Genomic DNA, 57,671 nt, shown 5'->3' with positions numbered 1-57,671 from the left:
CTCCTCCGCACGGAGAAGATCTGCTGAAATCTCAAAATGAAAATTGGTGATCCCGTTATCATTCTCCGTAATATACCTCCAGATCTCCATGGCATGGTCATGCTTGCAGTTGAAGGTACGATCCACAAATTTGACCTGAGGAACTTTATTATCAATAAAAAACTGCAATTCCTTTTTTACAAGCTCAATATCACGGAACCGAAGCTTCTTATCTATAGAAGAAAGGCAGTAGCTGCAGGAAAAGGGGCATCCCCTGCTGCTCTCATAATAAATAATGCGGTTTTTAAACTCTGTAAGATTGCTGTATGCAAACGGAACTTTACTTAAATCCATCAATTCCCGCCAGCCCGTGTGTACAATATCCCTGCCTTTGTTTTCATCACGAAAAGCCACTCCACGGATCCCGCTCAAAGTTTCCGGTTTTCTTTCTATATAATAACCTGCCAGTTCATGGAAGGTTTCCTCTCCTTCTCCCACCATCACTCCAAAAAACGCAGGATTCTTTTTCAGAAATTCCACCGCATCGTAGGATACCTCCGGGCCTCCTGCCCAAAACTCCACCTGTGGAAGGATTTTCTTAAGATCCGGCACCAGCTCCCTGACAAAAGAAATATTCCAGATATAGCAGGAAAAGCAGACCACATCCGGCTGCTCCAGATAAATATCTTTTAAAATGTCATCCCTGATCTGATTGATCGTATACTCTTTGACCACAACCCTGGAGCTGTATTCTCCGGAACAGGATTTCAGGTTATATACCGCAAGATTGGAATGGATATATTTTGCATTGCATGCTGCAAGTAAGATTTTCAAATTTTATATTCTCCTAACTTCTGTCGGATAATTTCTTTCCCCGGCAGTTTTCATTATTTCTCTGTTGATCCTTTTCGCTTTATGATTATAACGTTCCCGCCACCGGATGTAAATAGAAAAACAGGGGTTACTGTTCACTGGTAATATTCCGCGAGGTGTTTTTTGTGAGCGAAGGTCACAGAAAACCCGAGACATACCGCGCGAATTTATGCGATCAGCATAAATTCTGTGCATCGCGAAGCGTGTTGCTGAGAACGGAGTGAACAGTAACAAACAGGGATTTCCCTCCTGCCGCAAAAATGCCGTTTTTGTTGTATTTCCATCCAAACAGCGTTAAAATGAGTACTATATATTTTTATAAAGGAGTAATCTTTTTATGGATCGAAACAGCTGTCTGAATTATTTTCAGGCGTTTCCCTTCTGGGAACATATGACGGAAGAAGATCGGAATTTTCTTCTTGATAACATTCGCGAGCTTCATTACCCGGCAGGTGCTGCCGTACAGTCTGAAGAGCGCCAGTGCCTGGGAACTCTTTTTCTTCTGAAGGGAGTTCTCCGTGTTTATCTACTGTCTGCTCAGGGAAAAGAGGCTACCCTGTACCGTTTAAGGGACAGTGACATCTGCACTCTTTCCGCCTCCTGCATGCTTTCTGCCATTACATTTGATGTACAGATCGATGCAGAAACAGACTGTGATCTGCTTCTGCTTCCGGCAGTTCCTTTTTCCCGGCTGATGAAAAACAATATCTATCTGGAAAATTTCATCTACAAACGGACAACTGAACATTTCTCAGATGTGATCGCAGGAATCGAACGGACATTTTTTATGACCCTGACTCAGAGAATCGCAGCCTTTCTTCTGGATGAAGCTGCAGATACCGGTTCCGATGAGCTCGCTCTCACACAGGAAGCCATCGCCCGCTCCATCGGAAGTGCCAGAGAAGCTGTCAGCCGCAGCCTTAAAAAAATGAATAAAGACGGCTCTATCCAGATCTCACGGGGATCGATCCGCATTCTGGATAAAAGACGTCTTTATGAAATGATGAATACTTTTTAATTTGAAGATGTTTTAGGTGCCGGCTGCAGGATCCACCAGAACAGCATCGGCATAATAGTCATTACCGGCCACATATAACGGATCATCCCATTTACAGGAGACACAAGGCATATCAGTATATTCAGCACCGGTATGGCAAAGATCAGGAGTTTTTTCCATTGCTTCTTCACCAGAAGATACCCCATCAGCAACAGAGTAAGCCAGGTATACGTTCCTGCACTTAAGATAAGTCCCAGCCCAGGTGCACGCATCCATAATTCATCATAAAGCCTGAATAGATACTGGATCTTTTTTGGGCCCACATAGCTGACATCGATCCCGGATTTTTTCTGATACAGTTTATCTATGTAAAACCGGTACACGCCCTGCTGTCCTCTTCCCATATGGAACGGATCATTATAACTGTAGATATTATTCAATGTCGCCTGGATATATACTCCCGGATGACGACGGAACATGGCAAACCAGGCTTTAAAATAATCTTTCATGTATCCATCCAATTTAGGATCATTATCATCATCTCTGAACCTAAATGTAATTTTCACAGGATCCGACAGTTCCGGATTATACTTCTCGGCAAGAACATCATAATCCAGGATCCTGTTGATCGCTTTCTTCTCACTTGCGGTTACATCATCCGGATATTCTCTCAGATATCGGGCAGTCTGCTGAAACGGTACCGAAAGCATTTCACATCGGGATCCAGGTGCCACGCCAAGGGCAGGTGCTACCCCCTTTTCTACGCCCAGATAACAGGCAAAAACACAGACAGCCACAATAAATGCATATTTCCTCGCGCCCTTTACCAGGAAGAAAAACAAAAGGATCAAAGAAGGCAGGACTAGATGAATGCCATTATTTCGGGTAAGACAAACACTGATTCCCAGAAGAAATAAATATACTGCCTTTCTCTTGGAAAAGGAATGACAAATATCTATATACACTGCAAAATACAAAGTAATGACTGCCGTATATAATCCATCTTTGATCACTGCCTGCGCATAGCTTCCAAATATGGGAACAAATGCAAACAGCAGAACAGTACCAAAAAGTATCCATTTTGGAGCCTTCCATCTGTACAGATAGCGGACTACCGCACTGTAACACCAGATTTCCACAGAAGTAAACACAATGATGATCAGAAACACTCCAAAATTATAACACCAGATAGTTTTTCCAAGTGTCAGCAGTCCACCCATGATCATCGTCAGGACCCATGGATGATGATTGTCCAGCGGCATAGCTCCCAAAAATACATCCAGCTGCCGAAATCCATCTGCCGGGATCGAACCTGGGAGAAATGCCAGGATAAACGGTGTCCATCCAATGATCATAGATATCTTTGCCAGGCGGAACCACATTACTTCTTCCTCTCTGGCCGGGATACGCCCGCAGGCCTTTCGGAAAAACTCCATCTCAGGAATCCTCCAGAAATAAGTGATTCCCATATCACAGATAATATAAAATCCTATAAAGCATCCGGCTGAGATCAGGATCTGTTTCTTTGCGCCAAACAGAAAATCCCAGTTTCCATTTGTAAAATAAGAAGTTCCAAGAAGCATTCCCGCCGAAAAGATCACTGCCAAAACATGTGCCTGCCAGTTTCTGTATTTCCGGTAGCCCTCCCATCCTTTCACGTATAAAATAAGAAGCAGGATCCATGCAAGCAAGCTCGTGCATCCCAATCCATTATAAACATCGCTCATTTTTTCTACAGAAGTATTTCCATCCATTGGAAGGCCCGTAAAAGAAAAGGCCAGCGCTGTGATCATTGCCGCGATCACAGGCACTGCATTCTTTTTTATTATTTTCTCATCCATATTTTTATTAACCCTTGTCTAAAATTTTCAGTAAACCAACAATGCTCCGGAAACCGTTTCGGTTCCCAGAGCTGTATCTGTTTTTTCTGTTTTCTGTTTTGGTTACTGAAGCGCTGCCTCAAGCTCTGTCTTTGATGTCAGTCCCACAAAACGTGCGGTCTCTTTTCCTTCTTTGAATACCAACAGTGTGGGGATACTCATGATCTTGTACTGCTGTGCCAGTGATGGCTCTTTGTCTACGTCAACCTTGCCAACCTCATATCCGGCTTCTGCAAGCTCTTCCACGACCGGAGCCTGACGTCTGCATGGTCCGCACCAGGTTGCCCAAAAATCTACCAGTACCGGCTTTTCTGCCTTTAATACCTCTGTTTCAAAATTGTCTGTTGTAAAAACTTTTGCCATGATAAAATTCCTCCTTGATCCTGTATTTATTTTTAGTATCAGCTTATGCTTACGCCTTCAGAAGCTTCCGCACATACTGACAGGCGGAAAGTCCTGCCTGGGCACCGTCATGAACAGCTTTTGCCACCTGGAGAAGTCCACCGGTGCAATCACCCGCTGCATACAGTCCCGGAACTGTAGTCTCCATCTCTTCATTGACCCGAATATTTCCTTTTTCATTCAGTTCCGCTCCGATCTGGCGGGCCATCTCCGAGCTTCCGGCTGTACCAAGTGCTACAAAGACTCCCTCTGCCGGCACAAAAGAATCTGCTCCGGTACCTGCTTCCTGCATGGACACATCACTTTTTAGGCGGATGCCGGAAACACGCTCATCCCCTTCGATCGCCTGGATCTTCATGGTGTTAACCGGAAGCGGATTTTCTCTTGAAAATTCCGGTTTCTTTCCATCTGTAAAGATCGTCACACGGGAAGCGGTATGGGAAAGTTCTTCTGCTTCATGAAGAGCAAAATCACTGTTTCCAAGCACTGCCACTTCTTTTCCTCTGTAAAAAAATGCGTCACATACTGCGCAGTAACTGACACCTTTTCCCTCAAATTCCTTTACTCCCGGAATCCTGGCAGAAGCTCTCCTGCTTCCGGTTGCCAGGATCACGCTGCGTGCCTCAAAATCTCCTGCGGTAGTTTTCACCTCAAAAGTATCAAAACCACCCATTCCCACAACCTGGTCATCCAGGATCCGTACTCCAAGTGCTCTTGCCTGGGCAAGACCTCTTTCGAAAAGCTCTCTGCCGGACAGCGGCTGCTCCAGTCCGTAATAGTTCTCGATCTTCTCCGCTTTTTCCAGTGAACCGATCCCTGTATTTATGATCAGCGGATCCATATTTCCTCTTGCCGCATAAAGTGCTGCCGAGATCCCAGCCGGACCTGCTCCTATGATAATGATATTCTCCATTTCAGACACCTGCTTTCTTCTTCGTTTGGATCTGTTCTATAATATACGCTTCGCATTAGTCTGTTTCTGTGATCAGGTCACTTTTCCTTCACAGAAGTCATTATATCACATTCCCCCAAAATTACACCTTTTTTTCAATAGCTTTTATTTGCGTCTGTTTCTCTTCTATGCTATTATTATAACGACTTTAACCAATTAAATGAATCAAGATGATACCCCTGCGGGATCATAAATATCTGCTTGACCTGTAAGGAAACAGATTCGTTATATTTATCAATAGATCATGAATCATAAAAAGGAGCCTAATCTCTATGAGAAATTTTGAATATTTTACCCCTACCCGGGTTATTTTCGGAAAAGATACACACCTTAAGATCGGCACTGTTCTAAAAGAGCAGAACTGCAACAAAGTACTGATCCATTATGGCAGCCACAGTGCAGTAAGCTCCGGTCTGATCGATGAGATCCGATCTTCTCTGGATGAAGCTGGAATTCCCTATGTCACTCTTGGCGGTGTGGTTCCCAATCCCCGTCTCTCCAAGGTACGTGAGGGTATTGAGCTTTGCCGCAAAGAACAGGTTGATTTTCTTTTGGCTGTTGGCGGTGGCAGCGTTATTGATTCCTGCAAGGCCATCGGCTATGGACTTGCCAATCCGGATACAGATGTATGGAATTTTTTTCTCCGCACCGAAACCCCAAAAGCCTGTCTTCCTGTAGGCGTTATCCTGACGATCGCAGCTTCCGGAAGTGAAATGAGCGGATCCTGTGTGATCACCAATGAAGAGGGCTGGCTGAAACGGAGTAGTGCCCGCAACGATCTGTGCCGCCCACGTTTTGCTATTTTAAATCCCCGCCTCACCTATACCCTGCCGCAATATCAGACCGAAAGCGGCTGTGTGGATATCCTGATGCATACTATGGAACGGTACTTTGTAAATATCGAAACCATGGAGATCACCGACAGTATCAGCGAATCTCTGATGCAGACCGTGATCTATAACTCCCGGATCCTGATGAAGGAGACGGATAATTATACTGCACGGGCAGAGATCATGTGGGCCGGCAGTCTTTCCCACAATGGACTTACCGGCTGCGGAACCGGCGGTGGTGACTGGGCCTGTCACCAGCTGGAGCATGAACTGGGCGGCACCTACGATGTGGCTCACGGAGCCGGTCTTGCCGCTTTGTGGGGAAGCTGGGCACGTTACGTTTATGATGCAAATCCGGAACGCTTTGCCCAGTTTGCAGTCAATATCTTTGACATTCCCTGCAGTACCGACTTCAACAAAACTGCTCTTGCCGGCATAGAAGCCATGGAAGACTATTTCCGTTCCATCCAGATGCCTACCAGCCTTCATGAGCTTGGTCTTGATCTTACAGAAAAGGAGATTCATGATCTGGCGTTTAAATGCAGCTTTGAAGACACCCGTACCATCGGTGTGTTCAAACAGCTGAACATGAAAGATATGGAAAAAATCTATCTTGCTGCCAGATAAATCTGTAGCCATAATATTGCAGATGTTTTTTTGAAAATCAGATTTTTCAGAAAAACATCTGCTTTTTTTATTTTTTCCTTGCATTCTCTACATAAATGTGTTAAAGTAACAAAGTACTCGAAAGAGACATGCCCAGATAGCTCAGTTGGTAGAGCAGAGGACTGAAAATCCTCGTGTCGCTGGTTCGATTCCGGCTCTGGGCATTATTTTTTTACTCTGATCGCAGAATAGCCTCTGCTGGTCAGAGTTTTTTTATACAAAAAACTGCTGCAAATCCCTTGTGGAATCTACAGCAGTCTTTTTCTGATCACTGAAGCAAATAAACTTCTGTATAAAACACGCCCTTCTGCTCTGCTTCGGAGTGTGTTGCCACATATACATCAATGCAATTGGTCCGGATCGCTCCTCCGCAGTCCTCTGCAACATAAACCTGTCCATTGATCACTACTTTGGAACCGTATGGGATCTGACTCGGATCCACTGCGATCGTACGGTTGGTAGTGGCCGTTACTCCTGTGGAAGTAATTCCATTCGCCCATGGTCCGCAACAGATGCTGCACGGACAATAATGCGTGATCCGGAATGTTCCCAGTGGTTTCAGTGTCGCGTCCGAAGATACTGATACCGGCGTTCCGATCTGTACGCCAGATGCGGTACTTCCGGAACCACCTGTGGAAGTTACACCATCTACCGCATCCGCAAAAACGCCCTCCCCGGAACTCTTAGTAAGGGATCCTGCTTTTGTATTCTTTTCCTGCTCTGCCTTGGCCACTTCCGTAGCCTGATAACCTTCCAGGCAGCTGGTCGGAATATAGCCGACGTGATCTGAACCACTGTCATCTGTGTAAACGATCCTGCTCCAGATAGCATCTACCGTACCTGTTCTTTTCAGCTCATCATCCTGAAGGACCTCTCCTACAACCTCTCCGTCCTTCTTGCCGGGATAATCCAGGATATCACTGTCCTGTGCCGCTGTAACTGTATCTGTAAATTTATTTACGATCTCCGTATCACTGAGCACGCTGTCCGAAACATAACCGATGATCTTGTCCTCACCTTTCTTTTGGAAGGTCACCTTGCTCCAGCCATTGTCACAGACTGCAATTCTTTCAAGTTTCGTTCCCAGGATCACAGAACGCAGCTCTGTACCACTGTCTCCCGGATTGGACCGGATTTCCGTATTTTTCGCTGTAACATAAAGCGTATCACTCTTCGCCAAAACATTTACTGTATTTCCCGCCCCATCATCGATCTGAAACTGCTGAGGTGTTTTTTTCTCCTTTGTATATGTATCCAGTGTTGCTTCATATCCCAGTACCTCTGCTGATACGGATGCAGGGAAAAGCATAGAAGCACATAAAATAATTGCCAGAAGCTTTTTTCGCATGAAATCTTGCCTCCTTTCTTCCGGCATTCTACGGTTTGTCCCGACTATCATAGCATATCAGATCATATTTTGCAATTTCACAGGACAGTCTTCAGAAATTTTTAACAAAAAGATCATATTTTTTAACTGGTCAAATCTATCCGTAACGGATACAATACTTATATGAATACAAAACACAAGAAACCAACCCTTACTAAAAAACAGCGCCACAAACTCCGTGTACAGCAGGTGCGAAGGCAGAAGATCTTTCTGACATGTCTTTTTCTGCTGATCGTGGGCTGTATCCTTCTGCGTTTTTCCAAATTTTCCGGCAGGCAGAAGGAAACCCATCAGATCAATGCAGCCTGTGAAGCTTATCGCGATGAGGTTTCCAGCGAAGCAGCACAATATGATATGTCCGACTATGTAGACCTGATCCTGGCTGTGATGATGCAGGAAAGCTCCGGACAGGGTACCGATCCCATGCAGTCCTCAGAAGGAGCCTACAACACCAGATATCCTCAGCAGCCCAATGGTATCACAGATCCTTCTTACTCTATTTCCTGTGGCATCCAGGAACTGAAATATGCTCTGGAAAAGGCCGTCTGTACCGGTCCGACTGATCTTTCCAAAATCCGTCTGGCTCTGCAGGCATACAATTTCGGAGCCGATTCCTATTTTGCTTATCTGGAAGAAAACGGTCAGACTGTGTGGACGGCCCAAAGTGCTCAGGCCTTTGCTCAGATGGCAAGCGGCGGCACACAACGTGATGAAGATGATCCCCTTCATGATCCTGCCGGTCCATGGGACTATGGTGACCAATACTATCCGGATCATGTTTTGCGCTATTACCACTTAGACAATAACTCATAAACCACCGAAATATTGTCATATACAAGTTCTATTTCAGACGTCTGGAATAAACTTTATATGTTGTGTATAATTTCAAAAAAATTCCAAAAAACATTTGACAGAATATAAAATCTATGCTAATATATGTCTTGTCGCTGAGGGAAACACTTGAAACGATAAGACATATGCGATAGTGGCGTAGTTGGTAACGCGCGACCTTGCCAAGGTCGAGACCGCGGGTTCGAGCCCCGTCTATCGCTCTTCAGAACTCTGAGTTTTTCAGAGTTCTTTTTTATTTTTAAAACTATCCTTTTTCGATCAAAAAGTCCCGGGTCTGATCTCTTTTTTCCAGAAATTCAGATTCGGGACTTTATATTTTTTATCTTTTATTTCAGCTGCATATCATGGCCAAGGCATGCATCTTTTAGTGGTGGAAAAGGCGGATTCCTGTAAATGCCATCACCATTCCATACTTATTACATGTATCGATAACTGCGTCATCACGTACAGATCCACCCGGCTCTGCAATATATTTTACACCGCTCTTATATGCGCGCTCGATATTATCACTGAATGGGAAGAATGCATCGGATCCCAGTGTCACGCCGGTAAGACCATCCAGCCATGCTCTCTTCTCTTCTTTTGTGAACACTTCCGGCTTCTCTGTGAATGTCTTTTCCCATGCACCATCTGCAAGGACATCCATATATTCCTCACCAATGTAAACATCAATGGCATTATCTCTCTCCGCACGTGTGATCGTGTCTTTAAACGGAAGCTCCAGTACTTTCGGACACTGACGGAGATACCAGTTATCTGCCTTCTGACCTGCAAGGCGTGTACAATGTACACGGGACTGCTGTCCTGCACCAACGCCGATAGCCTGTCCGTCCTTAACAAAGCATACAGAATTGGACTGTGTATATTTCAGGATGATCAGAGAAACCTTCATATCTCTCTTGGCTTCTTCCGTAAGCTCTTTATTCTCTGTTACAATATTGGAGATCAGCGCATCATCAATTGCCAGCTCCTGGCGGCCCTGCTCAAAGGTGACTCCAAATACCTGTTTGTGCTCCAAAGGTTCTGGAACATAGTTTTCATCGATCTGGATCACATTGTAATTGCCTTTTTTCTTCTGCTTCAGAATTTCAAGAGCCTCCTCTGTATATCCTGGTGCGATCACACCATCAGAAACCTCTCTCTTGATCAGCATTGCGGTATCTTTGTCGCAGACATCAGAAAGAGAAATAAAATCACCAAATGATGACATACGATCTGCACCTCTTGCTCTTGCATACGCACATGCAAGCGGGGAAAAATTCTTCCAGTCCATATCACCTACCCAGTAGATCTTTGCCAGTGTCTCATTCAGCGGAAGTCCGATGGAAGCACCTGCCGGAGATACATGCTTAAATGAAGTTGCTGCCGGAAGTCCGGTTGCTTTCTTAAGGTCACGTACCAGCTGCCAGCCATTAAAGGCATCCAGGAAGTTGATGTATCCTGGTCTTCCGGAGAGTACCTGGATCGGAAGCTCACTTCCATCTGCCATATAGATCTTTGATGGTTTCTGATTTGGGTTACATCCGTATTTTAACTGTAATTCTTTCATGAAAAAGCTCCTCCGTTCTCTGTGATATCCCTATTTTCTTATTTATTCTTGTTTACGATCCTGGATTCATATTTTCCTGTCTCAATGTCAATAAAACGAACAAAGAGAGAAACTTTATTATCCTGGTTCAGGCTCTTCCAGAGGAGATCCGTAAACTCATCAATATCGCTTGGGATCTCTACCAGCTTCGGCTCTCCCTCGAAACTTGGAAGTGGATTTCCATCGCATTTATAAGTATGGATAAAACGTCCCTGTCCTGCCGCCGCATTCTCATAGGCAAATGTATAACGAAGACAGGAATCCGGATTTCCGTTATTGCTCTTTAAAATAGACATCGCATAATTGAATTTACCGTCTTCAACATGAAGAACACCTGAAATACGAGGTGTATAGTTCGGCGCATCCGGCTCAAACTCTCTGCTGCGGAGAGACTGTTCAAAGGTGAGCTGTCTGTCCATTCCCTCATAGATCGTATCTGTCTGATCACCGTTTGTTACGATGGTCTTATTTCCAAGGACACGTACCGGTGCATAAATGATCAGGCTCGGGTCTGTAAGCTTGGACGGATCAAAAGCCTGTGTACGGATTCCTTCCCCATCCTCAACAAAAATACGGTTTCTGCTGTTCTCGCTTCTTCCCATAATAAAATATGCAGTAACTGCATGTTTCCCGTCAGCGGAACGTCCGATCACAATTCCTCTTCCCGGATAGGAATTTTCTTTCAGTTCTTTTTCAAGTGAAAATGTCGTCATTTTTCACAGTCCTCCTTGTCTAATGTAAGGCCCGGGGCTTATCCCAGGATATGAACGGTAACAAAAAACCGCCTGGACACCCCTTATCAGGCTGCCCAGGCGGTCGGCTTCTCACTTCACTGCACTCCCTGTAGGTAATCCTACTTTCCGCCAGTCATGCAGCTTCTGCTGTTATACTACAATACTTCTTCTTAATTTTCAAGCCCCTATTTTCAGAAATTATTTTTCCAGACTTCTTGTTGCTCACAAAATAAACAATAACACTTTATTTCCCCTGTAATGCATAATCTGTCTGGATCTGTGCTGCAATGTCTGATTTCATCTGGATCCATGCATCGGGATTTTCCACGTAATACTTCGGACAGTCTTTACCTGTGACATCATAATGACGGATCACCTGATCCGAAGTCAGTCCAAAGCGTGTACAAAGCCACGCTGTCAGCTTTACCGCCGAATCATAGGTTGCTGTATTAAACTGCCCTGTTTCATCCGGATGGCAGCATTCAATGGATATGGTATCTACATTTCTGGAATTTGTGGCATAGGATATTTCTGAAGTGGGAATACATTGTACCACTTCTCCCTCCAAACCTATCACAAAATGACTGCTGACTTTGTTGTCCTGCGTTATCGCAAGATTTTCAAAATAATTCCGGTTGGATACGGCAGTAGATCCCGGATTGGCCGTATAATGAATGGCTATATAATTTACCTGTTCCATAGAAATCTGTGGTCTGGAATAGGAATTCGGTGTCAGAAGCTCCACATCAATAAAAGGTGCTCCTTCTGCCTGCCATTGTTCCGGTCCGCCATTTCCGCTGGCATTCCCGGATATTTCTTCCTGTCCGGACTGAGTTTCACTCTGTTCCATGCGCATCTCAAAAAATGCGTATCCTAACGCACACGCAGCAAAAGCAACGATCACAATGATACATATCAACACAATCCTCTGCAGGATCTTGATCGGGTTCTTTTTTCTCAAAGACTTCTTTTTTCTTCTGGAAGACCCGGAGGAAGTTTTCTTTACGGAAACAGGCCGCCCGCTATGGGACGGCCTGGGTGACTTTTTACCGGTCTTACCTTTTTTTCCTTTATTATTCATCTACACTGTAGTTTGGAGCCTCTTTTGTGATGTGGATGTCATGTGGATGTGACTCTTTAAGAGATGCAGCTGAAATCTTGATGAATCTGCCTGTTGTCTTAAGCTTCTCAATATTTTCTGCTCCACAGTAACCCATACCGGATCTTAAACCACCGATCAGCTGGAATACGGTATCCTCAACGTGTCCTTTATACGCAACACGACCCTCAACACCCTCCGGCACAAGCTTCTTTGCATTCTCCTGGAAATAACGATCCTTGCTGCCGTTCTCCATAGCTGCAATAGATCCCATTCCACGGTATACTTTATATTTTCTTCCCTGATAGAGCTCGAATGTTCCCGGGCTCTCATCGCATCCAGCAAACATGCTGCCCATCATGCAGACATTGGCGCCTGCCGCGATAGCCTTGGTGATGTCTCCGGAATACTTGATTCCACCATCTGCGATGATCGGGATTCCGTAGCTGTTGGCTACTTCATAGCAATCCATAACAGCAGTAACCTGCGGTACACCGATACCTGCAACAACACGTGTGGTACAGATAGATCCAGGTCCGATACCAACTTTAACTGCATCTACACCAGCTTCGATCAGTGCCTTGGTAGCTGCTCCTGTTGCAACGTTACCTGCGATAACCTGAAGTTCCGGATATGCAGCCTTGATCTCGCGGACTGCTTTTAAGATATTCTCAGAATGACCATGTGCGGAATCAATTACGATTACATCCACATTCGCTTTCACAAGTGCATCTACACGTGCAAGTACATTGGCTGTGATACCAACTGCCGCACCACAGAGAAGACGTCCCTGTGCATCCTTGGCTGCAAGCGGATATTTGATCTGTTTCTCGATATCCTTGATGGTAATGAGTCCTTTTAAATTAAAGTCGTCATCTACAATGGGTAATTTCTCCTTACGGGATTTCGCAAGGATCTTCTTGGCATCCTCAAGTGTGATTCCTTCCTTGGCTGTGATCAGTCCTTCAGAAGTCATGCACTCCTTGATCTTTCTGCTGAAATCTGTCTCAAATTTAAGATCACGGTTTGTGATAATACCTACAAGCTTTCTGCCTTCTGTGATCGGAACACCGGAAATACGGTATTTCGCCATCAGATCATTGGCATCTTTCAGTGTATGCTCCGGTGAAAGATAAAATGGATCTGTAATAACACCGTTCTCAGAACGTTTAACCTTATCAACCTCTTCTGCCTGTGCTTCGATGGACATATTCTTGTGGATGATACCGATACCACCCTGTCTGGCCATGGCAATTGCCATTCTGTGCTCTGTAACTGTGTCCATTCCCGCACTCATCATGGGGATATTCAGCTTTACTTTCTTGGTTAAATACGTTGAAACATCTACCTGATTCGGAATCACTTTAGAATAAGCCGGAACCAGAAGGACGTCATCAAACGTAATGCCTTCACCAATAATAGTACCCATTGCATTTCCTCCCTTGTGTAAGATATTTTAAATTTGTGAACTAGTGTAACAAAAAACAAGATTCATGTCAATCCAAAAAAACTTTACTTGGTGCAGAATTTTTCATGGTATTTGCAAGTGCGTCATCCAGTTCCAGGATCACTTTGCAGGTTTCTCCACTGTCTCTTATGATCATTGCATAGCGTTTATGATCCTCAATTCCTGATGAAAAATCATACTCTTTCATCTTCTGATTGCCATTATAATAGTCCATTCTGTGGGACTTTAATGGTGCCACAAGGTCTGCCTCCGCAAGCTGGAGCGATTTCACTCTTTTCCTTTTTGATTTTGACATGATCATATCAATGTCCAGTTCTCCGTTAACAAACAGATACTCGTACTCCAGATCTGTCTTCGGTATTACAAAATAACATGCAATACCAAGTGCAATAGCCGGTACCAGCAAAAGTACATTCAGCACAAGGCCTCCCAGGACCATGATCACCGTCAGCGCTATCAGACCGTATTTCACAACCAGATCTTTCGCTGTCTGCTTCTTTTTTACCAGAAGCTCTGAATATAAGTCACTCATTTGTTTCTTCCTTTCGTAATTTACTGACTTTTTGATTATAACACAAAAAGAGAGCCGCGTCTATGGCGCAGGCCCTCTCATTTTGTGAATTAATTATTTCACCTGCTCAGCTGATAATTACATCATTCCCATTCCCGGGTTTGCAGCCGGAGCCGGAGTATCTTCTTTGATTGTGGAAACTACAGCCTCTGTTGTAAGGAGTGTAGATGCAACACTTGTAGCATTCTGAAGAGCACTTCTTGTAACCTTAGCCGGATCAAGGATTCCGTTCTCAACCATGTTTACGTATTTCTCATTGAGAGCATCGAAGCCTGTACCGATCTCAGACTCTCTTACTTTGTTGATAATAACAGCGCCTTCCAGTCCTGCGTTTGCAGCGATGTGGAACAGCGGAGCCTCAAGAGCTTTCAGGATCACATAAGCACCTGTCTTCTCATCTCCTTCAAGTGTTGTTGCAAGTTTTGCAACCTCTTTGGAAGCATGGATGTAAGCAGATCCGCCACCTGCGATGATACCTTCCTCAACAGCTGCTCTTGTTGCTGCAAGAGCATCCTCAAGACGAAGTTTTGCTTCTTTCATCTCTGTCTCAGTAGCAGCACCTACACGGATAACAGCTACGCCGCCAGCCAGTTTTGCAAGTCTCTCCTGAAGTTTCTCTTTATCGAACTCGGATTTTGTCTCCTCGATCTGCGCACGGATCTGTGCAACACGTTTTGCAATGGCATCTTTGTCACCGAGACCATCAACGATAACTGTGTTCTCTTTTGCAACTTTAACAGATTTTGCACGTCCAAGCTGCTCCATCTTAGCTTCTTTCAGGTCAAGACCAAGCTCATCGGAGATCACCTGTCCGCCTGTCAGGATCGCGATATCCTGAAGCATCTCTTTTCTTCTGTCACCATAGCCAGGAGCTTTTACAGCTACTACCTGGAAGGTTCCTCTCAGTTTGTTGACGATCAGAGTTGTAAGGGCCTCACCCTCAACATCCTCTGCAATGATGAGAAGCTTTGCACCAGCCTGAACAACCTGCTCAAGAAGTGGAAGGATCTCCTGGATATTGCTGATCTTCTTGTCTGTGATCAGGATGTACGGATCATCAAGAGTTGCCTCCATTTTCTCCATATCTGTGGACATGTATGCGGAAATATATCCACGGTCAAACTGCATACCTTCTACAAGGTCAAGCTCTGTATGCATGGTCTTGGACTCCTCAACAGTGATAACACCGTCTTTGGAAACTTTCTCCATAGCATCAGCAACAAGCTGTCCAACCTGCTCATCACTTGCAGAGATTGCTGCTACGTTAGCGATCTGCTCTTTGCCGTTGATTGCCTGGCTCATGTTCTTGATCGCTTCTACTGCAACATCTGTTGCTTTTTTCATACCTTTTCTGAGGATGATCGGGTTGGCACCTGCTGCCAGGTTCTTCATTCCCTCATGTACCATTGCCTGTGCAAGTACAGTCGCTGTTGTAGTACCATCACCAGCTACATCGTTTGTCTTGGATGCAACCTCTTTGATGATCTGAGCACCCATATTCTCGAATCCGTCCTCAAGCTCGATCTCTTTTGCAATGGAAACACCATCGTTTGTGATAAGCGGAGCACCGAAAGATTTGTCAAGTACTACATTTCTTCCTTTCGGTCCAAGTGTTACTCTTACTGTATCTGCAAGTTTATTTACACCAGCTTCAAGTGCTGCTCTTGCTTCTGCGCCGTATTTGATCTCTTTTGCCATGATAAAATGACCTCCTATTTATATTGATATACGATAAGATGTTTATATTATTTAATAACTGCCAGGATATCTTCCTGTTTTACAATGATGTAATCCGTACCATCCATCTTAACTTCTGTTCCTGCATATTTGGAGTAAATAACAGTGTTTCCGACTTCTACTTCCATCTTTACTTCTTTGCCATTTACAACTCCGCCAGGACCAACTGCGATAACTTCTGCCTGCTGTGGTTTCTCCTGTGCCTGTCCCGGAAGTACGATTCCGGATGCTGTTGTCTCTTCTGCTTCAACCTGTTTTAATACTACTCTGTCGCCTAAAGGTACTAACTTCATGATCTATGTTCCTCCTTTATAAGTTCCATCTTCGTCTGCTAGCACTCACTTTATACGAGTGCTAATCACTATGGCTATATTAGTGAATTTCACATATTTTCGCAACCCTTTTAAGATATGGTTTTTCTATATTATTCTGATTTTATCTCTTTTATACTCTTGTTTTCTCTTGTTTTCTTAATTTCATTATTTATTTTGATTTTATGAAACAGACAAAAAAGAGACTCCCACGCTAGCGGGAAGTCTCTTTTGTCACGTTCTTTATCTTATATCAAGCATCTGACAGTGCTGATCACATTATGCCTTCTTGCTTCTCTGTGCTTTTATCTCCTCAAGCTCATCAAAGATCACTTCATTAAGAACTTTAATGTAAGTTCCCTTCATACCGGATGAACGGGATTCGATCACACCTGCACTCTCGAATTTACGCAGTGCATTTACGATCACGGATCTGGTGATACCTACACGGTCAGCGATCTTGCTGGCAACCAGGATACCCTCATCCCCATCCAGCTCATCAAAAATATGGATGATCGCCTCAAGTTCTGAGAAGGACAGTGTACTGAATGCCGATTTAACGATCTGCTGTTTTCTGTCTTCTTCTGCGTTCTCGTCATGAACCGCACGCATCATTTCCAAGCCTACAACTGTTGTACCATACTCGCTGACAATAATATCCTCAATATCATAGGGATGATCATTGCGGTACATGAATAACGTTCCCAGTCTCTCACCTGCAATATCGATCGGATTCACGATTCCCTGATAATTTCCGGGTACATGCTCAAAGCCAAGTGTCTGGAGATTGACATTCTCCTTTGTGGAAAGAACACCAAGAAATCTCTCATTCAATAACGGGTCGATATGTCCGCCGATTTTGTCATCGATCAGCTCTGTGATCTCATCCACACCCGGGCAGATACTGACTCCCAGAACCTTACCTTTCTTACTGAGTACCAGGATATTGGAACTTAAGGTTTCCATGAGCACCTGGCAAATGTCGTTAAACACTACCTTGCTTGAGCTGCTGTTATGCAGAAGCTTATTGATTTTTCTAGTTTTATCTAGCAACTGAACGCTCATTTTTCCTCCTTTCACTTTCGTACTTTGAAAGAAATCGTTTTTCTAGTCTAATATTACACGTTATTCTGGAAATTTACAAGACTTTTTTATATTTTTTTATTTTTAACGGGATTTTCTGAAAATTGGTGGAAAAGCATTTATTCAATCAATCTTCATCTTTTGGTTTTTGTTCCACATATCCGCAGGTTTCCTGGCTGCAAACCAGCTTATTTCCCTTTTCGAGCATATAATTACCACATTTCGGACATTTCTTTGCAGAAGGTTTCTGCCAGGACATAAAATCACATTCCGGATTATTCTCACATCCGTAATATTTTCTGCCTTTTTTCGTTTTTTTCATGACAATTTCGCCGCCGCACTTCGGACATGCAACACCGATCTTCTCATAATATGGTTTTGTATTACGACAGTCCGGAAATCCGGGGCATGCAAGAAATCTTCCATGAGGACCGTACTTGATCACCATGTTGCGGCCACAGTTGTCACAGATCACATCCGTAACCTCATCCTGTATATCAACTTTCTCAAGCTCTTTCTCAGCCTCATCCACATCATGCTTCAGATCCGGATAGAAGTTACGTACAACCGTTTTCCACTGTACGGTACCTGCTTCCACGCAGTCCAAAAGTCCCTCCATAGTTGCTGTAAAGTTTACATCCACAATACTTGGAAAAGCCTGTTTCATAATATTATTAACAACCTCTCCAAGCTCTGTGACGTAAAGATTTTTCTGTTCCTTGGATACATAGCGTCTGCTGATGATCGTTGTGATGGTCGGCGCATACGTACTCGGACGTCCGATTCCAAGCTCTTCCATAGTCTTTACAAGTGAAGCCTCTGTGTAATGTGCCGGCGGCTGTGTAAAATGCTGCTCCGGCTTCAGTTCTTTCAGCTTCAGCTCCATACCCTTTTCCAGACTTTGACTTAAAACATTGCCCTTTTTGTCATCGCCTTCTTCTGTGTACACAGACATAAAGCCATCAAAGGCAACCTTGGATGCTGCAACCGTGAACACATACTCACCTGCTCCGATCTTGACAGACGTGGTCTCATAACGTGCCGGTGCCATTCTGCTCGCCGCAAAACGTCTCCAGATCAGCTGATATAAACGGAACTGATCCCTGGTCAGGGATTCCTTCACCAGAACTGGTGTCCTCGCAATATCTGTAGGACGGATCGCCTCATGAGCATCCTGTATCTTCTGTCCGTTTTTGATTGCCTTCTCTGTCTGAGAAACATAATCCAAACCATACTGCTCAGAAATATAAGTTCTTGCTGCTGCATCTGCTTCCTCTGAAATTCGAGTAGAATCTGTACGCAGATAGGAGATCAGACCTACCGTACCACTGCCTTTTACATCCACACCTTCATATAACTGCTGTGCCAGGCGCATAGTCTTCTGCGTAGAAAAATTCAGTGTCTTGGCAGCTTCCTGCTGCAGAGTACTTGTGGTAAACGGAAGGGGAGCGTTTTTGATCCTCTCACCTTTTTTTACTTCTGTGATCTCATATTTACAGTCTTCCAGACTTTTCAGAATCTCATCCATTTCCTGACGGTTTCTGATCGGAAGTTTTTTATCTGTTCCATAGAACTTGGCTGTCAACGGTTTCTTCTCACCCTTTACCTGAAATTCACCCTCCAGGCTCCAGTATTCTTCAGGAATGAATGCATTGATCTCATCTTCTCTGTCACAGATGATACGCAGTGCCACAGACTGTACACGGCCTGCACTTAAGCCTCTTTTTACCTTGGCCCAGAGCAGCGGACTGATGGTATAACCTACCATACGATCCAGCATACGCCTGGCCTGCTGTGCATCTACCAGATTCATGTCCAGTTCCCTGGCCTGCTTGATGGACGCCTTAACTGCTGTTTTTGTTACTTCATTAAATGTGATCCTATGCATCTTTGCAGTATCTGTCTTCAAAGCCTGCATCAGATGCCAGGAAATTGCTTCTCCCTCACGGTCAGGGTCAGTTGCAAGATAGATCTTATCTGCTTTTTTTGCTTCTTTACGAAGTTTTGCAAGAAGCTCACCCTTTCCCCGTATTGTAATATACTTCGGTTCAAAATCATTGTCCACGTCAATACCAAACTGGCTCTTGGGAAAATCCCTCACATGACCGTTGGACGCTTCTACTGTATAATTTGCCCCCAGAAATTTCTTTACTGTCTTCATTTTAGCAGGTGACTCTACTATCACCAGATTTTTGGCCATTTTACCTCTCCTAATCTCATTCTGCCTTCCTGTCCGGCTTAAAAAATCCTGCTAAATCTCCGGGCAAAAAAGCATTTATTCAAGTCTGATATAATACTGTCTCCCGGTTTCCTTCACAAGCCCCATCAAAATAAGCTGTCCCAGGATCCCGGCTGTTTTTCCCGGTGAAAAACCGGTTTTTCTGATAATATGATCCAGATTTTTTGGTCGTAAATCGAGACAACTATACACCAAATCCAAATCCGTTGCAAGTCCTAACTTGCTTTTTTCAGACAAATTTGTCTTTTTTTTCACAGATAATCCCCACTCATCCAGAAGTATTTCCGGAGAGTATGCAATTCCTGCTCCGTCGTAGATCAGCTTGTGACAGCCTCTGCTCAGCGCATCATTTACCGCTCCCGGAATGGCGTATACCATCTTCCCCTGTTCCAGTGCACAGGCAGCTGTGATCAGTGATCCGCTCTTTTCTTTTGCTTCCACCACAAGCACCAGATCTGCCAGTCCACTGATGATCCGGTTCCTTGCCGGAAAATAATATGCCCTGCCTTTGGTACCTGGTTCATATTCGCTGATGATCCCTCCGTTTTTTTCGGGGATCCTCCGGTAAATACCTCTGCTGGATGAAGGATAACAGATGTCCACACCATTTCCCAGCACGGCAAAGGTCGGGGTACCACCTTCCAGAGCACCCTTGTGGCCCTCAGCATCAATGCCGGCCGCCATACCGCTGATCACCTGTACCCCATGTTCGCTTAAGAATTTTCCGTAATTAAAGGCCTGTATCCGTCCGTAAGGACTGCACAGCCTTGCTCCCACGATCGCCGCTGTAGGTTTGGCATCATCCGGAAAGCTTCCAATGTAATATAATTGTTTTGGCATACCGGGAAGTTCCTTAAGTCTTGCCGGATAAACACTACTGTCCTTCCGGGCACACCGGATCCTTGTTTGCTGTATTTCTTCCATATAAAATACCTTCCTTTTTTCTGTTTTATGACCAGTATTTCTTATCATATGCCCGGTAAGCCAACGCCTCGCAGATATGTTCTTCCTTTATCTTTTCGGAAGATTCCATATCCGCGATGGTCCTGGCCGTTTTCAGGATCTTATGATATGCTCTGGTACTGAATTGAAACTGCTCATATGCCTGCTCCAGAAGTTTGTCTGCCCCTCCCGTCATTACACAGTATTTTTCCAGTTTTCTTCCGTCAAGCTCCCCATTGAAGCAAAATTTTTCCTTTTTGTAACGTTCTCTCTGGATCTCCTGTACTGCTTCCACCCTCTTTCTTATTTGAGCAGAGGATTCCCCTGCAATTTTCTTTTTCATTTTTGAAAAACTCACTGCCGGAACTTCTGTGCAGATATCAATACGCTCCAGGAGAGGCTGGCTGATCTTTCCAAGATAATGCGTGATCTCCCCTGACGTACAACGACATCTGTTCATATCCGGGTAAAATCCGCAAGGACAAGGATTCATCGCTGCCGCCAGCATAAAACTAGCCGGAAAAATATAAGTTCCGGCAGCTCTGGACAGATGGATCTCCTTATCTTCCAGCGGCTGACGCAGGATCTCCAGGCTTTTTCTGGAAAATTCCGGCATCTCATCCAGAAAAAGAACACCTCTGTGTGCAAGAGTGATCTCCCCCGGCCCCGGTATCCTGCCGCCACCTGCCAAAGCCTGAGGGGAACTGGTATGATGCGGACTTCGAAAAGGCCTCTGCCGGATCAGCGGATCTTTTTCCGTGAGAAGTCCTGCCACACTGTATACCTTGGTGATCTCCAGGCTTTCCTCAAATGTCATCTCCGGCATAATGGTCGGCAGACGTCTTGCCAGCATGGTCTTTCCGGATCCTGGCGGTCCGATAAAAAGAATATTATGAAAACCGCTCACTGCGATCTCTGCCGCCCGCCTGGCTCCTTCCTGCCCGCAGATATCCGCAAAATCAACCTTTGGTATTTCCGGTTTGTTTTCTGTTTTTTCTTTTTCCTGATACGCAGTTGTATAAGTGTTTGGGTCTCTCAGACACCGGATCATGTCATTCAGACTTTTTACTCCAAACACCGGCATATCCTTCACCAGATTCCCCTCCCGGATGTTTTCCTCCGGAATAACGCAAAAGCGTAAGCCCAGCTCTCTTGCGCGGATCACCCGAGGCAAAACTCCGGCAACCCCATGGATCTCTCCATTCAGACTGATCTCTCCTACGATCATAACTCCTTCCAGAAGATCCGGTTCCAGAATTCCGGCAGCCGCAAGTACTGCAGCCGCCACAGGCAGATCAAAACCGGCTCCTTCCTTTTTCATATCGGCAGGTGCAAAATTTACAGTTACTTTTTTTGGTGGCAGACAAAGCCGGTTGTTCTTAAATGCAGTCCGGACTCTTTCCTGGGCCTCTCTCACCTGGGCAGAGGGAAATCCTACCATAGCAAAAGAAGGCAGACCATCACTGACATCTGCCTCAACCTGGATCTCACGTACTTCCATTCCGTAGATCGCTGCTGATAAAACACTCGCAAACAAATACATTCCTTTCTGCGAAAAAAACGGATCCCGATCTTCCATCTTTTCGTCTTTTCAGGTCAGGCGGATATTCGAAATCCGCATTGGTTAAAAACAAGGGAATTTTCAGATAGACATTTTCTGAATTTTAGAAGATAATAAATTTAGTATAGTCCATTTTGCTCTCTTTTGCAAGGGTGCATTTCGTTCTGTTTTATACTTTCAATAGAAAGAAGAGGTGAGCACAATGAAATTTCAGCGTATTCAGGATTTACGTACAGACGCGGATCTGTCCCAGAGAGAATTAAGTGAGATTCTTCATATCAGTCAGCGTTCTTATTCCCATTATGAAACGGGATCCCGTAATATTCCTATCGAAATGCTTATCCGGCTGGCAAATTATTACGACACCAGCATCGATTATCTCGTCGGCCGCACAGACCGCAAAAAAATGATCAAATAAAGAGATCCCCGGAAATGTGGAACAGTTTCGGGAATTCCTGTATCGGGATTCCCTGATTGCCAAAATCCGGGGATTCTTTATTTTACCGTGTTTTATTTTTTTGATCATTCCGTATAATAGGTTTCTTCTTCTCCGTAGGGAATCTCATATTCTTCTGTATTCTCATCAGAAGAATCTTCACTGCTTTCGCTGTAGGATTCCTGTTCATAGGAATTTTCGTTGCTTTCATTATAGGAAGCATCTTCTTCGGAATTTTCGGATACTTCCAGGGATGGCTCCTGCCGGGTCATAATAGACTCTGTTTTCGGATAGGTCAGAGATCCATCTCCCCGTTCATATGTTTTTACCTTCACATAAAGCTCACCACTTTTATCGAAAACAAACTCTCCTTTTGCCTTATTCCCTTCGGAATCCTTAAAACGGAACTGTGTGGCATTTCCTGCTACCTCTGCAGTCACATCTGCTTCTGCGGTCATGGAAGGATCTTTTCCATTCACTCTCTTATAGGTAAAGGAAACAGATTTCAGGCTGATATCATAAATATCGATCGTTGTCAGCCCGTCTTCGCTGTACCAGATCCCTTGATAATTTTCCGGTTCAAATGCCGGAAGGATTGTCGGGACCGGTGTCAATGACGGTGTCGGTGTCGCTGTCGGAACCGGTGTTGCTGTTGCTGCCGGAGTTGCTGTCACCTCCGGAATACTGTCCAATGCAGCCAATGCGGCCTCTCTTCGTTGTTCTTTTTCCACCTTATCCCTGTGGGAAACATACAGCATCCCTCCAAGTCCTGCCAGAATAAACAGGATGATCAACAGGACCAGAACCGCTCTCAGCCGTTTTTTTCTTTTTTTGTTTTTTCTCATCTGCATCACCTCTGTTTACTATAGCATACAGGAAACGCTTCTTGTATTTCTCAATTCTGCTTATTTTTTCTCTTTGATGATACCTTTTCTGTAAGCTTCCAGAAGCTGGATCAGCTCACTGATCCTTTCCTTCAGAGCAGTTCCGGTATCGGTATCACCGACCAGAGTACGTTTGTTATTGTAGTGAACTGCTACCCTGTTGGAAACAATATCCTGCTCCTGGGCTACCGCTTCTTCCGCAGAAGTAAAAGGCTCATGAGCAGACAGGATCAGCCCGTAGGAGTTATAAACCAGTGTATAACCGGCAATCCCCGTAACCTTCTGATATGGTCTGGAAAAACCGCCGTCGATCACAAGAACTTTGCCATTGCATTTTACAGGACTCTCTCCCTCACTCTGGTGAACCGGCACATGCCCGTTGATGATGTGACCTTTTTCCGGATCCAGTTCAAATTCACGGAGCAGATCATCTACAACATTCTCATTTTCCAGAAGATGATAGTAGGCATTTTTAGTTTCTTTATGTGTTTCCTTATCTTTAATAAAATAACGTTCAAAGGTGGTCATCTTGTCTTTTCCGAACAGTGGTGAATTCGGAGCTGCCCAGATATACCACATAATATCCCTGCCTTTACGCTTTTCATCCTCATTTACAGAGAAAAACGCCCGGCGCACATAAGTCTCAAGAACATCGTACAATTCTTTTCCTTTGTAGGTTTTTCCATAAATCTGGACTTCTTTCAGACTTCCATCCTCATTAAGCGGAATACTTCCATGGAACAGAAGATTTCCATTATAAGTTTTATAAAGGCCTCCCTTGTCCAGAAGAAGCCGGACATGATTCTGCAGTTTCTCGCAGTTTCGGAACGCGGAATCCAAGCGTTCCATTACATCCTTTTCCTCTGTAGTAAGTTCATATGGCTTTTTCCAGTCAATAGTAGGAAAATATGTATCGGTCAGCGGATATTCTTTTCCGTCCGGAAGTGTGATCATTCCCTTTTTCGGATCGATCCTATGAAGCAAACAACGCTTTTCCATATGGAATTCTTTGTGCCGGCGGATCAGCTGACCCTCCAGCTTAAACTGGATAATGGCAATAGCCTTGTGCATTTTCCGTCCAAGCTCTTCTTCCAGAATACTATAGTTATTGGCATCTCCCTTCATCTCAAAAGCAGTACATGGATCATCCTTATAAGCCTCCATTGCAAAGGTTGCCAGAGGCATGAGATTGATCCCATATCCATCCTCAAGAATATCCATATTTCGGTAACGGATGCTGTTCCGGATCACCGTTGCAATGCAGGCTTTCTGTCCTGTAGCAGCTCCCATCCAGACCACATCATGATTTCCCCACTGGATATCCAGCGAATGATATTTCATCAAACGATCCATGATGAAATGCGGGCCCGGACCTCTGTCATAAATATCTCCCAGCACATGAAGATGATCCACAACAAGACGCTGGATCAGTTCTGCCAAGGCAATGATAAAATTCTCTGCCCGGCCGATCTCAATGATCGTATTGACGATGGCATCGTAATATGCTTCTTTGTCCAGAACTTCCGCTTTCTCTGTGATCAGCTCCTCGATCACATATGCATAGTCTGCAGGAAGTGCCTTACGGACCTTGGAACGGGTATATTTGGATGCCGTTGTCTTGCATACTTCGATCAGACGATAAAGTGTGATCTTATACCAGTTCTCCATGTCTTCTTCCTGTTTTTTTACAACCTCCATCTTTTCCTTCGGATAATAGATCAGTGTGGCAAGAGAACGTTTGTCGCTGTTGCTTAAGGTATGTCCGAATACATCATCGATCTTTTTTCGTACAGCCCCTGATCCATTCCGAAGAACATGGGAAAACGCATCGTATTCTCCATGAATGTCCGACATGAAATGCTCGGTACCTTTCGGAAGGTTTAATATAGACTGCAGATTGATGATCTCTGTTGAAGCCTTTGCTATAGTAGGATACAGCTCCGCAAGTCGCTGCAGGTATCTTAATTCTTCTTTTTTCATAGTATCTGGTATCCTCCTGGGAGTTCTCACTGCCAGATCAGCCTTCAGGATAAACGGCAGTATTTTTTATTTATTGTAAGCCCTTCCGGTATCATATATCAACCCGTAAAATCAAACAGTGACATCTGATTGGACTGCGGGATATCTCCGAAAAGATCCATATCATCCATCAGATCGATAACGGTCTTGCTGACCTTGGTACGATCACGGAAATCATCCTTGGAAAGGAATCTGCCTTTTGCGGCAGCATCCACAACTGCCTCTGCTGCCTTATCTCCAAGACCCTCTATGGTATCCAGAGCAGGCATCAGTTTATCTCCGATGATCTGGAACCGGTGTGCCTTTGCCTTATAAAGATCGATCGGCACAAAATCAAAACCTCTGGCGTACATTTCCTGTACGATCCTCATATCCTTCAGTGTATCCTGTTCCTTCTTGGATGCCTCATCACCTTTTTTCCGGATCTCCGCCATATAATATTCCAGACGTTCTTTTCCCATGCACATCAGTTCATAGGAAAAGGAAGTGGCACGGATACTGAAAAATGCTGCATAATAAGCCAGTGGATGAAACACTTTATACCAGGCGATACGATACGCCATCATAACATAGGCTGCCGCATGGGCTTTCGGGAACATGTACTTGATCAGCTTACAGGACCAGATATACCAGTCCGGAACATCATGCTCTTTCATAGTCTGGATCCATTCCTCACGAAGACCCTTTCCCTTACGGACACTCTCCATGATGGTAAACGCCAGACCACTTTCCACTCCTTTTCCGATGAGATAGATCATAATATCATCTCGCGTACAGATTGCTGTGGAAATGGTAGCTGTACCATTCTGGATCAATACCTGGGCATTTCCAAGCCATACATCCGTGCCGTGGGAAAGTCCAGCAATACGTACCAGGTCGGAAAAATATTTCGGCTTGGTATCGATCAACATCTGCATGGCAAAGTCTGTACCAAACTCCGGGATCCCGAGGCATCCCAGCCTGCAGCCGCCGATATCCTCCGGACTGATCCCCAGAGCCTGCGTTCCCGCAAACAGGGACATGACATCTCTCTGGTCCAGCGGAACTGTTCTTGCACTGATGCCGGTCAGATCCTCCAGCATACGGATCATGGTCGGATCATCGTGTCCAAGTATATCAAGCTTCAGAAGATTTCCGTCAATGGAATGGTAATCAAAATGTGTGGTGATGATATCACTGTTCACATCATTGGCCGGGTGCTGCACAGGTGTAAATTTCTCAATCTCCTCACCCATAGGCAGTACGATGATACCTCCCGGATGCTGGCCAGTGGTACGGCGGACACCGGTACAGCCCTTCACGATACGGTTGATCTCACAGTAACGCTTGTGCTGCCCCCGTTCCTCATAATAGTTCTTCACATAACCAAATGCGGTTTTTTCCGCAAGGGTACCAATGGTTCCCGCCTTAAAGGTCTGCCCTTTTCCGAAGATAACCTCCGTATACCGGTGGGCATTGGCCTGATATTCACCGGAAAAGTTCAGGTCGATATCCGGCTCCTTATCACCTTTAAAACCAAGGAATGTCTCAAAAGGAATATCAAAGCCTTCCTTGTTCATCCTGGCACCGCATTTCGGACAGATCTTATCCGGCATATCACATCCTGCCATACCCGCGTATTTTTTCACCTCAGGGGAATCAAAATCACTGTATTTACAGTCCGGATTCGGACAGAGATAATGAGGCGGCAGAGGGTTTACCTCCGTGATACCGGACATGGTCGCTGCCAGAGAAGAACCTACAGAACCACGGGATCCAACCAGATAGCCGTCCTCATTGGACTTCCACACAAGCTTCTGTGCAATGATATACATTACCGCATAACCATTGGAGATAATAGAATTCAGCTCCCTGTCCAGGCGGTCCTCCACGATCTTCGGCAACGGATCTCCGTACATTTCGTGGGCCTTCGTGAAACAGATATTCTTAAGATCCTGCTCGGAGTTCTCAATGACCGGTGGAAATTTATCCGGATGGATCGGTGATATCTTCTCGATCATATCCGCGATCTTATTGGTATTGGTGATCACCACCTCTTCCGCCTTTTCACTTCCCAGATAGGAAAATTCCTCCAGCATTTCCTCCGTTGTACGAAGATAAAGCGGGGCCTGGTTATCTGCATCAGAAAATCCGTTTCCTGCCATGATGATCCGTCGGTAAACCTCGTCCTGAGGATCCATAAAATGCACATCACAGGTGGCAACCACCGGTTTTTTGAACTGTTCTCCAAGTTTTACGATCTTCCGGTTTATCTCTTTTAAGTCTTCCTCAGAATTGATCATATCATGTTTTTCATCCGCAAGCATAAACGCATTGTTCCCAAGAGGCTGGATTTCCAGATAGTCATAAAAATTTACCAGTCTGGCGATCTCCTGATCCGGTGCATTGCGAAGAAGTGCCTGATAAAGCTCTCCTGCCTCGCAGGCACTTCCCACCAGAAGGCCTTCCCTGTATTTTTCCAGCACACTTTTGGGAACCCTTGGTCTTCTGTGATAGTACTTTAAATGGGACTGGCTTACCAGCTTGTACAGATTGATCCTTCCGGTCTCATTTCTTGCAAAAACAATAGCATGGTATGTGGGCAGCTTTCGGATGGTATCCGGTGAAACCGCACCCTGCCTGTTCATCTCATCCACATCAAAAATATCTCTTTCTTCCAGCATCTTTACAAACCGCACAAAAATCTCTGCGGTACATGCCGCATCATCCACAGCTCTGTGGTGATGATCAAGAGAAACACCTACTGCCTTGGCTACCGTGTCCAGTTTAAAACGGTTCAGGGCAGGAAGAAGGAATCTAGCCATACCAACGGTATCCACATAAGTAAAATCATCCGAAATCCCCTGCCGTTTACAGTTTTCAATAATAAAGCTCATATCAAAGTCCGCATTATGGGCCACCATTACGCAGCCCTCACAGAATTCCAGGAATTTCGGCAGTACTTCCTCTATCACAGGTGCATCCAGGACCATGGAATCATTGATGCTTGTCAGCTGCTCAATACGGAACGGAATGGGCACTTCCGGGTTTACAAAGGTGGAAAAACGATCTGTGATCTGTCCTTTTTCCACTTTTACCGCGCCAATCTCAATGATCCTGCAGGTTAGTGCTGAGAATCCCGTAGTCTCAATATCAAAAACAACAAAATCTCCATCCAGCCGCTGCCCTTTGGAATTGGTGACCATACCCTTCAGATCGTCTACCAGATACGCTTCCATTCCATAGAGCACCTTAAAATCAGACTCCTTTGGAACACAACCGCCCCAGGCATCAAAGCAGTGATTTGCCTCCGGGAAGGACTGCACCACGCCATGATCCGTGATAGCGATAGCCTTATGTCCCCACTCATAGGCACGTTTTACCAATGCCTTTGCATCGCTGACACCATCCATATCGCTCATCTTGGTGTGACAGTGAAGCTCCACACGCTTCTGAGGACTGGTATCCATTCTTGTGCTGGTAAAATTGGCGATTTTCTTGATACCTGTAATATTTCCAATAGTAAGCTCACTGTCAAAACGGTCAATGGTGGTAACTCCCTTCAGCTTCAGGAATGCGCCTTTTTTTACACTTTCCGTCACTTCCGGAACCTGCTCGTTACGCAGAAACATCTTCACAACAATACTGTCCGTAAAATCGGTCACAGGGAAGATCAGGATCGTTTTCTCATTTCGGATCTCACGAGCTTCCACATCCATAACCTGACATCGGATGATAACCTCACCCATCTCACCGGTAATGCTCTCCAGCGGAATCGTTTCTCCATCAAAATCTCTGCCGTAAACCACATCCGGATTGCTGTCCCTGCGGAATCCGAAGCTGCCGCGGAAATCCCCCTTCTGAACCTTCTGCTGTTTTTTGTCAACGGATTTCTTCTCGTTTGTCTTTTCGCCGCTCTTATCTCCAGAGGTTTTCTTTGTCTCTTCCCTGGCTGTATCCTCCTGCTTCGGTTCGCTTTCCTGATCCCCGCTGAGTTTGGCATGCTTCAGGACATTTTCCACTTCCTGTTTGATCTGAAGTGCAGCATTTTTCCGGTATTTACTCTCTTTCACTTCCACAAAATCCAGTTCCACTTTCAGATCCATACCGCAGCGTTCACAGAAAACCTTATGAAAATATTCAACAAGTATTTCGCTTTTCTGTCTGGAAATAACCGTATCCGGAAGCTCCATACGCAAGGTATCTTTTCCTGTAAAAATGATTTTTGATCTTCGGAACAGATTGTACTCCAGCATGTTATAGTTGCGCAGCTCCATCTCCATACTGGAACGGTAGCTTTCCAGAAAGTTCTCCGGTGTATACTGCTCGGAAAGATGAAATTTTTCCACAACTGTTACAGTCATGGGAATCCCCGGAAAGCACTGCCGTTCGATCTCATCCTCCAGCGCAAAAATATTCTTCTTGTGTATCCAGCGGCTGCTTTCGATATAAACCCTCAAATGAGTTCTTCCGGGGTTCATGGAAACCTTTGTCACAAATACCATGTCCAGAAGTTCTTCCAGCTCTTTCTTCACTTTAAGATGCGGAAATACATCAAAAAAATCTTTCTCCATTATGACTCCTGCTCATTCCAGGTAAGAAGTTCCTGACGAAGTGTATCCAGAAGATCCGTTTCCGGTACTTTTTTTACAACCTCTCCATGCCGGATCAGAAGGCCAACACCATCGCCTCCTGCAATTCCGAGATCTGCTTCCTTTGCCTCTCCCGGTCCGTTTACCACACAGCCCATAACCGCAACCTTGATATCAAGAGGAATATCCTGTACCATGGTCTCTACCTGGTTTGCAAGGCCGATCAGATCGATTTTTGTTCTTCCGCAGGTCGGACAGGAAACAACCTCCACGCCTCCTTTGCGAAGTCCCAGCGTTTTCAGGATCCTTTTGGCTGATTTCACTTCTTCCAGCGGCGCGCCTGTCAGAGAAACACGGATGGTATCTCCGATTCCCTGATACAGGATGATCCCAAGTCCGATAGCTGATTTGATATTTCCCGAATACAGAGTTCCTGCTTCTGTAATTCCCACATGAAGAGGATACTGTGTTTTTTCTGCGATCAGTTCATGGGCTCTGGCGCACATGAGAACATCAGAAGATTTGATGCTGATCACAAGATTGTCATATCCCATCTCTTCAATGATGTGCACCTTATCAAGAGCACTCTCCACAAGTCCTTCGGCTGTAACACCGTGATATTTTTCTACCAGTTCTTTTTCAAGGGAACCGCTGTTTACTCCTACACGAATAGGGATATTCCGTTCCTTTGCTGTATCCACAACTGCCTGGATCCTCTCTTTGGAACCGATATTTCCCGGATTGATACGGATCTTGTCCGCACCGTTCTCCATGGCTGCAATGGCAAGGCGATAATCAAAATGGATGTCCGCAACTAGCGGAATATGGATCTGTTTTTTGATCTGGGATAAAGCCTTCGCAGCTTCCATAGTAGGAACTGCGCAGCGGATAATATCACAGCCTGCTTTTTCCAGAGAAAGGATCTGCGCAACCGTTGCTTCCACATCTTCAGTTTTCGTATTGGTCATGGACTGGATAAGGATCGGATTTCCTCCTCCGATAACACGATTTCCAATTTTTATTACTTTTGTATGATCTCTGTACATAAAAATCTCCTTTATGAATCCTGAAAGGCAGGTGTCTTCAAACGCCCTGCCTTTCCTTTCCGAACTATCTTTTTACTCTTACTCCTAACGTCGGATCTCCAGCAGCTTTGTTTTCAGTTCGTTTTCCATACGTCTCATATCTGCCTCTGCTGCCTGACGTTTTTCACGGCCTTCCTGCTGGATCTTCATCACATCATCCAGTGTCTGGATCAGTTCCTGATTGGTTTTTTTCAGAGTTTCAATATCTACAATACCACGCTGGGATTCCTTTGCAGTTTCCACAGATGCCAGGTGAAGCGTTTCCGCATTTTTCTTCAGAAGTTCATTGGTAAAATCCGTAACCTGCCGTTGTGCCTGTGCGGCTTCTGTGGAGTGCGCGATCCCTAGAGCCAGCACCATCTGGCTTTTCCAGAGAGGAATGGTATTTACAATGGTTGTCTGGATCTTCTCGATCATCGTCGTATCATTGTTCTGGATCATGCGGATCTGCGGTGCAGTCTGCATAGAAATGGTTCTGGTAAGCTCCAGATCATGAAGCTTTTTCTCAAAGCGGTCACATTTGCTTTCCAGATCATTGGCAGCCTGTGCATCTTCCGGAAGTCCGCTTGCCGCTGCCTTCTGATGCAATTCGTTGAGCTTGCCTTCTCTGACTTCCCTAAGCTTCTTTTTACCCGCAAGAATGTACATGGAAAGTTCTTTAAAGTATGCAAGGTTCTGCTCATACATTTTATCCAGCACGGCAGAATCTTTCATCAGACGCATCTGGTGCTGCTCCAGAGCTTCCGTGATCTTCGTCACATTTCCCTCGGCCTTTGTGTAACGGTTTTTCAGAGTTTCCACCTTCGCTGTCTGTTTTTTGAAAAAGCCGAAAAATCCCTTTTCCTCTGTGGCATCAAAATCCTTCAATTCTCCTACCACATTTGCAAGAAGCTCTCCTGCCTCCCCAAGATCCTGTGTCTTCACATTTACCAGCGCTGCATCAGAAAAATCTGCCATCTTCTTCTGAGTGCCGGCTCCGTACTGCAGGATCTGGTTTGTATTTTCAATATCGATCTTTGCTGCAAAATCTTCTACAATTTTCTGTTCCTGGGGAGATAACACCGGTTCCTCTACTGCAGGCTCCTGGGGTTTCTCCGGTTCTTTTTTTACAATTTCTTCTTTTTCTTCCGTGAGATCCGGTTCCAAAGTCAGCACCGGTGCTTCTACCTCAAAGTCTTTAAATTCTTCTCCCATAAGCATTCTCCTTGATCAGCTGTACCTTCCGGCAGATGTCTGTATTCCAGCTTCTGATCTGCTCGTTGTACTTATTTCATTTCCGCATTCTGTTTCATTTTTTCGAAATCATCCTCTGTCAGTCCCTCCTGTGCCAGAACTGTATGCAGCACAGAAATATCGGTAGATACATCCCATGCGGTATCCCGGAATATGGAATCCAGAAGTTTCTCAAAAGCAATATTCAGTGTATCAATGGTTTCTTCAATTTCTTTCTTGGAAGCCGTGATATTCTCGCCCTGTACAGGCTGTCCATCCATATCCTCATAAGCATCCAGAAGCTTCACAGTCATGGGCAGATAGTAATCCATCATTTTCTTAAGATCCGGAATCACCTCCGGATGCTCTCCTGCACGCTCAAAAATTTTCTGAACGATCATTTCCATCCTGGAAATCTTTGCGGAAATTTCTTCCCCGGGAATGGCGTCATTGCTCTCACGGATCTTTACCAGAAATTCATTTCCTTTTCTCAGGACTTCCTGGGCTTCCGGACTCATATTCTCCTCCAGCTGAACCTTAGGATCTGCTTCCTGTTTACGAAGCTCCAGCTGCTTCTGTGTTTCCAGATACTGCTGATAGGTCTCATTACTGGTGATCAGACAGGTTCCCTGCTCATCCACATGGCCTTCCAGAAACCAGCCCTTCTGGATCATTCTGCTGATATCTTTTTTTACAAATTTCTCGTTCTTTCCTGCTGCCTGAGCAAGCTTCTGAAAATTACAGTAGGTGTGGTCTCCCAGCGCACGGATATATTTCTGGAAACGTCCCAGTCTTCCGAGACGGCTTGTTCCTGCTCCCAAAAGAGCACCGCCACCTGCTGCGCCTGCACACATCACTCCAAGCACACCTGCTGCAAGTGCACCGCTGTGTCCAATGCCCATCCAGATCAGAAGCACCATGGCTCCAAGCCCCATGCCACTTAAAAGTATCCCACCGGAAACTGCCATCATCATGCCTTTGAGATTCTCACCGGTAGTCTTTCCGTAGAGCAGTTCCGACTGTTTCCTTGCAGCCTGCTGCTTTGCTTTTCTGCTTCTTCCGTAATAAGGGCTCTGGTATGTATAGCTTTTCTTACGGAATTCCGGATCAGTACCCGGATCAAACACGGAATTCAACGCATTTTTCAGTGCTTCGCTTCCGGAATCAATGGCCTTATTTACTGTCTGGTTGATCGTATGGCTTAATTCGTGATAGCTGTTTGAATTCACTGCATTATCTACAATATCCTGAATCTTTTTTCCAAGGTCTTCAAATTCGTGATTGTCCATTTTTCCCTCCAGTCCATAGATAATTTTTATTATATCGAAATCATATTAAAATTACAAGCAAATGAAAAAAAGGAACAAAAAACTATTGAAGTCATCACGTAAAAGTTTTACAATGGTAAAAAGTAAAAATTGTAAACGGAGGAATCGTTATGGAAAAAAAGAACATCGACTGGTCCAGCATCGGATTCGCTTACATGCCAACCGACTACAGATATGTGTCTAATTTTAAAGATGGAAAATGGGATGAGGGTACTTTAAGCACAGACCCTAATATCGTACTCAACGAGTGTGCTGGTGTGCTTCAGTATTCTCAGAGTGTATTCGAGGGTCTGAAGGCATACACAACAGAAGACGGACATATCGTTACTTTCCGTCCTGACCTGAACGCAGAGCGTATGGCTGCATCTGCAGCAAGACTTGAAATGCCGGTATTCCCGAAGGAAAGATTTATCGACGCTGTTGAGCAGGTTGTTAAGGCAAATGCTGCATGGGTTCCACCATATGGTTCCGGCGCAACACTTTATCTTCGCCCGTACATGTTTGGTTCCAACGCCGTGATCGGTGTTAAACCGGCTGACGAATATCAGTTCCGTATCCTTACAACACCGGTTGGTCCGTACTTTAAAGGCGGCGCCAAACCGATCACGATCCGTGTCAGCGACTATGACCGTGCCGCACCTTGCGGAACCGGTAACATCAAGGCTGGCCTGAACTACGCAATGAGCCTTCATGCTATCGTAGATGCTCACAAACAGGGCTTTGATGAGAACATGTACCTTGATCCCAAGACTCGTACAAAAGTTGAGGAGACAGGCGGAGCAAACTTCATCTTCGTTACTAAAGACGGCAAAGTTGTAACACCGAAGTCTGACAGCATCCTTCCTTCCATCACACGTCGTTCTCTGATCTACGTTGCAAAGGAGTACCTTGGACTGGAAGCTGAAGAGCGTGAGGTCTACTTTGATGAGGTTAAAGATTTTGCAGAGTGTGGTCTTTGCGGTACTGCTGCAGTTATCTCTCCTGTCGGAAAGATCAATGATCACGGCAAAGAAATCTGCTTCCCAAGCGGAATGGAAAAAATGGGTCCGGTCATCCAGAAGCTGTACGACACACTGACCGGTATCCAGATGGGACGCATCGAAGCACCGAAGGGATGGATCCACGTAATCGAGTAATTACCGGATTTTCGTCATTATACATAACATTAAGCACCAAAAAACAGACCGCCGTATTTTTTTCGGTGGTCTGTTTTTTTATTATTTCTTCATTGTTTTTCTGTACAAAGCGGGCATTCTCATTCTGCTTTATGATCTGTGCTCACATTATCTATCTTTTCTCTCGTATTTCACAAACGCATATTCCAGATCAAAGTATGTCTGTTCTTCACTCTCCGCTGTGATCTCCCAGTCCGGGTCCTCATCCAGGTTTGGGAAATACGCATCCGCTTCATATGCAAAATCGATTTTTGTCACATGAGCTGTATCACAGTACGGGAGCATCTGTTTGTAAATACTGTCTCCGCCGATACAGTACACATCCTCTGCCGGATATTTCTCCACTTCCTTCAGTGCTTCCTCGATGCTGTGAACGATCACCGCACCTTTTACCTGATAATCCCTGTTGCCGGTGATCACAATGTTGGTTCTGTTTTTCAGAGGAAGTCCGTTTGGAAAAGACTCCAGTGTTTTTCTTCCCATAACAACCACTTTTCCTGTAGTTTCCTCACGGAACATCTTCATATCTGCCGGAATACTTACCAGAAGTTCATTATTTCTTCCGATTCCCCAGTTTTTATCTGCTGCAACAATAATATTCATTCTTTCTTCCTTTCTTTATGCAATTATACTGCAATGGGAATATTTTTGATCTGTGGCCATGTCTCATAATTCTCCACGATCAGATCATCGGTGGTGAATTTATAAAAATCCTTTATCTCCGGATTCAGTTTTACTGTCGGTGCAGGATACGGTTTTCTGGAGATCAGTTCTTTAATTACCGGAATATGACGATCATAAATATGGCAGTCTGCGATCACATGAACAAGCTCTCCGGCTTCCATATCGCAGGCCTGTGCGATCATCATGAGAAGAAGAGAATACTGACACACATTCCAGTTGTTTGCAGCAAGGATATCCTGAGATCTCTGGTTCAGCACCGCATTAAGGACCAGCTTGTCTTTTCCGGGTTCCTTGGTTACATTGAAAGTCATGGAATAGGCACATGGGTAAAGATTCATCTCGTGGAGATCCTGATGTACATAAATATTGGTCATGATCCTTCTGCTGTACGGATTGTTCTTAAGATCAAAAAGAACTCTGTCTACCTGATCCATCATTCCCTCTTTATACTGATGCTTCACACCTAACTGATAGCCGTAGGCTTTTCCGATGGAACCGTTCTCATCTGCCCAGCTGTCCCAGATGTGGCTGTGAAGATCATGGATATTATTGGATTTCTGCTGCCAGATCCATAGAATCTCATCCATTGCACTCTTTAACGCTGTTTTTCTTAAAGTCAGTGCCGGAAACTCCTTCCGGAGATCATAACGGTTCACAACACCAAATCTCTTGATGGTATAAGCCGGAGTTCCATCCTCCCACACAGGACGTACCTTCTCACCTTCTGTGCTGGTTCCGTTTTCTATGACATCTTTGCACATGTCAATGAATATATTATCTGCAAGACTCATTTGTTGATTTCCTCCTGTAATTTTCTTCTATTCGATCCCGGGCTGCTTTTTTCTTAAAAATGCCCCTGAAATTTATTTTATATTCTAACACATTTCAGTCCTTACTGTCCACTTCCCCTTTAACCTCCTATCCCATTTAACCTTCTCTCCCTGTTTTTCCTTTTCCCTGTTCTTTTTCTGTATTTTTCTGGACTTTTCCATGCGGGAGTGCTATATTAAGAGCCATGAAAATACTGATTACATTATTAAAACCTTTTTCTTTTGCACCTGCGATCCTGATGATGTGCGTGATCTACTCTTTTTCCGCACAGACCGGAGATGTTTCCGGTGCCCTGAGCTACAAGATCAGCTACCAGATCGTAGAAACCAAAAACGAAATATTAGCTTCCGGCAAAAGCCTGGAACAGCTTTCCCAGGAAGCTGCAGATATCGAATTTTATGTCCGTAAGGCTGCTCACATGACAGAATACTGCCTGTTGGCCATATCTATTTCCTTCCCCCTCTATGTATACGGAGTTCGGGGAATCTGGCTGATGCTCCTTGCCGGATTTGTATGTGTGGGATTTGCTGGACTGGATGAATACCATCAGTCTTTTGTAGAGGCCCGCGGACCTTCCGTAAGGGATGTAGGGATCGACAGTTGCGGAGCAATGATCGGAATTTTGCTGGTACAGGCATTCTGCTGGTCTACCTTACATACCCCCAACAGAAAAAAATCTCGAAAAAAACGCAGAAACGCGCAAAGACGCAGATAACTGTTTTGCGATCTGCCTGATCTAAAAAACGGAACATAGATAAGGATTTTTTTGCCTTATGATGTTCCGTTTTTGCTATTACTAATCGTCATATCTCAGCAGGCATTTTACTCTCACCTGCATCCAGTTTTATTTTTCGTCTTTCTCCTCCGGTGCGTCATCCAGATTTTCCGCAAGATGCGCCCGCTCCGCAATTGACATTTTTTTCTTTGCCACGGTTTCCGGATTTTGAGAAGCTTCCTCTGCCGCTTTTTTCGCAGCAGCTTCTTCCAGCTCATGTTTCTGTGCGCCAGCCTTTGCAAGATTACGGATCGCCATGATCAGAAGCACTGCTCCGATCACAACAAAAATACCTCCCGCTGCCAGAAATACCACACCGGAGTCTTCTGCTCCGCTTATGACACTGGCGCAGAGACGATATCCTGTATACACAAGATAGCCTCCTGCAAAGATCCACAGAAGACTGCTTCTTGTGGAAGAATTTCCCTGTCCGGAATTCTTTTCCTCAGCAGTTTCCTGCTGCAGCTCTTCCTTATTTTCTCTTTTCTGTTCTTCCATGATGTATTTCTGTCCTTTCTGATATCCTTATATTTCTCTATTTGTCAGATATCTTTTCCCTGTCAGCTTCTGTTTTTTCCTTCTCTTCCGTTTCTTCTTTTACAAGTCTTCCATAAAGCTTTGTCATTTTATAAATCTTCTGAATAATTGTTTCATTGAGCTGGCCTTTTTTCATACGCCACTTCCAGTTGTCACCAAGAGTTGACGGTTCATTGATCCTTGCCTCATTTCCAAGGCAGAGATAATCCTGTACCGGGATCACACAGCGATCTGCAACACTGGACATCGCCGCACGTATCATGCTCCACACTGCCGCAGTCTCATGCTTGCCCTCACAGCCAATATAGGCCCTGGCAAAATTTCGATCATGCTGGCTCAGATTGCGGAACCATCCTCTTGTTGTCTCATTGTCATGAGTACCTGTGTAAACAATGCAATTCCTTTCATATCTGTGCGTCAGATACGGACTGTCCTCATTCTCGTCAAAAGCAAACTGCAATACCTTCATTCCCGGGAATCCGGATTCTTCCACCATCTCGATCACACTGTCTGTAAGGAGACCAAGATCCTCTGCGATCACATCCAGCTTTCCAAGATTCTTTTCAAGCGCACGGAACAGATCCATTCCCGGTCCCTTTTCCCAGTGACCGAACTGGGCAGTTTTATCTCCGTACGGAATGGAATAATACTCATCAAAGCCTCTGAAATGGTCGATCCTTACCACATCATAAAGCTTCATACAATTTGCCATTCGGCGTATCCACCATGCATAGCCTGTTTTCTTGTGATATTCCCAGTCATAAAGCGGATTTCCCCAGAGCTGCCCTGTGGCGGAAAAAGCATCCGGCGGGCATCCGGCAACGCCGATCGGAATATTTTCCTTATCAAACTGGAACAATTCCGGCTGTGCCCAGGCATCCGCACTGTCAAACGCAACGTAGATCGGGATGTCTCCGATCATCTCCACTCCCTTAGCATTTGCATAAGCTTTCAATGCTGTCCACTGTTTAAAAAAGCAGAACTGCTGAAAACAGTAAAATCCCACTTCTTTTGCAAACTTCTCCCTTTTTTCAGCCAATGCAGCTTTTTCTCTGTTTTTGAGTTCCGTAGGCCATTCGATCCAGCTGATCCCATTCAGGCTGTCCTTGATTGCCATATACAGGCTGTAATCTTCCAGCCAGGCAGCATTTTCTTTTACAAACTTCCGGTACTCCTGATCTGTCTCACAGTCATAATTTTCAAAGGCTTTTCTCAAAAGCCGAAATCTGGAATTATAAATCTTCTCATAATCCACATAGCTCTCGTTTGTACCCCAGTCACAGTCCTCGCAATCACTTTTATCCAGATATCCCTCTTTTACAAAAGCCTCCAGATCAATAAAATACGGATTTCCCGCAAAGGTAGAAAAAGACTGGTATGGTGAATCTCCATATCCGGTAGGTCCGAGAGGAAGAATCTGCCAGTATTTCTGTCCTGCTCTTGCCAGCTGGTCTACAAACTCATATGCTTCCTCAGAAAAGCATCCGATCCCATATTTCGATGGCAGACTGGACACTGGAAGTAAAATCCCACTTGCTCTCATAATTTACGAATCCTCCTGTTTTCTCAGTAGTTGCGCCCTCTCACAGATGTCTGCAGGAGCACTCAGATTTTTATTATATCACTCTGTCACAGAGCGTTCAAAGTCCTTTTTTGCAGATATATGTAAATATATCATGATAAACCTTTTCCCTGTCTTTCTCATTCAGGATCTCGTGGCGCATTCCCGGATATAATTTTCCCCGGACATCCCGGTATCCTGCACAACGCATGGCACGGACAGACTTCGCAAACTGTCTCACATTTCCCATGCAGGGATCCTCCGCCCCACTAATAAACAGCACCGGCATTTCCGGCTTTGTACACTTCCAGTGCTTCACATCATAGGCTCTTTTCATCAGGTCAAAAAGTGCCAGATATGCATCATCCGTAAAGGTAAATCCACAGTATTCTGAATCCGAATAATCCTGCACAACCTGCGGATCAGAGCAGATCCAGGAAAAACGGTTTTTTTCTTTTTTAAAGTGCATTGCATAGCTTCCAAAAGACATCATCTCGATCAGACCCGCACTGTGTTTAGGCCCGAAAACAGTCTTTCCCGCCTTTGCCAGAGCTACTCCGACCGGCCGAAATGCATTATAGCTGGGTGAGCCGCAGACGATCAGCATATCCATACAGCTGTCATGATGCGCTGCATAGGCACGAACTGCCAGAGAGCCCATGCTGTGTCCGAAAAGGATCAGCGGAATACCTGGGAAATGATCCTTGATCAAGCAGTTCACCGTATGGATATCCTGCAGCATGGCATCCGCCCCACCACCGTACATATATCCAAGATCCTCTTTACTGCGTACGCTTTTCCCATGGCCACGGTGATCATGGATCACACTTATATATTTTCGCTCTGCCATATATTCCATAAAAGGAATGTAGCGTTCCTTGTACTCACTCATTCCGTGAACGATCTGTATAATCCCACGGTATTTCTCATTACGTTCCAACTCCGGCACTACTGCCAGGCAGGAAATTTCCAATCCGTCTGCTTTTGAAGGAAATGAATACTGAATTGTCCGTAACATATATTTCACCTCACCTTTTCTGCTGCATAAAGCGGGCATTCGCATTCCGCTTTGTCACCTGTACTCAACCACTTTTTCTGTGTCTTCCAGTATATCATAACACAGGGGGTTTCTCAAACAGTAAACCTATGATATAATCGTTACGGTAACATAGGGTGATGCTGTTTGCCCGCAAATGCAAACAGATATCCTCTGACCCACCCACCCGAAAACCAGAATGACTTATTGTAAGGAGGAATAATGAATACAGAAGACAATAATGATTTTTATGACGATGAGCTCTCCAGATCATTGATCTCCAATGATTTTGAAGACGACACTCCCCACAGAAAGAAAAAAAGCAAAAAGCCTCTTGTGATCTGTCTGATCATCCTTCTGATCGCTGCCGCAGCCGGCGGAACCGCCTGGTATATGATGCAGCGCCATAAACCGGTAGAAGCCACAGAAGAATTTCTCACAGGCATGCAGAACATGGATTTTACCACAATGGAGAACCTTCTCCAGAGTCATGATCTCAGTGCTCTGGATGATGCAGATATCCGTGATTCTGCTTACACAGATTTCTTCACTACCGTCAACAAAAAAATGACCTACAAGATCACCAAAAACAAATTTGACATCCAGAACGGAACTGCCAGGATAACGGTTCACATGAAATATATTGACGGAACCAATATCTATGCAGCAACTATTCAGGAATACACCCGTAAGGTTGCTGTCGCAGCCTATGCCGGAAAGGAAATGACACAGGATGATATCCAGGAAATGCTCGCTGCACTTCTTGCCGAAAATGCTTCCACAGCTGATGAGAAATACAGTGAGATCGATATTACCTATCCTCTGATCAAAATCGGCAGCGACTGGAAGATCGTTTCTCTGGATGACACCACAGTCAAGGTTATGTGCGCAAACTTCAAAAGCGTAAAAGACGAAATATCATCCCAGCTTACGGATGACAGCACAGATAGCAGTTCTGCCGCTGCAGAGGATTCTTCCACCCCAGGCAGCACGGCCTCTGCTGAGGGTACAAGTGCATCCATTGATATTACAACTGACAAATTCTCCGTCCGTTTCAAACAGTTTGCGATTTCCAAGGACTACGGCGGAAATCCCTGTCTGATGATCTACTACGACTATACAAACTCCGGCGATTCCCAGTCCAGTGCATTTGTAGACTTCACCCTGCAGGCTTCCCAGAACGGAGAAGTTCTGGAAGGAACTTATCCGGAAGCCAGCGATGATGCTGTAGATAACTACATGAGCACCATTGATCCCGGAAAAACCGTCACTGTATGCCAGGTATTTCTTCTGAAGGATACTACCAATGATGTAACGCTTCAGGGCAAAGAAACTCTGAATGTAAGCGGCGGACAGACAACCTCTCAGATTCTGAAGCTGAAGTAAGATATCGGAATCGCCTGGCGGATATTTACGATCCAAATTCGATAAACCGGAAATTTACATTTTATCTTGCATATGAAAGGAAAACGGAAATTTCTCCTTCATGATTTTTTCATGGCTGGCAGAAATTTCCGTTTTTCTTTTTCTCATTCCTGTGTATATTTTTTCGATTCCATGAAAAACTATTTCCTGTATAACGAAAGGATGGTGACTTATGTCAAATAAATGTCTGCAGTACTTCACCCTGACCATTGCTGTGGTCGGTGCCATAAACTGGGGTCTGATCGGCTTCTTTAATTTTAATCTGGTAGCATTCCTGTTCGGAAGCATGAGCTGGCTCTCCCGGATCATCTACGGACTTGTAGGCTTATGCGGGCTTTATCTTCTGACCTTCTATACTCTGATCGATCAGGGTGAAACAACTGAATAAGCTACGCAGTAACACATAACGCGAAAAATCCTCTGCTGCATAAAAATAAAGCAGAGGATTTTTTCGCAACAAAAAAGAACTCTGATCATCCTCAGAGTTCCGAAGAGCGATAGACGGGGCTCGAACCCGCGGTCTCGACCTTGGCAAGGTCGCGCGTTACCAACTACGCCACTATCGCACAAGCGGGTGATGGGAATCGAACCCACGTATCCAGCTTGGAAGGCTGGTGTTCTACCATTGAACTACACCCGCAGTTATGAAATTATAAATCTTCATCCTTCGATGAGAGCGATAGACGGGGCTCGAACCCGCGGTCTCGACCTTGGCAAGGTCGCGCGTTACCAACTACGCCACTATCGCATAAGCGGGTGATGGGAATCGAACCCACGTATCCAGCTTGGAAGGCTGGTGTTCTACCATTGAACTACACCCGCGCATCGTCGCTTCGGTGATTACCGATCGCTTGACCGCTGCAACGATGATTAGTATATAGCATGCTGTTTTATTTGTCAACAGGTTTTTTGAAATTTTTTATTTTTTTTATTTATTGGATTTTTTATCAATACTCCCATACATTTGTGGCAGAAACCTGGGCCTTCGGTTTCTTGATCACAAGCTCCGGACTTTTTGCACTGACCTTGGTATTTGCAGGAATGGATTCTGTGATAAAGGTATTACCACCTATAATCGTATTCTCTCCTACAACCGTCTCACCACCGAGCACTGTGGAATTAGAATAGATCGTTACATTATCACGGATCGTCGGATGACGTTTTACATTGGCAAGCTGCTGTCCCTTTCTTGTGGAAAGCGCTCCCAGTGTCACTCCCTGATACAGTTTTACATTATTTCCGATTTCTGTAGTCTCACCTACAACCACACCGGTACCATGATCGATAAAGAAATACTCTCCGATGGTCGCTCCCGGGTTGATATCGATTCCTGTACGGCCATGAGCATATTCCGACATCACGCGCGGGATAAATGGGATCTCTTCTTTATAAAGAACATGTGCCAGACGATACACGTAGATAGCAAATAATCCCGGATATGAAAAAATGATCTCTTCCTTGCTCTTGGCTGCGGGGTCACCATCAAAACCAGCCTGTACATCTGTCAGAAGCAGTCTCTGGATCTCAGGAAGCTGCTCAAAAAATCCACATGCAGTTCTGTCTGCATGAGCTGCTGCTTCTTCCGGTTCCTCTCCGTGATAAAGAAGTGCGATCTCGATCTGATTCTTCAATCTGTCATAAAGATCATTCAGTCTGTGTCCCACATAATACTCCGGAAATACGGTAGCACTGGTATCCGTACTGAAATATCCCGGAAATACAATAGATTTCAGATCTCTTACTATATCAATGATCACCGAACGGTTCGGCAGACGTCTGCCGCTCTTCGGCATAAAAAGTTCTTCTGAAGCATAATTCTCAGTAAGACCCTTCGCCGCTCTGAGAATCGCTGATTTCTTATCGCTCATAATTCCCTCCATTTCTGCACATCCACTTCTGTCTGTACACTTTATCTCATTATCATATTATAGTCTGGAAGATTCGTCAATAATACAAAAAAGAAAAGTTTTAAAAAAGATTGACCTTTCTCCGGATACCTTATATAATAATAAAGGTTTGCATCCGGAGATGTACCCAAGTGGCTGAAGGGTCCGCACTCGAAATGCGGTAGGTCGGGCAACCGGCGCGAGGGTTCAAATCCCTCCATCTCCGCTTTTCTGCCGATTTATGACAGGAAGAATTTTATTTATATTTTATTATACAAAAAGCACTCTCATCTCTTGACAATTGTATATTTTATATGTATAATTGCAACAGTGATGAAAACACAATTTAATATAGGGGATTGGTCAAATGGTATGATAGGGGTCTCCAAAACCTTTGGTGGGAGTTCGATTCTCTCATCCCCTGCTATTAGAATCGCTGAAAAACCTTAATTAAGGATTTTCAGCGTTTTTTATTGTATGGCAGAAAAAGTGATCGCCCGGCCTGTCATATCAACATCCGGGCGATCACTTTTCAATATTTTACTTCTCACTGCATTCATATCGTGAAAATCTCTGCACGTATCCACATGCGCTTATCACTTCAGTTTCTTCAGATTATCCGGTCCAAATCCAAATGGCAACAGTTCCTTTAACGTAAAGATATCATATTTTTCTCTGCTGACTGCCAGTATGATCTGAAAGGTTTCCGGATCACAGAACTCCATCATAACCTGTCTGCATACTCCACAGGGTGCTGCATACTCTGTAGGAACACCATCCTTGCCGCCAACGATACAGATTGCCTGAAAGTCTCTCATGCCTTCACTGACCGCTTTGAAAAAAGCAGTTCTTTCCGCACAGTTTGTTGGAGTATAGGCAGCATTTTCTATGTTACACCCGGTATAATAGGTACCGTTTTTTGCAAGAAGTACCGCCCCTACATGAAAATGTGAGTATGGCGCATAGGAATAGTCCATCTGTCTGATCGCCAGATCGATCATTTCTTTGATCTGTTTTTCTTCCATAATTTTCCCACCTTTCCTGAATCAGGCATGTATACGTTATTCTTCTTTTTTCTGTGCCTGATCTGCACGAATCAGTTCACGGATCGCCTGTACTGCAACCTGGATTGCCTTATCGGTATCATGTACCACAGGATTATCCAAACCCAGCTTTTCTCTTTCCTGATTTGCAAGCACCAGGAAGCAGGAGCCCACACGTACTTTTAAATGGCTTGCCACTATAAAAAGAGCAGCGGATTCCATCTCCGACGCAAGACAGCCGAGACGTTTCCACGCTTCCCATTTATTCATCAGTTCATAGCTGACCGGCTTGGTTTCCGGCTCATGCTGGCCATAAAAGGAATCCTTACATTGTACCACACCTGTGTGGAATTCACATCCTTCTTTCTTTGCTCCTTCCACAAGTGCATTGATCACTTCCAGATTTGCCACTGCCGGGAATTCAATAGGTGCATACTCTTTGCTGGTGCCCTCCATGCGGATCGCGCCCGTTGCAACAACAATATCACCACTTTTTACCTCCGGCTGCATTCCACCGCAAGTTCCGATGCGTACAAATGTGTCAGCCCCGCACCGATAAAGCTCTTCCATTGCGATAGAAGCGGACGGTCCGCCGATTCCGGTAGATGTCACACTTACCTTCACTCCGTCCAGTGTTCCGGTGTATGTTACGTATTCCCGGTTATCTGCTACCAAAACCGGATCATCAAAATACTGTGCGATCTTTTTGCAGCGTTTCGGATCTCCCGGTAAAATAACGTAACGTCCCACTTCTCCTTTTGCTACCTGAATGTGATACTGTCTGTCCGCATCCTCTGAATAATTTTTCATGTTTGTTTCCCCCTTTCTCAGCTAACAGTTTACCTATTCCTTATGAATAAAAAAAAGACTGCATTTTCATACAATCCAGTCCTTTATTCTTTTATTTTAACCTTGCTTCCCGTCGATCCCTGCAAAACTGTATTGTCTTACATTACAGTCAGATTTTCGTATTTGCTCAGTCAATGTCAAACCTCTTTTGTCTTTATCCCATTATAACATAGATTCATTTTCTTCAAAAGCTTAATATAAACATGTTCCACAAACCACGGTTCTGTTGATCTCATCAATGCTTCTTCCGGTGAAAACCAGGCTACACCGCTGTTTTCATCTGCTTTTATGGAAACAGCCTCTTCTGAATCTGCCTCAAGGAGATATGTTAGGTTAAAGTGCAGATGGCTGGATACATATTTTCCTTTTTTCACATGGCCGTCTACAGTCAGGGATTCCAGGGAAAAAATCTCTTCTGACACCGGACGAACATTGGAAATCCCTGCCTCTTCTTTTACTTCTCTGACAGCAACGGATAGTAAATCCGTCTCTCCATCTGCATGTCCTCCAAGCCAGGACCAGGAATTGTATATGTTGTGATATACCATAAGGACTTTCGTCCGTTCTCTGTTTACTACCCAGGCAGAAGCTGTCATATGGGCTACTGCATTTTCCCTGGAAAAAGCATTCTCATTATTTCTGATCCAGTCCAGGATCAGGATTTTATCTTTTTCTTCCTGCTCATTATATGGCTTGTATTTTTCTATCTGATCAATCAGTTTCTGACGTGTTATCATTATGCACTCTGTCTCTTTCTTAAATATCCATAAATGTATTTTTAGTCAAGCGGATAAAAGCATCCGCTTCGCTACTTGCTCATAACCGAATAACTGCTTCACAGTTTATCAGAAGGAGCTTGTAACTATCTTTTTTATTTAATACCCATCCTTTAACCGGACAATATTTTTTAATTTTTTTCCATTCAGATATCGTTCCAGATTTTCCATGCAGATGTTCCAGATCATATCCTGAACTTCAGCGTTTCCACCGAAACTCGGGCCTGCAATGTGTGGAGTGATAAGGACGTTTTCCATATTCCAAAGAGGTGATGTCTCCGGCAATGGTTCTGTTTCAAATACATCCAGGACCGTTCCTTTTAAGTGGCCTTCCTCCAGTACTCTGATCAGGTCTTCTGTTGGAATGAGGCTTCCTCTTCCTACATTAACCAGAATTGCATCTTTTTTCATGGAATACAGCCGTTCGTAATTCAAAATGCCTTTTGTTTCCGGTGTTCCCGGGAGACAGCCGATCACAATGTCCGCTTTCTGAAGCTGCTGATCCAGCGCTGTCAGATCATATACCTCATCAAACTCTTTCATCTGCTGCAAATGCTCCGGGACTGCAGTTCTTTTTATTCCAGTCACATGCGTTTCAAACGCTTTCATTCTATGGGCAATATTTCTTCCTATATCCCCGGTTCCCAGGATGAGAATGTTTTTTCCATATATGGTTTCTGATGATCGATTCTGTACCCAGAGGTGTTTCTGTTTGTTCTTCCAGTAGTTCGGAAGTTCACGGTACAGCGCAAGGATATTCCCGATCACATATTCTGATATGATCTTTCCAAAAGCGCCGGAAGCATTGGTTAATGTAACTCCTGTCGGGAATGCTTTCATTTTTGTATATTTGTCCGCACCGGCCCAGGTCAGCTGGATCCATCGAAGATTTTCTGCTTTCAGGATTTCTTCTTCCTCTGGCTCTCCGATCACTACTTCTGCTGCTGCGATCGCATCCTCAGTTTCTTTGCCCTGAAATGTAAATTCGCACTGATCTCCGAATTTTGTTGCAAACTGATTTTGAATTTCTGCATTACATTGTGGTTTTAGTAAAACTTGTATTTTTTTCATGTTTTTCTCCGCAAATCATCTTTATCAGCTATATCCTACCATAATTAACAGCCATCTGCTATTATTTTCTGTTATTTCTGCCGCTGATACCTGGTCACTGCCAGGATCATGCAGACAAAAACTACCGCAAACATAGCTTCCAGTCCAATGCCTTTCCACACCGATACAGCTGCCTCACCTGTTAGGTGGCTATAACTTCCAAGAGTCTCATTTACGTTTTCATACCAGTACACAGGAAGAAACTGAGACACCTTCAGGACGTTTCTGTCCATAATATTCATGGGAACAAACACACCACACAGAAAGCACATTCCAAGAGACAGGATATTTGCGATCCCGCTTAACATGTTACTGTTTTTTACAAAAAGACCGATCAGATAGGAAAGTGAAAGTGCCACTGCCATCATTACCAGAGTGTTCAGTACATAGTATCCGAAATTTTCTGAACCGAGAAATATTTTTCCATACATAAGGATGGCTCCAGCCATACCGATTCCCCATAAGCCCCCGCCCATGATAAACATGGCCAGAAGCCCTTCCAGACTCTGTCGTCTTGCAGAGATCACAGATGCCTGCATTCTCTTTGGTATATCGTCTTTTTTGAAAGCCATCAGAACATATCCCATCACATAGCAAAGTAATGCAAGAAACAGATATGGAATATATCGGAAATAATAGAGCCATCCGGACGTACCACTGTTTTCATCTGTATCCAGCATGGTGACTTCTCCTCTTTTTTTATCCAGGATCGCTGTTGCCGCTTCCTTCTGGGAAAAACCGGCTTTCAGATATGTCCGCATTGTATTCAGGCAGCTCTCAAGCTGCTGATCCACATAATATGCCGAATAAGATCCGGGCACCTTGGTCACAGAAATACTTTCGCCGTTTACCATACAGTTCTCATAAAAATCCTCAGGAATCACCACGATGTATTCTACATTTCTGTAAAAAAGCTCTTCCTGAAGCTTCTCCCTGTTATCCTCCAGCATGGTCACGTGATGCGTACCTTCAAGCCATTTTACCAGTCCTTCTGCAAGTGGTCCGTTGTCTTTATCCACCACTCCGATCTTTATTTTTTCGCTTTCATAGCTGGTATAAGTTTCCTTACCGGCCGCTGCCTGAAGTGCCATTGTCACTCCGAAAAAAATGCCCAGATACAGGAGGATCAGACCTGTATTTTTTTTCATGATCCTCATATAGCCTTTAAATACTGTCATAACGTTCCCTCCTGACCATGAAAAAGGATGCCATCACCAGCACCACGCACATTACCGCCAGTGTGATCAGATTTCTATAGTATCTGGTCATATCATCATATACATTGATACAGTAAAACGCATCTGAGATCAGTGATGCAGGATTGATCCGGTTCACAAACGGAACACTTTTTTCCACGATATCCTTCATATTTCCGTTCATCAGTCCGGCAAGAAAGCTGCTTACCATAGAGATTCCAAGCATGAGCCCGATTCTGACGCCTTCCTGCATTTTTCCGAAGCTGCCTATAAACATTCCCATAGATACACCGATGAGACTTCCGAAAAAAGATACCACCAGCATTTTTCCCATCTGTCCCTGAAAATCCAGATTGAGAATATACCGGAGATACAGGATCAGAATGATCACGTCCACATAGCCCAGAGCAAAAGATGTCAGCTGGTCTGTAAGGATCAGCTTCAGCTTGTGGGTCGGCGTTACACACCGTCTGGCTGCCAGAGGTGTGATATTGGCCTGGATCCCGATCGCAGAGCCAAATCCGATAAAGCATCCATACAGGCAGGCCATGGCGATCAGTGCGTAAAAGAACTGCACATTTCCGTCAATGGTCCGGCCACCAAGAGAGACTTCCCTTACCAGGCTGTCGGAACTTAACAAGGATTTCATGGTTTCCATATCCATCTGCGGATTTTTTTTCATGATATTGGTGATGGTCGTTCTGGTGTTTTCGCAGCTGTCGAGAACTGTCTGAAGGATACTTTCTTCTATTCCGATTCCTGCTACTGTAAGGGAAGGCTCTTTTCCCACATAATAAATCCCTTCTACTTTTTTATCCTGCAGTGCTTCCAGCGCTTCCTTTTCCGACATTTCTTCTGCTTTTAAAAGATCCGGACTGCTTTTTTCCACTTCATCCAGATAGGTCATAAAAAACGTATCCGCAGAAGCTTCCTTCACCACTGCCACCGGGACCGTCTGAAAATCTGCTTCATTGATATTTCCGAATGCAAAATAGAAAAAAGTTCCAAGCACAAGCGGAAAGACCAGCGGCCAGAATACAATGTTAAAATTCCGGATCTTGGAAAGAAAACTGTATTTCAGTAAATGCAACATCTCCCATCCCTCCTAATCTCTCAGCTGTTTTCCGGTGATCTCCAGAAAGACATCATTTAATGTAGGCAGTTCGGAAAAGACTCTTCCAAAAGAAATATCCTGGCTTTGCAGATAATTAAGAAGACGGATCAGGTTATGCTTCGCATCGGTACAGCGCACGACCAGCACCTGTTTTTCATACTGCACATCAAACACATGCTCCAGTGTGCGGATATCCCGGAGATTTTTTTCTTCCAGGGCAATGGCTTCTACGGTGATGGTCTCTCCTGTTTTGATCATCTGCTTCAATTCTTCCTTTGTTCCCTGAGCGATGACTCTTCCGTGATCCATGATGGCGATCCTGGTACAGATCTGCTCCACCTCTTCCATGTAATGGGATGTGTAGATAATGGTGGAGCCCTGGTGGTTCAGCGTCTGGATCCCTTCCAGGATCTTGTTTCTGCTCTGTGGGTCTACAGCTACCGTCGGCTCATCCATAATGATCAGTCTTGGCTTGTGGGCGATCCCGCAGGCAATGTTCAATCTTCGTAAAAGGCCCCCGGAAAGCTTCTTCGGGTACATTTTGCGGAAATCTTCAAGACCTGTAAATTCAATGGCATCCTCCACCAGCTCTTTTCTCCGTTTCCTGTCCCGTATGTAAAGGCCGCAGAAATAATCGATATTTTCCTGCACTGTCAGCTCATCAAAAACGGCTACATTCTGAAGCACGATCCCAATCTGTTCCTTGAGCTTATAGCTGTCCGGCTTCATCTCTTCTCCGAATATCTTTATTTCACCTCTGTCATATTTCAGAAGTGACAAGAGGCAGCTGATGGCCGTTGTCTTTCCCGAGCCGTTGGGACCAAGTAATCCGAAGATCTCACCCTCCCGGATATCCAGTTCCAGATGATTCAGTGCGGTAAGATCACCGTATCGTTTTACCAGATTTTCTATGTGGACCATACTCTGTGGCATATGTTTTCCTCCTTTTTTACAGTCCATTAAGCAGGACTTTTATGTCTTTTTCGCAGAAATTCATATTTCTTCTATGATGCCATTATATCCTTTTCTTCTTTCTGCACCAAGTGTTGAATGTCACCACCTGCGAATGACAAATGTCATGTCTTTTTCAGAAGGATAGATTTTTCTTTGCAGGGAAGGAACCGGTATATTATAATAAAGACACATTGATTTCAGAAATTTGTGCAGCAAAAGGGGTTCTCCTGGAACAGGATACGATAATTTTAGCCGGTTATCTGCCTGACTTTCGGAAAATGCTGTAATTCTGAGAAAGGAGGGTATATTTTTTATGCGTTATTTTACAGATTCCATACTATTGCTTTTATACAGTACTTTAACATTTTTTTATGTGCCTGCAGATCAGGCTCTTGTGTTTGCCCTCCTTTTTGCGGTGATCCTTTGCTGCATTACTTATCTGTGCAAGGTATGTAAAACAGAATCCTGTTCACACAATTCTTTGCCAGTATTGAAACCCGCCGGAAATATCATTCCGGTTCTTGCAGGAAGCTATGTGATCTTTGGATTATGTTCCCTGTGGTTTTCGGATCTTCTTCTGTTTTTCCCGCTGCTGCTGTATCAGACCTTATCTGCCGGGCTTTTTCCTCTGGCAGTGGCTGAGCTTCCACTTTGGGGATTTCTGGTTTTTCAGATCAATAGATTTCCGGCAGTTCTTTGTCTGCTTGGGATTTTTGGTTTCATTCTCTCATTTTTTCTCTGGCTCTATGCCGGAAAATATCAGGCTCTTTACCAGGATTTCCATCAGATTCGGGATGACAGTGAGGAACATACGCTTCTTCTTTCTGAAAAAAACAAGGCACTTCTGGAAAAACAGGATTACGAGATTTATGCTGCTACATTGCGCGAGCGAAACAGAATTGCCAGAGAGATCCATGATAATGTGGGACATGTACTATCCCGTTCTATCCTTATGACTGCTGCCTGCAAAACCATCAACAAAAATGATTCTCTTGATCCTCTGCTTGGAAATCTGGAAGAATCCCTGAACGGTGCTATGAACAGCATTCGTTCCAGTGTACATGATCTTCATGACGATGCGATAAATCTGGAAGATGCCATAAAAGGACTTGTAAAGGATTTCACCTTCTGCCCGGTGAATCTTACTTATGATATGTCCAGGCAGATTCCAAGAGAGGTGAAATACAGTCTGATCAGTATTACAAAGGAAGGGCTTTCCAATGTGATGCGGCATAGTAATGCGGATTCTGTGAATATTCTTCTGCGGGAGCATCCTGCACTTTATCAATTGTGCATTGAGGATAATGGGACACCGGAAAATGGAATTCCGGATATGCAAACTGGATCAGACAGCAATAAGGCCAAAAATACTTCCGGTGGTATGGGACTGTCCAATATCCGTGACCGTGCAAAGGCGCTGGGCGGTACGGTCCAGATTACGCAGGAGAACGGTTTTCGGATCTTTGTGACGGTCCCGAAATCTGTTTCTAATTGAATCAGACAGATATTTCTCCCTTTGCCGGAAACCTTCCTGATTTGATCAAAGTACTTTCCCGGCATATTGGATCCGTCTGTTTTTTCTGATCTGTAAATTTACTTTTTATAACTCATAAACAGGAGATTTTGACATGAAAATTATAATCGTAGACGACGACTGCCTGGTTGCAGGAGCACTAAAAACCATTCTTGAAGCAAACCCGGATATCGAAGTGACTGCCACCGGCTCTGATGGTGAAGAAGCCTGCTCTCTGTACAGAGAGTATCTTCCGGATATTCTTCTGATGGATATCCGTATGAAAGGAATGGACGGACTGGAAGCTTCCAGAAAGATCCTGGGCGAATTTCCAGAGGCAAAAATTCTTCTTCTGACTACTTTTTCCGATGATGAATATATTGTAAAAGCCCTCCGCCTCGGCACAAAGGGTTATCTTCTGAAGCAGGATCATACCAGCATTCTTCCGGCCCTTCAGGCGGTTTACTCCGGCCAGACCGTATTCGGCACAGAGATTATATCCAAAATCCCTGAACTCCTGCAGTCTTCCGACGGATTTGATTATGCTTCCAGAAACATCAGCGAACGGGAGCTGGATATCATCCGGCTGATTGCCAACGGATACAGCAATAAAGAGATTGCCACAGAACTGTTTCTCAGTGAGGGAACGGTACGAAATTATCTCAGTTCCATTCTGGATAAACTGCAGCTGAGGGATCGGACTCAAGTTGCTGTTTTTTATTATCAGCATAAGTAAAAATCTCCTGCATCCAAATTCCTGTAAATATTTATTAATTTAATAGAATCGGAGGATTCCTCACAATGAACCGCTATCTTACTATCTATATCCCGAAAACAGCTGTTCCGGCACCTGTCTCCCGCTTTCTTCGCACGCAGGCAGGTCTTACAAAAAAGCAGATCAGCCAGGCGAAGTTTCGTCCCGGTGGTATCCGGAAAAACGGACAGCAGTGCCGGGTAACGGAAACCGCTTATCCCGGGGATCAGATCATAATATGCCTGGAAGCGGACGATGTGGATTCTGCCCAGCTGGAATCTTCATCCTTTACTGTCAATTCGTCCAATCACAATTTCCAGTTCTCCGCAGACGCAATTTCATATTCTGATTCCGCAGCTTCAGAATTTGCAGGTTCTGATGTCAATTCTCACAATTATCATTCACCGGCTACAACGTCACAGTTTCTTCCTGAGTTGGCGATCATATACGAAGACCAGGATATCCTCGCCATAAATAAACCTGCCGGGATTGTCACTCACCCTTCCGGTTCTCACTACAGTGACAGTCTCGCCAACCAGGTGGCTTCCTATTTCCGTTCCAAAGGAGAGCCTACCAAAGTCCGGTCTATCGGACGATTGGATAAAGAAACCTCCGGTATCCTGCTCTTTGCCAGGAACCAGACTGCTGCCGCCAGATTACAGAACCAGCGTGAAGAAGGGATTTCAGAGAAAACCTATCTAGCTGCAGTTTCCGGTTTCATGCCTGTGGATGAAGATGGAGCTTTTCACAGAATCTCCGTTCCCCTTGCACCTGACCCGGATAACCGTCTGAAAATGGTCGTATCCACAGATGGCACGCTTCCCGGAAGCAAACATGCAGAAACCCTTTATTCTGTTCTGAAATCTACCGGCCCTGACGCAGCAGCTCCGGCTTCTCTTGTAATGCTCCGTCTGAAAACCGGCCGTACCCATCAGATCCGTGTACACATGGCATCTCTCGGGCATCCTCTTCTGGGTGATTCTCTGTACTGTTTATCGGACATATCGAATCCGTTTTCCCGGGCTGCACTCCACGCATGGAAGCTTAAATTTCAACTTCCATTTTCAATTGATGAATCTGCTTCCGACACCCGGGTTTCCATGCATCATGACAAAAATGCCAAAAAAGAAATCTCCCTGGAAGCACCCCTCCCGGAAGATTTCAAAAAATTCTATGAAACGATATTCTGAAGCCATACGCCTTTTTTTACAAGGATAAATCCAATGACACATTTCATCATATCCGCTGCCTGGACCATTGCGTAGATCACAAGTACAGGCAGACCTGTAAAACGGCTTAAGGTAAATGCGATCGTTACACTTACCACCCAGATAAACACACTGTCAAACAGAAATGTAACGATGGTCTTTCCACCGGAACGCAAAGTAAAATATGTTGCATGCAAGAATGCATTCTGCGGCATGAAAAATGCTGTGAGCATAATAAAATATTTCGCCAGAGTACGTGCCTCAGCATTAGTATTGTAAAGCCTTGGAAACAGTGGTGCCATTACAAACATCACAGCTGCCACGCAGGTACAGCAGAACACAGAAAATGCGATCATCTTGTTGTCCGTATCTCTGGCTTCCTTCATCTTACCTGCCCCCAGAAGCTGTCCTACAACAATGGCTACCGAATCTCCAAGTGCGATAAATACGATATTAAATACATTGTTGATGGTATTGGAAATATTTAATCCCGCAACCACGTTCAGTCCACGGACCGAATAACACTGTGTCAGCATGGCCACTCCGGCTGCCCATAAGGTCTCATTCAGAAGCAGCGGGGTTCCCTTAATAAGTATCTTCTTTGTCAGGTTCGCCGGAACCTTTAATGTTGAATACAGACCCTGTGCAAAAATATTCTTTTCTGTATGCTTATGTGTCCAGCTCAGGACAATGCAGGCTTCCACATATCTGGAGAGCACTGTGGCAACAGCCGCACCTCTTACTCCCATTTCCGGGAATCCGAATTTTCCATAGATCAGAAGATAATTAAATATCAGATTGATCAGCACTGCCACGATCCCGGCCTTCATTGGAAGTACGGTCTCACCGCATTCACGTAAAGTACTTGCATAGACCTGCACCATCATAAATGGCGGAAGTCCCAGAAGCATGATCCATAAATACTGTTTCCCATAAATAAGAGTATCCCTGATCTCCTGTGCGGTTCCGTCACCTTTTAAATACATGCTGATCAGTGACCCCCCTGCTGTCAGAAACAGTATAATGGTGATCGCTGTCAGAATCACTGCCATCCACAGTTTATAACGAAGTGTCTGGCGGACACCCTCATGATCCTTCTGTCCGAAATACTGTGCTGTAAAAATTCCCGCTCCGGACACCCCGCCGAAAATACATAGATTATATACAAAGATCAGCTGATTGACGATCGCCGCTCCAGACATCTGTTCGGTACCGATACGACCGATCATAATATTGTCCAGAAGACTGACAAAATTTGTGATCCCGTTCTGTACCATGATCGGTACTGCAATAGACAGGACCATCAGATAAAACCTCTTATCTCCTACGAACTTTCGGAAAAAAGAAGATTTCTCTTTTACCTTCTCCATAAATTCTTCCCCCTTGTTTTTCGTTTTCCTTCATCCAAAATTCTCCACAAAAAGGAGACTGCCCACCCGAAACAGTCTTCCCTTTCGTAAGCGTTGTAGCTACTACCTTACTACAAACTTCTTTTATTTTCAATAGTCTTTATAACGATAAATCTCCGCTTTTTTTGTATCTTTTTACTCCACCATACGACTCTCGTCTGCAATATCCTGATCTTTGAACTTTTGTTCCAGCTGTGTCACAATTTCAGTGTCAAAGTTTTTCAAAGTGATCTAAGCCGGCTGAAAAAAGATCTGGACCGGCTGAATCTGGTGCTGAATTATATTTCTGAGAATTACAAACGGCCTATTCTCTGGATGAGATCGCAGGTGTTGCTTATCTCCAGACTGGATATTTCTGCCGTTTTTCAAGAAAAAGATGGGGGTTACATTTTGGGAATATCAGAATGAATACAGACTTTCTTTTATCTACAAAAATCTGATCAATACGAAAGACCCCGTGCATGTGATCCTAGAACGCCATGGATTCACCAATTATAAGCTGTTTCGACGGATGTTCCAGGAGCACTTCGGGTGCACACCTACGAAGGTGCGGGAGAATATGCGGAAATAACAGTACCTTCTCTTACACCATCCAGTCTTCCCGCAAATACGAAGGAAAGTACCGCAGCAATCACTGCCATGGATACGTCAAAACAGATCTTGGTTGTTCCGAAATTTGTTTTCTATGTGAGGATAACCATATAAAAAATGATCCTATACACGCATAAAAAAACAGCGAAATGAATTTTAACTTCCATTTCGCTGTCTTGTGTTATTTCTTGTTTTTTATTATTTTTTTAGTATGTCGTTTTACGCAACCTGATTTTTGTTGTTGGTAACTGTGATCAGATGACTTTTGATCAGTACCGGACGTACTGCATTATAGATGATCGCTACCAGAATTACAGATACAACTGCATTGATAAAGGTTGCCGCCGCACTCATTTTTGCAAGTGCCTGTGCCAGTTCCTGTGGCTGTCCCAAAATGTACTGTTTGTAGAAATATCCTACGATAGGATCTGCAATTACGTTAAATGCAAGTCCTGCGACAGATGCGATCACACTCCATTTAAAAACATATTTTTTATCTGTACTCTCATTGATCTTTGCAACCTTGTGTGCCACAAGACCTACGATCAGACCGATACAGAATTTCAGTACAAAGGTTTTCGGTGCGCCTGTGATATAAACAGGGTCCATGATATCTGCAATTCCCATTCCGATAGCTCCGGCAAGTCCGCCATATACGCCACCCAGAAGCAGTGCTGCAAGTACGCAGAAAGCATTTCCAATATGAATGGATGTTGCGTCTCCACCCGGCACCGGGATCTTGATCTGCAGAAATGTGAAGGATACATAACATAAAGCTGCTAATAACGCAGTTTCTGCAAGTTTAACTACTGTGTTGTTCTGTGTGTTCATAATAATTCCCCTCTCGTTTCGTTATTACCTTTGTTATTACTTTAATGTATGATTGTATTAATGTAGGAATGTAATAACTTGGATGTTATAGTACCGCTTGTTTGGGTATATTACAAGGGGCAATTTTTATGTTTTTTTAGGGGACAGTTTTTATGGGTAATAAAAAAGTGGCTGTTTAAGCCACTCTTTCATGATTGTATATTCAAAACTACATACATGTTCTGTTGATGATCGTTAATCTTTTTTGAATCAATTTTAACCTGCGTACCGATCCGTAGCTTTCTTCACGTGCTCGCAGCTAAAGCTGCATCGCCTGTTCTTTAGGCTACTCCAGCGGTGGTCATCTCACGACTCCGTCGTTCGATGTCATTTGCTTCGCAAATGTCCAGTCTGTACCATAAATGGTTCTCCACAAGCAAGCTTGTTCCGCCCCATTTCTGTTACATCCTGCCCGCTTCCTCGGCTGGTTGGTCAAGCCCTCACCCGATTAGTAACAGTCAGCTCCATGTGTTACCACACTTCCACCTCTGCCCTATCTACCTCGTCGTCTTCAAGGGGGTTTACTTCACTAAGAATGGGATATCTCATCTTGAGGGGGGCTTCACGCTTAGATGCCTTCAGCGTTTATCCCTTCCGGACTTGGCTACCCGGCCATGGCTTTGGCAAGCCAACCGGTCCACCAGCGGTCCGTCCATCCCGGTCCTCTCGTACTAAGGACAGCTCCTCT

49 protein-coding genes, 8 tRNA genes, 1 rRNA gene and 1 riboswitch (1 of these 59 running past the window's edge) are annotated in these 57,671 nt (G+C 44.5%); of the genes, 16 read left to right on the top strand and 42 right to left on the bottom strand.

The annotated features are described in order from the left end of the window. Positions 1–813, bottom strand: the 5' end (the start) of a protein-coding gene (locus NCY57_RS10065) for a B12-binding domain-containing radical SAM protein (protein ID WP_173758331.1). 873 nt of this gene lie to the left of the window's left edge; only the first 813 of its 1,686 coding nucleotides appear in the window; the start codon lies at positions 811–813; its stop codon lies off the left edge, out of view. Positions 814–1,189: 376 nt separating this feature from the next. On the opposite strand from NCY57_RS10065, the gene NCY57_RS10060 reads away from it, so the two are divergent. Next, complete coding sequence (locus NCY57_RS10060; RefSeq protein WP_173758330.1) at positions 1,190–1,870, top strand: Crp/Fnr family transcriptional regulator; 681 nt, start codon at positions 1,190–1,192, stop codon at positions 1,868–1,870. Here NCY57_RS10060 and NCY57_RS10055 read toward each other — a convergent pair. From NCY57_RS10055 to NCY57_RS10045, 3 genes are all read right to left on the bottom strand, one after another. Further along, positions 1,867–3,690, bottom strand: coding sequence for a DUF6020 family protein (locus NCY57_RS10055; protein WP_173740235.1), 1,824 nt, complete (start codon positions 3,688–3,690; stop codon positions 1,867–1,869). The two genes, NCY57_RS10060 and NCY57_RS10055, sit on opposite strands and share 4 nt — an antisense overlap. A 102-nt stretch (positions 3,691–3,792) precedes the next feature. Continuing rightward, the gene (gene trxA, locus NCY57_RS10050) at positions 3,793–4,092 is read right to left on the bottom strand and encodes a thioredoxin (protein ID WP_021651804.1); all 300 of its coding nucleotides are present in this window, start codon (positions 4,090–4,092) and stop codon (positions 3,793–3,795) included. A gap of 49 nt (positions 4,093–4,141) precedes the next feature. Beyond that, positions 4,142–5,044 (bottom strand): NAD(P)/FAD-dependent oxidoreductase, encoded by a 903-nt coding sequence (locus NCY57_RS10045; protein WP_173740236.1) that lies wholly within the window; start codon positions 5,042–5,044, stop codon positions 4,142–4,144. A gap of 311 nt (positions 5,045–5,355) precedes the next feature. Between NCY57_RS10045 and NCY57_RS10040 the strand changes: the two genes are divergently transcribed. After that, complete coding sequence (locus NCY57_RS10040; protein WP_250789634.1) at positions 5,356–6,540, top strand: iron-containing alcohol dehydrogenase; 1,185 nt, start codon at positions 5,356–5,358, stop codon at positions 6,538–6,540. A gap of 130 nt (positions 6,541–6,670) precedes the next feature. After that, positions 6,671–6,743 (top strand) — tRNA-Phe (locus NCY57_RS10035). 104 nt (positions 6,744–6,847) lie between these two features. On the opposite strand, the gene NCY57_RS10030 is transcribed toward NCY57_RS10035, so the two are convergent. Further along, positions 6,848–7,927, bottom strand: coding sequence for a 3D domain-containing protein (locus NCY57_RS10030; RefSeq protein ID WP_044961645.1), 1,080 nt, complete (start codon positions 7,925–7,927; stop codon positions 6,848–6,850). 162 nt (positions 7,928–8,089) lie between these two features. On the opposite strand from NCY57_RS10030, the gene NCY57_RS10025 reads away from it, so the two are divergent. Further along, positions 8,090–8,779, top strand: a complete 690-nt coding sequence (locus NCY57_RS10025) for a lysozyme family protein (RefSeq protein WP_044961647.1) — start codon at positions 8,090–8,092, stop codon at positions 8,777–8,779. A 166-nt stretch (positions 8,780–8,945) separates the two neighbouring features. Further along, positions 8,946–9,018: transfer RNA gene (locus NCY57_RS10020), tRNA-Gly, on the top strand. 164 nt (positions 9,019–9,182) lie between these two features. On the opposite strand, the gene NCY57_RS10015 is transcribed toward NCY57_RS10020, so the two are convergent. The 11 genes from NCY57_RS10015 to NCY57_RS09965 all read right to left on the bottom strand — a co-directional run bounded on the left by NCY57_RS10015 (position 9,183) and on the right by NCY57_RS09965 (position 22,133). Beyond that, positions 9,183–10,367, bottom strand: coding sequence for a phosphoribosylaminoimidazolecarboxamide formyltransferase (locus tag NCY57_RS10015; RefSeq protein ID WP_110103451.1), 1,185 nt, complete (start codon positions 10,365–10,367; stop codon positions 9,183–9,185). A 38-nt stretch (positions 10,368–10,405) separates the two neighbouring features. Continuing rightward, positions 10,406–11,119 (bottom strand): IMP cyclohydrolase, encoded by a 714-nt coding sequence (locus NCY57_RS10010; protein WP_015524355.1) that lies wholly within the window; start codon positions 11,117–11,119, stop codon positions 10,406–10,408. Positions 11,120–11,205: 86 nt separating this feature from the next. Beyond that, positions 11,206–11,287, bottom strand: a riboswitch (ZMP/ZTP riboswitch). 97 nt (positions 11,288–11,384) lie between these two features. Continuing rightward, entirely contained in the window at positions 11,385–12,101 is a 717-nt protein-coding gene (locus NCY57_RS10005) for a peptidoglycan recognition protein family protein (protein ID WP_244092829.1), read from the bottom strand. A gap of 112 nt (positions 12,102–12,213) precedes the next feature. Then, positions 12,214–13,668, bottom strand: coding sequence for an IMP dehydrogenase (gene guaB / locus NCY57_RS10000; RefSeq protein WP_021975900.1), 1,455 nt, complete (start codon positions 13,666–13,668; stop codon positions 12,214–12,216). Between the two features lie 67 nt (positions 13,669–13,735). Next, positions 13,736–14,239, bottom strand: a complete 504-nt coding sequence (locus NCY57_RS09995; protein WP_021975899.1) for a DUF6106 family protein — start codon at positions 14,237–14,239, stop codon at positions 13,736–13,738. A 117-nt stretch (positions 14,240–14,356) separates the two neighbouring features. After that, the gene (gene groL, locus NCY57_RS09990; RefSeq protein ID WP_021975898.1) at positions 14,357–15,976 is read right to left on the bottom strand and encodes a chaperonin GroEL; all 1,620 of its coding nucleotides are present in this window, start codon (positions 15,974–15,976) and stop codon (positions 14,357–14,359) included. Positions 15,977–16,023: 47 nt separating this feature from the next. Continuing rightward, positions 16,024–16,308 (bottom strand): co-chaperone GroES, encoded by a 285-nt coding sequence (gene groES, locus NCY57_RS09985; RefSeq protein ID WP_021651813.1) that lies wholly within the window; start codon positions 16,306–16,308, stop codon positions 16,024–16,026. Between the two features lie 297 nt (positions 16,309–16,605). Then, the gene (gene codY / locus NCY57_RS09980) at positions 16,606–17,391 is read right to left on the bottom strand and encodes a GTP-sensing pleiotropic transcriptional regulator CodY (protein ID WP_015524350.1); all 786 of its coding nucleotides are present in this window, start codon (positions 17,389–17,391) and stop codon (positions 16,606–16,608) included. Positions 17,392–17,536: 145 nt separating this feature from the next. Further along, positions 17,537–19,609, bottom strand: a complete 2,073-nt coding sequence (gene topA / locus NCY57_RS09975; RefSeq protein ID WP_021651815.1) for a type I DNA topoisomerase — start codon at positions 19,607–19,609, stop codon at positions 17,537–17,539. Between the two features lie 75 nt (positions 19,610–19,684). Further along, the gene (dprA, locus tag NCY57_RS09970; RefSeq protein ID WP_110103465.1) at positions 19,685–20,572 is read right to left on the bottom strand and encodes a DNA-processing protein DprA; all 888 of its coding nucleotides are present in this window, start codon (positions 20,570–20,572) and stop codon (positions 19,685–19,687) included. Between the two features lie 25 nt (positions 20,573–20,597). Beyond that, positions 20,598–22,133 carry a YifB family Mg chelatase-like AAA ATPase gene (locus tag NCY57_RS09965; protein ID WP_237972620.1) on the bottom strand — a complete coding sequence of 512 codons (1,536 nt, stop codon included), beginning with the start codon at positions 22,131–22,133 and terminating at the stop codon, positions 20,598–20,600. A gap of 220 nt (positions 22,134–22,353) precedes the next feature. On the opposite strand from NCY57_RS09965, the gene NCY57_RS09960 reads away from it, so the two are divergent. Then, complete coding sequence (locus tag NCY57_RS09960) at positions 22,354–22,569, top strand: helix-turn-helix domain-containing protein (RefSeq protein ID WP_015524345.1); 216 nt, start codon at positions 22,354–22,356, stop codon at positions 22,567–22,569. 104 nt (positions 22,570–22,673) lie between these two features. Here NCY57_RS09960 and NCY57_RS09955 read toward each other — a convergent pair whose 3' ends face one another. The 6 genes from NCY57_RS09955 to NCY57_RS09930 all read right to left on the bottom strand — a co-directional run bounded on the left by NCY57_RS09955 (position 22,674) and on the right by NCY57_RS09930 (position 33,647). After that, positions 22,674–23,432, bottom strand: a complete 759-nt coding sequence (locus NCY57_RS09955; protein ID WP_173740019.1) for a hypothetical protein — start codon at positions 23,430–23,432, stop codon at positions 22,674–22,676. A 60-nt stretch (positions 23,433–23,492) separates the two neighbouring features. Continuing rightward, on the bottom strand, positions 23,493–25,451 hold the full coding sequence (locus tag NCY57_RS09950) for a fructose-1,6-bisphosphatase (RefSeq protein WP_173740018.1): 1,959 nt from the start codon (positions 25,449–25,451) through the stop codon (positions 23,493–23,495). A gap of 98 nt (positions 25,452–25,549) precedes the next feature. Next, the gene (locus tag NCY57_RS09945) at positions 25,550–30,043 is read right to left on the bottom strand and encodes a PolC-type DNA polymerase III (protein ID WP_021651820.1); all 4,494 of its coding nucleotides are present in this window, start codon (positions 30,041–30,043) and stop codon (positions 25,550–25,552) included. Further along, positions 30,043–31,107 carry a flavodoxin-dependent (E)-4-hydroxy-3-methylbut-2-enyl-diphosphate synthase gene (gene ispG, locus NCY57_RS09940; RefSeq protein ID WP_021651821.1) on the bottom strand — a complete coding sequence of 355 codons (1,065 nt, stop codon included), beginning with the start codon at positions 31,105–31,107 and terminating at the stop codon, positions 30,043–30,045. The genes NCY57_RS09945 and ispG overlap by 1 nt, the downstream gene beginning before the upstream one ends. Positions 31,108–31,191: 84 nt before the next feature. Then, a complete protein-coding gene (locus NCY57_RS09935) occupies positions 31,192–32,340 on the bottom strand; it encodes a toxic anion resistance protein (RefSeq protein WP_250789633.1) in 1,149 nt (382 codons plus the stop codon). Positions 32,341–32,411: 71 nt separating this feature from the next. Then, positions 32,412–33,647, bottom strand: a complete 1,236-nt coding sequence (locus NCY57_RS09930) for a 5-bromo-4-chloroindolyl phosphate hydrolysis family protein (RefSeq protein ID WP_250789632.1) — start codon at positions 33,645–33,647, stop codon at positions 32,412–32,414. Between the two features lie 149 nt (positions 33,648–33,796). Between NCY57_RS09930 and NCY57_RS09925 the strand changes: the two genes are divergently transcribed. Then, positions 33,797–34,822 carry a branched-chain amino acid aminotransferase gene (locus NCY57_RS09925; protein WP_059085425.1) on the top strand — a complete coding sequence of 342 codons (1,026 nt, stop codon included), beginning with the start codon at positions 33,797–33,799 and terminating at the stop codon, positions 34,820–34,822. A 147-nt stretch (positions 34,823–34,969) separates the two neighbouring features. Here NCY57_RS09925 and NCY57_RS09920 read toward each other — a convergent pair whose 3' ends face one another. After that, positions 34,970–35,464 (bottom strand): dihydrofolate reductase, encoded by a 495-nt coding sequence (locus NCY57_RS09920; protein ID WP_015524334.1) that lies wholly within the window; start codon positions 35,462–35,464, stop codon positions 34,970–34,972. Positions 35,465–35,487: 23 nt separating this feature from the next. Continuing rightward, positions 35,488–36,336, bottom strand: coding sequence for a thymidylate synthase (thyA, locus tag NCY57_RS09915; protein ID WP_015524333.1), 849 nt, complete (start codon positions 36,334–36,336; stop codon positions 35,488–35,490). A gap of 224 nt (positions 36,337–36,560) precedes the next feature. On the opposite strand from thyA, the gene NCY57_RS09910 reads away from it, so the two are divergent. After that, positions 36,561–37,091: a VanZ family protein gene (locus NCY57_RS09910; RefSeq protein WP_138277249.1), complete on the top strand. Its 531-nt coding sequence runs from the start codon at positions 36,561–36,563 to the stop codon at positions 37,089–37,091. Between the two features lie 129 nt (positions 37,092–37,220). On the opposite strand, the gene NCY57_RS09905 is transcribed toward NCY57_RS09910, so the two are convergent. The 3 genes from NCY57_RS09905 to NCY57_RS09895 form a co-directional block, all read right to left on the bottom strand. Then, on the bottom strand, positions 37,221–37,649 hold the full coding sequence (locus NCY57_RS09905; protein ID WP_092071388.1) for a hypothetical protein: 429 nt from the start codon (positions 37,647–37,649) through the stop codon (positions 37,221–37,223). Positions 37,650–37,686: 37 nt separating this feature from the next. After that, positions 37,687–39,231: a 4-alpha-glucanotransferase gene (gene malQ / locus NCY57_RS09900; RefSeq protein ID WP_250789631.1), complete on the bottom strand. Its 1,545-nt coding sequence runs from the start codon at positions 39,229–39,231 to the stop codon at positions 37,687–37,689. Positions 39,232–39,328: 97 nt separating this feature from the next. Further along, positions 39,329–40,267 carry an alpha/beta fold hydrolase gene (locus NCY57_RS09895; RefSeq protein ID WP_110103467.1) on the bottom strand — a complete coding sequence of 313 codons (939 nt, stop codon included), beginning with the start codon at positions 40,265–40,267 and terminating at the stop codon, positions 39,329–39,331. A gap of 240 nt (positions 40,268–40,507) precedes the next feature. Here NCY57_RS09895 and NCY57_RS09890 point away from each other — a divergent pair, with 240 nt between their 5' ends. Both NCY57_RS09890 and NCY57_RS09885 read left to right on the top strand, forming a co-directional pair. Next, positions 40,508–41,671: a DUF5067 domain-containing protein gene (locus NCY57_RS09890; protein WP_227574214.1), complete on the top strand. Its 1,164-nt coding sequence runs from the start codon at positions 40,508–40,510 to the stop codon at positions 41,669–41,671. Between the two features lie 211 nt (positions 41,672–41,882). Beyond that, a complete protein-coding gene (locus NCY57_RS09885; protein ID WP_015524323.1) occupies positions 41,883–42,098 on the top strand; it encodes a DUF378 domain-containing protein in 216 nt (71 codons plus the stop codon). 105 nt (positions 42,099–42,203) lie between these two features. Here the strand turns inward: NCY57_RS09885 and NCY57_RS09880 are convergent. The 5 genes from NCY57_RS09880 to epsC form a co-directional block, all read right to left on the bottom strand. Beyond that, positions 42,204–42,276 (bottom strand) — tRNA-Gly (locus NCY57_RS09880). A gap of 3 nt (positions 42,277–42,279) precedes the next feature. Continuing rightward, positions 42,280–42,350 (bottom strand) — tRNA-Gly (locus tag NCY57_RS09875). Between the two features lie 35 nt (positions 42,351–42,385). After that, a tRNA-Gly gene (locus tag NCY57_RS09870) sits at positions 42,386–42,458 on the bottom strand. A 3-nt stretch (positions 42,459–42,461) separates the two neighbouring features. Next, positions 42,462–42,532: transfer RNA gene (locus tag NCY57_RS09865), tRNA-Gly, on the bottom strand. 125 nt (positions 42,533–42,657) lie between these two features. Beyond that, complete coding sequence (epsC, locus tag NCY57_RS09860; protein ID WP_022426729.1) at positions 42,658–43,578, bottom strand: serine O-acetyltransferase EpsC; 921 nt, start codon at positions 43,576–43,578, stop codon at positions 42,658–42,660. 156 nt (positions 43,579–43,734) lie between these two features. On the opposite strand from epsC, the gene NCY57_RS09855 reads away from it, so the two are divergent. Together NCY57_RS09855 and NCY57_RS09850 are read left to right on the top strand one after the other, a co-directional pair. Next, positions 43,735–43,822, top strand: a tRNA-Ser gene (locus NCY57_RS09855). A 127-nt stretch (positions 43,823–43,949) separates the two neighbouring features. Then, positions 43,950–44,020, top strand: a tRNA-Trp gene (locus tag NCY57_RS09850). A gap of 172 nt (positions 44,021–44,192) precedes the next feature. On the opposite strand, the gene NCY57_RS09845 is transcribed toward NCY57_RS09850, so the two are convergent. The 7 genes from NCY57_RS09845 to NCY57_RS09815 form a co-directional block, all read right to left on the bottom strand. Next, positions 44,193–44,621, bottom strand: coding sequence for a cytidine deaminase (locus NCY57_RS09845; RefSeq protein ID WP_015524321.1), 429 nt, complete (start codon positions 44,619–44,621; stop codon positions 44,193–44,195). Positions 44,622–44,657: 36 nt separating this feature from the next. Beyond that, complete coding sequence (gene udp / locus NCY57_RS09840; protein WP_059085420.1) at positions 44,658–45,449, bottom strand: uridine phosphorylase; 792 nt, start codon at positions 45,447–45,449, stop codon at positions 44,658–44,660. Positions 45,450–45,625: 176 nt separating this feature from the next. Continuing rightward, a complete protein-coding gene (locus NCY57_RS09835) occupies positions 45,626–46,225 on the bottom strand; it encodes an NUDIX hydrolase (RefSeq protein WP_015524319.1) in 600 nt (199 codons plus the stop codon). A gap of 138 nt (positions 46,226–46,363) precedes the next feature. After that, on the bottom strand, positions 46,364–47,335 hold the full coding sequence (locus NCY57_RS09830; RefSeq protein ID WP_110925740.1) for a D-2-hydroxyacid dehydrogenase: 972 nt from the start codon (positions 47,333–47,335) through the stop codon (positions 46,364–46,366). A gap of 71 nt (positions 47,336–47,406) precedes the next feature. Further along, on the bottom strand, positions 47,407–48,552 hold the full coding sequence (locus tag NCY57_RS09825) for an ABC transporter permease (RefSeq protein ID WP_250789630.1): 1,146 nt from the start codon (positions 48,550–48,552) through the stop codon (positions 47,407–47,409). After that, positions 48,539–49,663, bottom strand: coding sequence for an ABC transporter permease (locus tag NCY57_RS09820; protein WP_059085418.1), 1,125 nt, complete (start codon positions 49,661–49,663; stop codon positions 48,539–48,541). Before NCY57_RS09820 ends, NCY57_RS09825 begins: the two co-directional genes overlap by 14 nt. 12 nt (positions 49,664–49,675) lie before the next feature. Beyond that, a complete protein-coding gene (locus NCY57_RS09815; protein WP_059086850.1) occupies positions 49,676–50,605 on the bottom strand; it encodes an ABC transporter ATP-binding protein in 930 nt (309 codons plus the stop codon). 346 nt (positions 50,606–50,951) lie between these two features. On the opposite strand from NCY57_RS09815, the gene NCY57_RS09810 reads away from it, so the two are divergent. The 3 genes from NCY57_RS09810 (at position 50,952) to NCY57_RS09800 (ending at position 54,095) form a co-directional block, all read left to right on the top strand. Continuing rightward, a complete protein-coding gene (locus tag NCY57_RS09810) occupies positions 50,952–52,133 on the top strand; it encodes a sensor histidine kinase (protein WP_250789629.1) in 1,182 nt (393 codons plus the stop codon). Between the two features lie 133 nt (positions 52,134–52,266). Then, positions 52,267–52,887, top strand: a complete 621-nt coding sequence (locus tag NCY57_RS09805; RefSeq protein ID WP_114001699.1) for a response regulator — start codon at positions 52,267–52,269, stop codon at positions 52,885–52,887. Positions 52,888–52,952: 65 nt separating this feature from the next. After that, the gene (locus NCY57_RS09800; RefSeq protein ID WP_250789628.1) at positions 52,953–54,095 is read left to right on the top strand and encodes an RluA family pseudouridine synthase; all 1,143 of its coding nucleotides are present in this window, start codon (positions 52,953–52,955) and stop codon (positions 54,093–54,095) included. Here NCY57_RS09800 and NCY57_RS09795 read toward each other — a convergent pair. Next, complete coding sequence (locus tag NCY57_RS09795; protein ID WP_118752488.1) at positions 54,077–55,483, bottom strand: MATE family efflux transporter; 1,407 nt, start codon at positions 55,481–55,483, stop codon at positions 54,077–54,079. The genes NCY57_RS09800 and NCY57_RS09795 overlap by 19 nt on opposite strands. A 415-nt stretch (positions 55,484–55,898) precedes the next feature. Here NCY57_RS09795 and NCY57_RS17065 point away from each other — a divergent pair, with 415 nt between their 5' ends. Then, entirely contained in the window at positions 55,899–56,093 is a 195-nt protein-coding gene (locus NCY57_RS17065) for a helix-turn-helix domain-containing protein (protein WP_250789627.1), read from the top strand. Positions 56,094–56,332: 239 nt separating this feature from the next. Here the strand turns inward: NCY57_RS17065 and NCY57_RS09780 are convergent, their stop codons facing one another. Together NCY57_RS09780 and NCY57_RS09775 are read right to left on the bottom strand one after the other, a co-directional pair. Then, entirely contained in the window at positions 56,333–56,944 is a 612-nt protein-coding gene (locus NCY57_RS09780) for an ECF transporter S component (protein ID WP_129976152.1), read from the bottom strand. A 467-nt stretch (positions 56,945–57,411) separates the two neighbouring features. Next, positions 57,412–57,671, bottom strand: a 23S ribosomal RNA gene (locus tag NCY57_RS09775); the annotation flags it as partial.

Source organism: Blautia sp. MB18-30 (genome assembly GCF_023669475.1).
Taxonomy (GTDB): Bacteria; Bacillota; Clostridia; order Lachnospirales; family Lachnospiraceae; genus Blautia_A; species Blautia_A fusiformis.
This window is presented reverse-complemented; position numbering and strand designations above follow the sequence as displayed.

Excerpts from the sequence above, each read along its gene's own strand:
- codY (WP_015524350.1), bottom strand. The coding sequence starts at position 17,391 with ATGAGCGTTCAGTTGCTAGATAAAACTAGAAAAATCAATAAGCTTCTG.
- NCY57_RS10045 (WP_173740236.1), bottom strand. The coding sequence starts at position 5,044 with ATGGAGAATATCATTATCATAGGAGCAGGTCCGGCTGGGATCTCGGCA.
- NCY57_RS09885 (WP_015524323.1), top strand. The coding sequence starts at position 41,883 with ATGTCAAATAAATGTCTGCAGTACTTCACCCTGACCATTGCTGTGGTC.
- dprA (WP_110103465.1), bottom strand. The coding sequence starts at position 20,572 with ATGGAAGAAATACAGCAAACAAGGATCCGGTGTGCCCGGAAGGACAGT.
- ispG (WP_021651821.1), bottom strand. The coding sequence starts at position 31,107 with ATGTACAGAGATCATACAAAAGTAATAAAAATTGGAAATCGTGTTATC.
- NCY57_RS10040 (WP_250789634.1), top strand. The coding sequence starts at position 5,356 with ATGAGAAATTTTGAATATTTTACCCCTACCCGGGTTATTTTCGGAAAA.
- NCY57_RS10010 (WP_015524355.1), bottom strand. The coding sequence starts at position 11,119 with ATGACGACATTTTCACTTGAAAAAGAACTGAAAGAAAATTCCTATCCG.
- NCY57_RS10055 (WP_173740235.1), bottom strand. The coding sequence starts at position 3,690 with ATGGATGAGAAAATAATAAAAAAGAATGCAGTGCCTGTGATCGCGGCA.
- NCY57_RS09910 (WP_138277249.1), top strand. The coding sequence starts at position 36,561 with ATGAAAATACTGATTACATTATTAAAACCTTTTTCTTTTGCACCTGCG.
- NCY57_RS10015 (WP_110103451.1), bottom strand. The coding sequence starts at position 10,367 with ATGAAAGAATTACAGTTAAAATACGGATGTAACCCAAATCAGAAACCA.
- NCY57_RS09810 (WP_250789629.1), top strand. The coding sequence starts at position 50,952 with ATGCGTTATTTTACAGATTCCATACTATTGCTTTTATACAGTACTTTA.
- NCY57_RS10030 (WP_044961645.1), bottom strand. The coding sequence starts at position 7,927 with ATGCGAAAAAAGCTTCTGGCAATTATTTTATGTGCTTCTATGCTTTTC.
- NCY57_RS09895 (WP_110103467.1), bottom strand. The coding sequence starts at position 40,267 with ATGTTACGGACAATTCAGTATTCATTTCCTTCAAAAGCAGACGGATTG.
- NCY57_RS09920 (WP_015524334.1), bottom strand. The coding sequence starts at position 35,464 with ATGAATATTATTGTTGCAGCAGATAAAAACTGGGGAATCGGAAGAAAT.
- NCY57_RS09960 (WP_015524345.1), top strand. The coding sequence starts at position 22,354 with ATGAAATTTCAGCGTATTCAGGATTTACGTACAGACGCGGATCTGTCC.
- NCY57_RS09800 (WP_250789628.1), top strand. The coding sequence starts at position 52,953 with ATGAACCGCTATCTTACTATCTATATCCCGAAAACAGCTGTTCCGGCA.
- NCY57_RS09905 (WP_092071388.1), bottom strand. The coding sequence starts at position 37,649 with ATGGAAGAACAGAAAAGAGAAAATAAGGAAGAGCTGCAGCAGGAAACT.
- NCY57_RS10025 (WP_044961647.1), top strand. The coding sequence starts at position 8,090 with ATGAATACAAAACACAAGAAACCAACCCTTACTAAAAAACAGCGCCAC.
- NCY57_RS09845 (WP_015524321.1), bottom strand. The coding sequence starts at position 44,621 with ATGGAAGAAAAACAGATCAAAGAAATGATCGATCTGGCGATCAGACAG.
- NCY57_RS09815 (WP_059086850.1), bottom strand. The coding sequence starts at position 50,605 with ATGGTCCACATAGAAAATCTGGTAAAACGATACGGTGATCTTACCGCA.
- topA (WP_021651815.1), bottom strand. The coding sequence starts at position 19,609 with ATGGCCAAAAATCTGGTGATAGTAGAGTCACCTGCTAAAATGAAGACA.
- thyA (WP_015524333.1), bottom strand. The coding sequence starts at position 36,336 with ATGAGTCTTGCAGATAATATATTCATTGACATGTGCAAAGATGTCATA.
- NCY57_RS09780 (WP_129976152.1), bottom strand. The coding sequence starts at position 56,944 with ATGAACACACAGAACAACACAGTAGTTAAACTTGCAGAAACTGCGTTA.
- groL (WP_021975898.1), bottom strand. The coding sequence starts at position 15,976 with ATGGCAAAAGAGATCAAATACGGCGCAGAAGCAAGAGCAGCACTTGAA.
- NCY57_RS09995 (WP_021975899.1), bottom strand. The coding sequence starts at position 14,239 with ATGAGTGACTTATATTCAGAGCTTCTGGTAAAAAAGAAGCAGACAGCG.
- NCY57_RS09890 (WP_227574214.1), top strand. The coding sequence starts at position 40,508 with ATGAATACAGAAGACAATAATGATTTTTATGACGATGAGCTCTCCAGA.
- udp (WP_059085420.1), bottom strand. The coding sequence starts at position 45,449 with ATGAAAAATTATTCAGAGGATGCGGACAGACAGTATCACATTCAGGTA.
- epsC (WP_022426729.1), bottom strand. The coding sequence starts at position 43,578 with ATGAGCGATAAGAAATCAGCGATTCTCAGAGCGGCGAAGGGTCTTACT.
- NCY57_RS10060 (WP_173758330.1), top strand. The coding sequence starts at position 1,190 with ATGGATCGAAACAGCTGTCTGAATTATTTTCAGGCGTTTCCCTTCTGG.
- NCY57_RS09820 (WP_059085418.1), bottom strand. The coding sequence starts at position 49,663 with ATGTTGCATTTACTGAAATACAGTTTTCTTTCCAAGATCCGGAATTTT.
- NCY57_RS17065 (WP_250789627.1), top strand. The coding sequence starts at position 55,899 with ATGGGGGTTACATTTTGGGAATATCAGAATGAATACAGACTTTCTTTT.
- NCY57_RS09950 (WP_173740018.1), bottom strand. The coding sequence starts at position 25,451 with ATGAAAAAAGAAGAATTAAGATACCTGCAGCGACTTGCGGAGCTGTAT.
- NCY57_RS09805 (WP_114001699.1), top strand. The coding sequence starts at position 52,267 with ATGAAAATTATAATCGTAGACGACGACTGCCTGGTTGCAGGAGCACTA.
- malQ (WP_250789631.1), bottom strand. The coding sequence starts at position 39,231 with ATGAGAGCAAGTGGGATTTTACTTCCAGTGTCCAGTCTGCCATCGAAA.
- trxA (WP_021651804.1), bottom strand. The coding sequence starts at position 4,092 with ATGGCAAAAGTTTTTACAACAGACAATTTTGAAACAGAGGTATTAAAG.
- NCY57_RS09830 (WP_110925740.1), bottom strand. The coding sequence starts at position 47,335 with ATGAAAAAAATACAAGTTTTACTAAAACCACAATGTAATGCAGAAATT.
- NCY57_RS09955 (WP_173740019.1), bottom strand. The coding sequence starts at position 23,432 with ATGAGAAAAAACAAAAAAAGAAAAAAACGGCTGAGAGCGGTTCTGGTC.
- NCY57_RS09795 (WP_118752488.1), bottom strand. The coding sequence starts at position 55,483 with ATGGAGAAGGTAAAAGAGAAATCTTCTTTTTTCCGAAAGTTCGTAGGA.
- guaB (WP_021975900.1), bottom strand. The coding sequence starts at position 13,668 with ATGGGTACTATTATTGGTGAAGGCATTACGTTTGATGACGTCCTTCTG.
- NCY57_RS09825 (WP_250789630.1), bottom strand. The coding sequence starts at position 48,552 with ATGACAGTATTTAAAGGCTATATGAGGATCATGAAAAAAAATACAGGT.
- groES (WP_021651813.1), bottom strand. The coding sequence starts at position 16,308 with ATGAAGTTAGTACCTTTAGGCGACAGAGTAGTATTAAAACAGGTTGAA.
- NCY57_RS09925 (WP_059085425.1), top strand. The coding sequence starts at position 33,797 with ATGGAAAAAAAGAACATCGACTGGTCCAGCATCGGATTCGCTTACATG.
- NCY57_RS09965 (WP_237972620.1), bottom strand. The coding sequence starts at position 22,133 with ATGTATTTGTTTGCGAGTGTTTTATCAGCAGCGATCTACGGAATGGAA.
- NCY57_RS09835 (WP_015524319.1), bottom strand. The coding sequence starts at position 46,225 with ATGATAACACGTCAGAAACTGATTGATCAGATAGAAAAATACAAGCCA.
- NCY57_RS09935 (WP_250789633.1), bottom strand. The coding sequence starts at position 32,340 with ATGGGAGAAGAATTTAAAGACTTTGAGGTAGAAGCACCGGTGCTGACT.
- NCY57_RS09930 (WP_250789632.1), bottom strand. The coding sequence starts at position 33,647 with ATGGACAATCACGAATTTGAAGACCTTGGAAAAAAGATTCAGGATATT.
- NCY57_RS09945 (WP_021651820.1), bottom strand. The coding sequence starts at position 30,043 with ATGGAGAAAGATTTTTTTGATGTATTTCCGCATCTTAAAGTGAAGAAA.